This window comes from Colwellia sp. MB02u-10, from assembly GCF_014077185.1.
Taxonomy (GTDB): Bacteria; Pseudomonadota; Gammaproteobacteria; order Enterobacterales; family Alteromonadaceae; genus Cognaticolwellia.
The window spans coordinates 1-57,671 of record NZ_JACGVK010000053.1 but is presented as its reverse complement, the minus strand read 5'-3'; the positions used below and the strand labels follow the sequence as shown (position 1 = coordinate 57,671).

Here is a 57,671-nt window from a genome sequence, read left to right as displayed (position 1 = left end):
TACGCCGGGTAAAATTTTACTACAAGCAAAAATTGTCGATGAAAAAACGGGTGATAAGCCGACAGTTAAACAGTCTGTCATCCGATATCTTGCTTACTACGTTTCCTTGATCCCATTAGGTTTAGGCTTTTTCTGGATTGCTTGGGATGACAAAAAACAGGGTTGGCATGACAAAATTTCGGGTACGATTGTTATTCGTTGTCATCAGTAATTTTAAAGGCTAGCGTAATCAAGTAAGCTGCTGCTATCTCACTTCATATATTAGGTTCTTTTATGTCAACTAAGTCTATTTTAATTACGGGTTGCTCAAGCGGCATTGGCCTACACGCAGCGCTAACACTTTCAGCGCGTGGTTATCAGGTATTCGCTACGGCGAGAAAAGCGCAAGACGTTACCGAACTGCAAGCAAAAGGCCTAAGCGCTTATCAGTTAGATCTCACCAAGCCTGAAAGTATTAGCCAAACTGTCGCCCAAGTGCTTGAAATAACCGGTGGACGCTTAGACTATTTATTTAATAACGGTGCCTATGGTCAGCCAGGCGCATTGGAAGACCTGCCTACCGCAGCATTAAGAGCACAGTTTGAAACCAATGTTTTTGGCTGGCATGAACTTACCAAGCAAATAATTCCAGTGATGAAGCGCCAAGGCCATGGTCGCATTATTCAATGTAGTTCAGTATTGGGTTTTGTTTCTATGGCTTATCGGGGGGCTTACAATGCCTCAAAGTATGCTATTGAAGGCTTAGCAGACACCTTAAGGCTAGAATTAAAAAGTGCTAATATTGCGGTGATTTTACTAGAGCCAGGACCTATTAATACAGAGTTTAGAGCCAATGCGTTGGCGGCTATTCAAGCCCATATCGATATCGAGGCCAGCGATCACAAAGTGCAATATCAACAGCAAATTGCGCGCTTAAGCAGTGAAAAATCAAATGCGCCTTTCACCTTAGAGCCATTAGATGTTACTCAGGCTTTGATTCATGCCTTAGAAAGTAAACGACCTAAATTACGTTATAGAATCACAATGCCAACGAAAATTTTTGCCTTGTTGAAGCGCTTATTGCCAGCACGTTGGTTAGATTATTTACTCGCAAAAGGGTGATTGGTTAGCTTGTGCTAGATTTATATTTTAGACTTATATTTTAAAGTTTTAATTTTTATATCCTGAATAACAGCCATACAAAATAGGGCTATTATTCAAAGATAGCTCAGTTATATGCTGAGCTGAATTAGAGCTGAATAGGTAGTTATTTAGTTATTTAGTTATGTGGGTATGCCATTATTATTTGAATCTAAAGAAAAATAGGCGAGAGTGTGGCTATAGGCACACCCTCGCAAAGACATTTTTAAGCGCTATATTTTCTCAATAGAGACTGCGATTGATTTAGAAGTAGGTGTGCCACAATAATCCGCGGTGCTTTCTAACGGCACTAGCGGGTTAGTTTCTGGATAATATGCCGCCACGCAGCCTGCTGGAATAATATATTGAACTACTTTAAAGTCAGTGAGCGTACGTACTATATTGTCACTTGATACTGTGGTTATTTTTACTTTGTCACCATTTTTTAATTGCTGTTTCACCATGTCGTCTGCATTAACGAAAATCACCCGACGTTCGCCATATATGCCGCGATAACGATCGTCCATACCATAAATTGAGGTATTGTATTGGTCATGTGAACGCAGTGTTTGTAAGGTTAAAATAGGCTTGTCAGTAAACGCTTCGGCAACTTCATGGGCTAATTGTTCAGGTAATTGGGTATCTGAAAAAGTAGCTTTTTCTACGCTTGTTTTCCATTGGCGTTGCGCGGCTTTATTGTCTAAATGAAAGCCTCTACCTACTTTAATACGCTGATTATAATCATTAAAACCTGGCAACACGTTACTAATATCTGCTCTAATTAAGCCGTAGTCGTTCATTAGACTTGTCCAGTCAACGACGCTATCGCCCACTGCAGCCATTGCCATTGAAGCTACAATGGCGGTTTCTGAACGTAAATGTTCGGAGGCAGGTTCATTTTGTCCCGTTGAGCTATGCACCATGCTCATGGAGTCTTCTACGGTAATGCATTGTTCGCCACTTTCTTGTCGGTCAATTTCAGTGCGGCCCAAACAGGGAAGAATTAACGCCTGTTTACCGGTAATAACATGGCTGCGATTGAGCTTAGTGCTAATTTGCACCGTTAAATCACATTGCTTTAATGCCTGATAAGTTCTTGTGGTATCTGGTGTTGCGGCGGCAAAGTTACCGCCTAAAGCAATAAACACTTTTGCTTTACCCGCCAGCATAGTATGTAACGAATCAACCGTATTTAGCCCATGTTCGCGTGGGGCTTTAAAAGCATAATGCTTATCTAATGCGTCGAGAAATTCCATTGGTGGCTGTTCGTTAATGCCAACCGTGCGATTGCCTTGGACATTAGAATGACCGCGTACAGGGCAAGCGCCAGCTCCAGGCTTACCTATATTACCTCTAAGCAATAGCACATTAATAAGCTCTTGAATGGTAGTTACCGAGTGTTTATGTTGGGTAATGCCCATGGCCCAGGTAAAAATAACCTTTTTCTTACTGGCATAAATATCAGTGATTTGCTCAATGTCTTGTCGACTCAACCCAGATTGGCTGATTATTTTTTCCCATGACGTTGCCTCAACACTGTGTTGATATGTGGCAAAATTATGGCAATGTTCAGCAATAAAAGCACTATCTAGTACGGTTTCGTCTTGTTTAAAGCGTTCGAGTAATGATTTAGCGACGCCACGTAGAATGGCCATATCACCACCTAATCGCGGCGTGAAGTAATATTGACTAATGTTAGTGCCGGTGAAAAGGATCATTTCTTTTGGGCTTTGTGGATCTAAAAATTGCTGTAAGCCACGTTCTTTCAAGTTATTAATGCTAACTATGGTAGCGCCTCGCTTACTTGCTTTTCTTAAAGTGCTTAGCATGCGTGGGTGATTAGTACCGGGATTTTGGCCAAAAACGAAGATAGCATCAGCTTGATCAAAATCTGCCATTGTTACTGTGCCTTTGCTAGTGCCTAAGCTGCTAGTCATGGCGATGCCAGAAGCTTCATGGCACATATTGGAGCAGTCAGGAAAATTATTAGTCCCTAATACTCGGCCAAATAATTGATACATAAAAGCCGCTTCATTACTGGCTCGGCCCGAGGTATATAACAGTGCCTCATTTGGTGAGGGTAACTGCTGTAATTGGTCAGCGATAATTTTAAAGGCGTCATCCCAACTTATGGCTTGGTAGTGATCACTTTTACCATCAAAAAACATCGGTTGAGTTAAGCGGCCACTTTTTTCTAAGGAATGATCATCCCATTGTTGTAGCTCGGTTATTGAATATTGTTTAAAAAACTCAGGACTCACTCTTTTACTTGTCGCCTCCCATGCAATAGCTTTCACACCATTTTCACAAAAATCTACTTTACCTGCGGTGTCAGAATCTCCCCACGCACAGCCAGGACAGTCAAAACCACCGGGTTGATTAGCCCGTAATAAGGCTTTTACGTTTTTGGCGGCGTTTTCACTTTGGATCAAATGTTTAGCCGAGCTTTTAAGTGCTCCCCAGCCACCAGCCGGTGGTGAGTATGCAGGCGATGTTTTTGTAGGTTTTGACATGTAAATTACCTCTTAAAGGAAAGGTTTCAACTGACCATGATAAAAATAAAACGGGGTTAGCCCCGTTTTCTGTGTTGAATGGACCACTAACTGTCGGTTTGTGTGAGTGTTACTCATATATTTAATGATATACAAGTGGCTTTAGCAATAAGTTCATGATGCTAAGGTCTAGTTAATAAGCCATACGATAAAGTAGTAGTGGCCAGTTTTTTAGTAAAACAATATTATATTCGCTACTTTATTGATAAACGCCCCTCATTCTAAATTTTTATCAGTTCCTGTCTTCTTTTAGTAGGAATTTTTTTTCTAAGCCGGGGCGTATGATTTTAAGCTTATCATGTAAGTTCAGCTTATTTAACATATGCTGAAGAACAAGTTCGTTATCGGCATAGTAAGTCGACTCTGTTTTCGCTAATCATGAGAAATATTCGTTTAACTACATCATTATTACCCGCAACCACTTCAATTAAGTTGGAGTTCTTTGGCGCATAGATATAATTTTGATATGAGACACTCATTGAGCTTTAATCCCAACTAGGCCCTGTTGCGATGCGTTTGCCTTTAATGGACTCAATACCATTATAGCGCTACGGATCATTTCGCCTGACGACAAAGGCGGTTAGGTATGAAAATGTTACTTCCTTGGCATAGACAAATTTTTCTGCATGCTAATGATTAGACAGGTTACGGCCAAATAGATGGAAAAAATAACACGCATCATTTTTTGGGATAGATTGTTTGGACGAAGAAAACTTGCAAACATTAAAGTGACTCTTCCTTGCTTACTTTAAATTAAGGTTTATTCTAAATTACTTCTGAGTTTAATGAAATAGACTTTTATTTTCAGTTATTTAACCGATAGAATAATCCACATAAATAATGCAGTAGTAGGTTGTTTTAACCCGGAGTAATGTTCAGGAAATTAGTGATATTGGTTAACAACTTAAACAGAAAATGCCCTTAAAATCAGGTCCCAGATTTTCAATTGTGGTAGCGCTACTTTGTGCTGAGCACTAGCGCTACGCTCTTGCGTTATTAGTGAGAATATAAAAGCTTAATCACTATTGGATGATTGGCCCGCTAGCAAATGACAGCTGTCGTTTAGATGATTTACAAGCACTAAGCACTTTAACCCTGCATTTAAACCTACATTTAACTATTCATTGAGTTACTACAAAAATTCTATATATTGTGGTCAGGTACATTGGTTTATTATTTCAGACGAAGATGAGAGGTTTTGCTGCGGCCGTTGACAATAATTTGCTATTTAGCTGCACGATATCTTAATAGAACTGTTACAATTTCGCTTGGCTTAGCACAAAAATAAAGACTGGCTGAAGTTGTTGCTTATACTGTGGTTTCGCAATAAAAACTCTAGTTTTTGATAAGCTCAACTCAATGAATAAGCTGGCATATTGTCACTTTTCTTCACGTAAATCAGCAATGATTACTTTTATTTTTAAAGGTAATACCAAGGACGATATTTGTGCGCCAAACGTTTATGTCACTTTTTTCTCTATTTTTAAGTTGTTTTATCCTGTTGTTAGGTATTGGCCTAATTAATGTTTTATTGCCGGTAAGAATGAATTTAGACGGATTGAGCACTGAATCAATCGGTATTGTTTTATCGTTATATTATGTCGGTTTGCTAATAGGCGCGCTTTACAGCACGAGTTTGATCAAAAGAGCAGGGCATATTCGAATGTTTGCTGGCTGCGTGTCATTAGGCGCGGTGAGTATATTAATTTGTAGTCTCTACTCAGAAGCTATGCTTTGGGGGGCAATGCGGATAGTGATGGGGTTTTGTATCGCTTGCGCGTTCACGGCAATGGAGAGCTGGCTTAGTGATAGTTCAAGTAAAGAAACCCGTGGTCAAATATTAGCCATCTACAATGCTGTTGTATTGGCGGGGCTTTTTGGCGGGCAATTTTTTATCAATGTGGCCAACCCTCAAGATAATATGCTTTTTGTTATTGCCGGCATATTAATGTGCATAGCGATTATTCCTGTTGTACTGAGTCGCCATTTCGGGCCAGTGGTTGAAGAATTTAGTTCGATGTCTCTGCGCTTGTTATATAAACGCTCGCCACTTGGTGTGGTCAGTTGTTTTATCTCCGGCATACTTTATTCCGCTGTTTTTAGTTTATTACCTGTGTTTGCAAAAGCCTTTGATATTACCGGTTTTCAGCTCTCGCTTTATATGGGGGCGGCTATATTTGGCGCCTTTATTTTACAGTTCCCTGTTGGTTTTTTATCCGATCGTTTCGATCGGCGTACCGTATTGTTGGTCTTGTTGCTCATCTCTGCCAGTGCAGGGATTGCGGTGACTATACTCGCGCCGTTAGGGATCACATGGGCGGTATTTTTAGCGACGGCTATTACTTGTGGCATTATTGCTTGTACTTATCCATTAAGTATTACCGAAGCACTGGATAAGTTACGCCAAAGTGAGATAGTTGCCGCCATGTCGTCAATGATTTTAGCTTTTGCCTTAGGTGGGGTTTTAGGGCCTTATTCTGCGTCACTTGTGATGGATAAATTTGGTGGCGATGCCTTATTTTATTTCTTAGCTTTTATTCAGTTATTGTTAGCATGTTTTGTGGTATTTCGAATGACGGTGCGCCAGGCGTTACCGATAGAAGAACAAGAGCAGTTTGTCATGCAAGGGTCGGTAATATCTTCTGCTGTTGAACTTGATCCTCGTACCGAGTATCACGAATCACAATACCGGCCTTGTGCTGAAGTAGAAACAACACTGATGGTGGCAGAAACCGATCCAGCGCTTGCGGTGGCATTGTCTTTAGCCGTGGCAAAAGTCAATGCTGAGCGCGGCATAGAAGTGGCCGAAGCACTGGCAATACTACCTAATATCAATGTGTTAAATATGTTTCAAGCAATGAGTGATATTTTACCTGAGCATATAGCCGAATTAACCTTAGCTTTAGTGACCGTTAAGCCTGAGCTTAGTAGTGAAATTGCGAAATTAACTCCCTCTACTGAGTCGTAAAATCATATCAAAATAGTCAATGGCTACCTAAAAGAGCACAGATAAAAATAATATACGCTGGCTATATCATTAATATAAATAAGCGAAAGTGTGTAGCAAAGCTGTAATTTTATTGTGCTTATAACTATGGGCTATCCACCTAGCCCGACCAACCACTACATGTTGTGGTTCCTTTCTTTTGTCATTTAGGTCTTGTTGGTGCGCTAAGCGGAACTAATTATTTGATAGTGTCAGGATTTTTTACAGTCAGCAAAAGGTCATATTGCTGACCTTATAGTTAGGTGTATTAATAAAAAGAGTTTTTGTATTATTTTTTTGTCAAGAAAGTGCATTCGAGACGTTAGCTAATGGCTAATATTTAGGTCAACTGATCGCTAATAGCGACCTTTTATGTAAATGAAAATTTGTTTATCAAACTCTAAAATTGACGCTAGTAGTTTTGAATGTTTAGTTGAAATGCCTGAAGACTTTTATTTTATACTATAGCAAAGGATTACTAATCCTATGGTAGTGCTTTAATGATGAAATTACCTTAATGCAATCACCAGAAACAAACATCAATCATGATAATTGATGTTTGTTTATAATCAAATATTAAAAATTAAATTAAGATTTTTTCTTAAATCGACGCGATACTAACCCCATAATCCCTAATGCAAAAATAGCAATTGTTGAAGGTTCTGGAACATCCGTTGAACCTCCAGCATTGACAGAACCAAAAGTGATATTGTCAAATGCGATTTGGTTTTGTACGCCGGCAAAAGAAACAGATTTAGCAGTACCCGCAAAGCCTACACCAATATCAAAAAATGGACTAAAATCGCCGCTTGGATCGCCGCCATCAGATATCGTGATAGGAATCGCTAAAGAAGCCAGTAAAGTACCACTACCATCCAATCCGTCAAAAACCTGAACAGAGCCGGCATTATTTATTGCGCTATAAAAAAAAGAAAAGCCAACATCAAAGCCTGCTGCAACGTTCATTATCGAGGAAGTTCCAGTAAGAAAAAACATCACTGTATCCTCGCTAGGCTCACCGCCGAAGTTGCCGGTACCACCTGCTTCCGTATCTATAATTGAAAGCGTGTTAGAACTAAATTCCACGCCATAATTTACGCCAGAATTTCCATTTGCACTGGTTCCACCATTATAGAAACCATTAATAGCTTCCTGGTCATCTAGGCCTTCGAAATCTAATACGATAAGGCTCGCGTTAGCTATTCCGCTAGTTAAAAATGCTAGGCTGAACAACCCTGTTAGTAATAATTTTTTCATTATATTATCCTTTTGTTTATTGTTTATTGTTTATTGTTTAATTAAAATCCGTCTTGATAAAAATAAGCAACAACTTAAAACGCTACTCAAGAAAACACCTTAAGTTGAGCATAAATCGATCCACCCTTGTTAAATTATTGATTTAACGCTTTAGTTTATTTTTTTTTGAGGGAGGTGGTTGATAAAGTGTAAAAAAATTAGACACAGAAATAAAATTTTCATAGTAGTCTATGATGTCAAGCTTTAGCACTTAAAAAACTAAGTTAGTTGAGTCTACTTACTCAAATGAATAAATAGACTTGATTGCCACCACATATGAGATGTTCTGCGCCTTTATTGAATTTACCGAAACAAATGTGTTGATTGTTAATGTGTATTAACAAAGCGGTTTGTTTGACAGATTTCCTCTTGAGCAATAATTCACCTACGACCCCGAACTAAATTAACTAAAGTAGCAAACTAAATCTCATTTGAAATGAGCATACGTTTAGACTGAATATTTCTAAAGCAGTCAAACTGCGAGGTGAACAAATTTAATGAGCCGTAAGTGTGCCATTCCGACCATTGGCCCGTAAGCTAGGCTATTACTGTGTATTAGTGGTTTATACATAACAGAGTGTTGTCTTGGGAGGCGGTCGCTCACCAGAGCTAGTCGTAAAGTGTTCTAGTCTCGGTAAAGCAAACTTTCTGATATTACTTGTATGAAATACATTAACGTCAGCTTTCGTATCAACAGTGACCAAAAAACGCCTACATAATTTACCGTTGCTAAAGACCCCTCTGTGGCATAAGTGATCGAAGAGGTTAAATCTAGTAAACACAACATGTAGTGGTCGGTTGTGCTATGTGGATAGCCCTTTTATAACCATAATTTGTAGTGCCCACACGCGCTAGTTTATATATCAAGGAGCAAAAATAGCGCGAAATTTTGCTCAGTTCTAATAGCATTAACGTTGAAAAATCGTGCTTAATTTATCAGTGAATATTGTCAGGGTTTGTCGCATAACAATCACTCAGTTGAAAGTATGTCGACCAAACTAGATTTAATGCTAGATAGTAGAGTTCAGATTTTTAAAGCGCTAGATTAGTGTATGCTTTAACTTAGTCTTTAATTATTAAGATAAAAATTACTAAAAAATAAATTTTAGATGCATAATAAATCATAATGTTTTAGTCTTTACTGGTTTGACCACTATTTACATTTGGTTTTAGCGATTTATAATCGACTATCAATCTAAGTGGTTAATCCTTGATTACCCGAGTATAAAAAAATCACTAACGCTAGAGGTATATATGTACAACCTACCATTAACAATAAAGCAAAAAATAATAATGGGGTTTAGCACAATAGGAATTTTATTAGTTGCAGGAAGCCTTTTTTTTTATAATTCATTAACACAAATTAGCAAGGCCAACAGTAATGTTGAGTTATTAGCTGTTCCAGTACAAAAGCAAAGTAGTGCCTTACAAATCAAATTACTTAACATGATAAAAGTAGGTGCTTCAGGTTTCAGCCAACAAGATAGCGTTAATTTGCTTAAAAGTGAGCAAGTATACGCGAATTTAAATCAAGAGTTTCAATCTGCTGTTACGGTTTTACGCAGTAAAGTCACAGACCAACCTAAAATGCTGCAAGCTTTGAAGCAGGCAGAGGTTCATTATCAAGACTACGTAAACCAAAGCGAAAAATTTTATTTAGCGAAAAAAAATGTCGCTTCAGCTAATGAAAATTTTGTGATTAACTTGCAATTATTTCTTGAAAGTCGTCATCAAGCCAGTAATAAAATGCTTGATCTTGAATTACTTGAACTCCCGGATAATGCTCAACTACTAGTAGAAATTATTGGCACGGGTGCGCGTATAGACGATATGTTGTTTACGCTAAAAGGTACTATGTCAGGTTTACAGCAAATTTCTGAGCTCGATATTTTGGCTCAACATAAAGAGGACGTAAGTTTTTTAACGGCCAACGTCTCTAATAACTACAGCTTTATGGTACAACTATTTGACGGTATTGATGATCAGTCTTTACTTGAAGAGTTTGCCATTGAATTTGCTATTATAAATAACCTATTGGTCGAACCAGGCACATTATATCAAGATAAAAAACAGGCGCTTGAAGATAACATTAATGCAAATAACAGCTATAACCTGTCAGTAGAAAGCTTTAACGCGACCTACCAGCAATTAACTTTATTGTTATCGCTTGCTGAAGCACGCTTTGATGAATTGCAGCGAACCACAAAAGCAAAAGTTGCCACAGGGGAAAACCTAGCCATATATATGGCGCTTATCTTTGTTTTTTTAGCGACTTTTATTGCCGTAGTGACTACTCGTGCGATGTTAGGCCCTTTAACTACGGCCAATAAATCATTAGCCTTGATTGCAAAGGGAGATTTAACGCAAAGATTAACCATTAAGAACCAAGATGAATTTGGTGATTTATTCAAAAACATCAATAAACTTAGTGACGATTTAACCTCATTGTTGAAAAACATTAGTCAGAATGCTTATTCATTAGACAAATCAGCAAAAGTGACCAGTGAGCAAAGTCATCGCATCGCCCAATCTACATCAGCACAAATTATCCGAGTGAATGAGGCCAAACAAATTGCTGAAAAAATGTTTATCAGTTCATCAAATGTTACTGACCAAGCAAATTTGACCGCCAACAACGTTTCAGAAGCTTCAAAACACAGTGTTGAAGTACACAATATTGCTGACGATAACAGTAACCGTATTGATTTGTTGTCAACCAGTTTAAGTGACTCAGTTGCCGTCATGGCACGTTTAAGTAAGCACAGCGATAGCATTGGAGGCATTTTAGATACCATAGGTAGTATTGCTGACCAAACCAATTTATTGGCATTAAATGCGGCAATTGAAGCAGCAAGGGCAGGTGAGCACGGTCGAGGCTTTGCGGTTGTAGCAGATGAGGTCAGATCATTAGCGTCTCGTACACAGGCATCAACAGCTGAGATTCAACAAATGATTAATGCACTGCAAAAAGAAACAAAAACAGCGGAAATCGCTATTTTTCAAGGGCAAAGTCAGGCCACTGAATGTGCTTCTAAAAGCCAAGAGTTAAGCCATGGCATCAAACAAATTGACACCGCACTGCATACCATTGATGAAATGAGTAAAAGCATTAGCATAGCTTCGAATGAACAACTTGGTTTTAGCCAAGATATTGAAGTAACAATGACTGCAGCGGCCGAAGCAGCAACACATAATGCGGCAGAGTCACAAGATTTATCGAATCGAAGCGATGACGTAAATAAATTGGCAGGTTCGTTAACTGATTCAGTAGCAAGATTTAAGCTTTAAGGCTTAGATCTTAAGGCTTAGGTTTTAAGACTTGGATTTTAAGTTAGGCAAGATAAAAAACAAGACAAAAAAGCCCTAAATAGCGTAAGTTATTTAGGGCTTTTTTTGAAGTGATAAAAATATGATGACTATCTAGGTGCATCAGAATAAGGGTCAAATGACTTGTTCTCATTTGAACTTTTATTTGAACTACTACTTGAACGACTTTCGCCACGGTTATAACTTGATTTATCACTAACGCTAGGGCGACTGCTTTCGCGCTTATGCTCAGGTTTATAAGCTTTTTTATCTTCAGGCTTAGCACGATGAGTCTCTTTAAAACTATCTTTGCTAAGCGGTATAATCGCTTCACCCCGAACCAATACTTTTGGTTTTTTAGTTTTGATATGTAACGGAATAACACGTTGGCGCGGTGGTGTTTCAAATTCATCTTCACCGGCTTCTGGTAAGTTTTTATAATCATAGAGATAGAAACGTTCAAGCTTCTCTCTTGCCCACTCAGTTTTACGCAAAAACTTTAAGCTTGAAGCTATGCTTGGATTACTTTTGAAGCAATTAATTCGCGTGTACTCAGCTAAGATATCAAAGCCATAGTGGCTGACTAATTCGTTTAGTAGCGTGTCTAATTTTAATCCATGTAAAGGATTGTGTAATTGTTCGTTTTCTTGATTCATATATTGACTTATTTTTATCCTACTTAACGCTATTATATACCCAAATTACCTTAAAATGCTTGTTTCAGTGGGAATTAAAAATGATTTAGGCACAGCTTTTAGTTCCCGGCAAAGCTACGTAGCTACATCTTAAACTTGATGGTGGCTTTGCAGCCAAATGTTATTGTTATCAGCTATTATTTTAGTTGTCATGGCATTGTAATCATAAAGCGGTACATGCAGTTATGCTTTATGTTGTATAATTATTTTAACACCTTATTAACTTCTTCATAAAATGGACATTTGACATGAAAAAACTAATCGTACTTTTAACTATTTCAACGTTAAGTAGCTCGGCTATCGCGCAGGAAACAAGCTGGTTTGAAAGCTTAAAAAATCTTGTTGGATTAGGTGATACACCTGAGCAAAGTCTAGTGTCAAAGACTCCTGCTAAGCAAGGCACTGATGGATTGGTTGATATGTTAACTAGCTCATTAAATGTTAATGCAGACCAAGCTGCTGGTGGTATGGGCGCTATTTTTAATTATGTTAAAGATAATGTCTCAACTGAGCAATTTAGCCAATTGGCTAACTCAATACCGGGTGTAGAAGGGCTGGTTAGTCAAATGCCCGATATTAGCAAACTTAACTCAGGTGCTAGCGATGGCTTAGGTGGATTACTTGAACAAGCATCACAATACAGTGATTCGTTAAAATCGATTAATAATGTTAAAAAACAATTTGAAGCTTTAGGGTTAAAGCCTGAAATGATCAGTAATTTTATTGCTACTGCACAAAGCTACTTGGACACAGAACAAGGGCAACAAGCAAAAAAAATACTCACTGACGGTTTAGGTAAACTGTTAGGCTGATTGGCATTTATTGATGTAGCCAAAGGCTTATTTTTCCATGATGTGGAAGCGGTTTATTCAGCCCATAACTATAAATATCTGCCTGAGCTGAAAATAATAATAATTCGCGTTTTGCGACTTGATCTTATGTCCTAGCGCTACTGTGAAATTGCATATTGCAGTTGCGCAGCTATTTTGGGGCCACTGTAATATGTAATATGTAATATGTAATATTCAATTTCATAGTGGCATTAGCCTTCATCTTGAAAAATTTCTTCAATGCTTAGTTTAAATAACCTGGCGGCTTTAAAAGCCAGTGGTAAACTGGGATCAAACTTACCTTTTTCTATGGCATTGACCGTTTGGCGAGATACCTCTAATGCCTCTGCAAGTTGTGCTTGTGTCCAGTCTCTTTCGGCGCGCAGTACTTTCAGTTTATTTTTCATTGGTATTTTCTATTGCCAATAAAAATGGCAGCTATGTGGGTCAGTCCCATAAAAATCACTAAATGAGCAATGTCAGCGTGGAAAGTTATCAGGTCTAATACATCCAAATTTGAATAGGTTAAGCCAACTACTAAACTAAGCCCTAAGGTAATGCCCATCGCATTGAGTTGAATACGTTGCTGCATTTCATCTAAAGCTTTTATATGCGCTATATTAGCCAACACCATTTTTAAACCTAAGGCTAAATTTAGTAAAACGGCTATCACCGTTAAAGTGATGTTTAAGTCCCATATAAATCGTGGACCAAAATTAGTCAGTGCCATGCTTAAAACCCAAGCCGTGCTCCAAAAGCCGAGTTTTGCCGTACTGCTTTTGTTTTTCTGCTGCCAAGATTTTGCTTTACTGATTATTTCATTATTTTTGTCTGTCATCATGCTGACTCCTATGTCGCCACTGCTTTACTAAAAGTTAAGTTTGCTTTACATTTTAAAGGTAGGTGACGATGCACTTTATGTCAAGTGTAGTTTACTTTTAGTCTTGTAAGTTTGACTTTTATGAGTCAGAGGTTTATGTTTTTGATTGATGGTGTTAGCAAAAATGGGCTTAGCAATAATATTTGGCAACAATATTCGGCAATAATATTTAGCAACAAATACAGACCTAGCAAAATCTAGGTGCACTATTCCAGCAGGTTAACCTGCTGTGTTTGTCTTATTCATCGTGATGTTATTAAAACAACAATAAAAAAGTAGTCGATATTTAACCCTAGGGCAAAATTCTTATAATTTGCTGAAGCTTTAAATTATATTGGTATAAATGACGTATGACTGAAAGTAGCGCAACAAAAAGCACAAAAAACCCGACAAGTGATTTAATTTTAAGTATCGACAATGGCACGCAAAGTGTTCGTGCCTTGTTATTTGATCTACAGGGTAATCTAGTTGCTAAAAGCCGTATTGAACTGCAAGCCTATTTTTCTAAAAAACCGGGTTGGGCTGAGCAAGAGGCTGATTATTTTTGGCAAATGCTAGGGCAGTGTTGTCAGCAACTTTGGCAGCAAAGCGAGGTGATTGAAAACGGCTATCGCGAGAGAGTGACCGCCGTTACTGTTACCACGCAACGTGGCACCGTGATTAACTTGGATAAAAATGGCCAGGCCTTACGACCGGCTATGCTGTGGCTTGATCAACGCTTATGCCAAAAAAATAAGCTTATGCCTTGGTATTGGCGCATCGGATTTATCCTGATAGGTCAAAGTAAAGTGGTTGATTATTTTCGTCGTAAATCACAAGCCAATTGGCTTGAGCAATATCAGCCTGAAGTGTGGAAAAATACCGATAAATTTTTATTATTGTCAGGTTTTTTAAGCTACAAATTAACCGGTCAATTTAAAGATTCGGTTGGCAGTATAGTCGGTTATTTGCCCTTTAATTATAAAAAACAAAACTGGGCACACTCGTGGGACTGGAAATGGCATGCATTACCCGTGAAACGTTCAATGTTACCAAGTTTAGTCAAACCGGGTGAGGTGCTGGGTGAGATCACCCCTGATGCTGCCGCTCATACCGGTTTAAAAGTAGGTACCTTATTAATTGCCTCAGCGTCTGATAAAGCCTGTGAAGTATTAGGCTCGGGTTGTATTAACCCAGACACCGCCAGTTTGAGCTATGGCACGACAGCAACTATTAATACTAACAACACTAACTATGTTGAACCTCAAGCTTTTATCCCGCCTTATCCTTCAGCCCTTCCCGATAACTTTAATAGCGAAGTGATGATCTATCGTGGCTTTTGGATGGTGAATTGGTTTAAGCAAGAGTTTGGTCAAAATGAAATAGATAAAGCGCAAACTTTAGGGGTTAGCGTGGAAAGTTTATTTGATCAATTAGTCGCGCAAGTACCGCCAGGGTCGATGGGGTTAATGTTGCAACCTTATTGGTCGCCAGGGCTAAAAAATCTTGAAGCTAAAGGCGCTATTATTGGTTTTGGTGACGTGCATACTCGCGCGCATATTTATCGCTCAATTTTAGAAGGCTTAGCTTACGCACTCAGAGAAGGGCAAGAAAACTTAGAAAAACGGCAAAAATGTAAAATAACCAAGTTAGTGGTTTCAGGCGGAGGCTCGCAGTCAGATGCCGCATTACAACTTACCGCTGATATTTTTAATTTACCTGCGCACCGGCCACATACTTTTGAAACTTCAGGTTTAGGCGCCGCCATTAATGTTGCCGTAGGTCTGGGGTATTTTGAAAACTACCAACAAGCGACTACCGCTATGACCCGACTCGAGCAAACGTTTTTACCCAACCAAGCCAATGTAAAACTGTACAATAAATTATATCAGCAAGTTTATCGAAAAATGTACCGGCAATTAAAACCTATATATCAAAATATTAAAAAAATAACCGGTTATCCTGAGTAATCCAATAGTTGTGTGCTCAAGTGAGTGTTGTTCATCGTTAACATGAACAACACTCTTTATTAAAGTGGCTACTGTTAGTTTTTACAATGACATCACAAAAGCAACAAGTGATGCCCGTTCAGCTTCGGTTAATGCCATAAAAGCGCTTTTACTCGATTGTGCTTCGCCACCATGCCATAAAATAGCTTCCTCGATATTATTTGCTCTACCGTCATGCAGAAATCCTGCTGCAGGATTAACTGTTTTAGTCAATCCTATGCCCCATAAAGGTCGAGTTTTCCACTCTTTACCTGAAGCCATAAAATCTCGTCGATTATCGGCCAGTCCTTCGCCCATATCGTGGAGTAACATATCGGTAAACGGATAAATAGTTTGACCTTTCAATGCCTCAGGAGCAACCCGACCACCTATCAATACATCGCCGACTTCAGTGGTAAACTTTGGGGTATGACAACCCGTGCAATTAACTTGTTGAAATAATATTGCGCCGCTTAATACGCTTTCATTGTTAATGTTACGTCGCGAGGGCACGGCTAAGGTTTCCGCATAAAATACCACGTCATCTGAAAAACTTGCTGATGCTTCGGTTTGACCAAACTCATCAATACCGGTATCAATAAAGCCTGTTCGCGCTAAATAGCTTTCATGCATAATGGAGTTGGCGATGCTCTCTTCTGGAAATAACGGGTTGGTAATGCCCATATCGCCATGGAGTGCCGCAAGTGATTGTACGCGAACACTTGGTGTGCTTGCTTTCCAGCCAAAGCGTCCTAAGGAAACCGGTCGTTGTTCACCACGTTGGCTTTTGATGGCGTCGAAAACCCAGTTAGCACGCCCAGAAATGCCATCTTCATCCGCGTCGTGCTCATCGCTAAGCGCTAATATATCGTCTTGGGCTATGAGCTCAAGCAATCCTAAACCAAAAATAGGCATGCCGTTTCTTGGGCTATAGCGAACATTATTTTGCAAAAGGGCGCTGTTGAAGCTATTTTCAGTACTAACATCGTAGGGGGCTTCAATTTCAAACACAGGCTTTTTCAATGTCACCGTTGCACCGTCAGGATAAGTAACGCTTGTATAGTCGAATGATAAGAAAACATTCGCTTGTCCAATAAAGGGGTTAACTTGCCAATCATCACGGGCTTTAAGCACACCGCGATGAAATAATTGTCTACCAAAGCCGTTAACGGGAGTGTTTTGACAATAATTATTAGCCGCTAATGGCGCGTCACATTGACCATCTTCAAGGCTAATTCGCAGGAATATACCGGCATTAGCACCAAGCAGTAGTCGCTGCGCTTTAACCGGCACAGTTAATGTCGCTGGGCGGCCATCTCTTTGATGGCAAGAGTTACAATCTTGGTTATTAAATACAGGTCCTAACCCATCGAGATTTGGGTGTGCATTGTTTGGCGCTGTGGTAAATGACGTTTCAAAATGCGCATCTCCGGTCAAGTGTCTAGCTAATTCAGACTCGGTTAACCTTGCTATAGGGGTTGAAAAACCATGACCGGAATCACTGGCATTTTCTGCTGTCGCGTTACCCGCTAACAAACGTACATGAGCGTAATCAGGGTAAGTAAGTGCTGGCTTTGTTATGGGTGCGGCGCTGCTTTTAGCACTGTCACCGCCGCAGCTGGTCAGTAAGAGCGCTAGCAATAGCGTGAAACACGCAAAGATAAATTTCGAATTTAGTTTTTTTATCTGCTTGATAATTATCATTTATGTTAACTTTTAATGCGTTTTATAAATCGGCTGAAAAGGCTTTTACACAGGAGAGTTTTGCTGAAGCGGCCTATTTTAAATGGCAACAAAACTCTCTGTATTACTTTCAATTTAAATAGTACAGCGTTTAGTTTGCATGCCATTGTGCCAGCAGCGGTAATACATCACGTTCGAATGAGGTTTGAACTAGCGATAGAGATTCAATTGCACCTTGTATTCTTAAACGAGCATCTGCGTCGTTAATTGCTTGCCTAAAGGGTAAGTTATCTTCTCCTTTAATAGCTTGTATAGCGGTGAGGGCATCATTAATTTGGTTATTCATCCTGCTCGCTAATTCACTGTCAGCGGCTGCGACAAAGTCGATAATGCCTTGTTTATCTGCACCATTGATAAATTCACCGCGAAAGACATTTTGCACGCCTTGGATATTGTCGGCAAAATCGGCTAAAGAATTCCAACTGTATTGTGATTCTACTAATGAAGTATCCGTAGTACTCAAACTTGTGCCAAAAGGCTCGGCTATTTTTCCATTGCCGACTTCATCAATAATGCCAATCATCCCCTGGATTAATTCCTCTATCACACCAAGCTCAGACGCATAAACATTATTGTTCGCCGTTAAGAGTAACTCTTTGTAGGCAGGTGAGTTGCTATGACTTGGATCATAAGAAACTGTCCAAGCATCCGCTAAAGACTGAGCATACTCGTTAAACACTTCAGCCGTTGCCACTAAATATTCACGCTCAAGCGGGGTCATTTCATCGATCGTTTTCTCATTGTCTGCTAGACCATCACCAAACAGTAAAAACTCCATGGTGTGAAAGCCTTGTACGTCATCATTAAATAATTTAACTTGCTCGGCAGTAAAACCTGACTGAGATGCTAATAACGCTTGTAAGTCGCTAGTATTTAATGGCCAGGTATCTAAATGTGGGTCGATTGAGAGTGCATCTACGGGACCAAAAATATGAGCTTCACCTTGCTCCCATGGTATTCGGACATCACGCCAAGCTTGTTGTGCTGCAGCCAAGTTTTCAGCAGTAGGGGAGTTGAATAAGGTTAAGGTTGCTAAATGGTATTTGTTGGCTTCAGTGCTTAATGACAAATAACCCGCCACAATCACGTCATTGGTTAAATTTGTGATCATTTCAGTCGCACTGAAAGTAAAGCTGTTATTAATTACCGGCGCTTCTCTTACCGCTTCCGATGATGAACCACCACAAGCCGATAAAATAATTGCGGATAAAGTTGCGGCGACCAAAGATTTTTTTACGTACATGTTTATGTCCTTTTAAAAGTTTAAAATTATTATTCTGTGACTTTTGCTTAATGTGACTTTTTTAATGTGAGTGATTGCGATGCGCCTATATAGTGAAGAAATATCCCAGAGATAGTGCCACTGAGTGAGTGTTATCAAGATTTTCTTGAGCATATTTCTGCTCGGAAATTTGTACTTTGAAAACCAACTCTGGAATAGGGTAATAATTAACGCCGACTGATAACTCTTGTTTATCAAAGCGAGGAGTAGCGATGCTATTAGCCACTTTTTTGATCGGATTAGCATAATCAACAGCAGTAAAAATTTGCAGTGGTGATGACAAACCTAAAAGTCCTTGCGCGTTATAACCTAATTCAACAAAAGCCGATTCAGCTTCGCTACCCACTTGAGAGAAATTTCCTGGCTTTAAGCCGGGCGTAGTTTTATTTGCTAAAGTAATCGCTTCACTGTCTTCTAACTGGCCAAATAAGTACTGTCCTCTTGCTAACCAGTTACCGGCGCTCCACGCTCCGTGCACGCCAAAAATTTGTAAATTACCGTCGCCGGCAATATTATTCTGGTTATTACGATTGTCTGTGGTATTGCTGGTGTAATAACTTAAGCCAATGCCCTTATCTTTTTTGACATCGCCATAATCAAGGCGAAAAGTGAGCGCTAAATCATCAGAGTTAACTTGTTCAAAGCGTTTCTGATGGCCAGTAGCCGCCCATTGATAAGTTCGAAAATATTCTGAATTTAACCCTGTGGTTAATAGCGCTTGTGCGGTAAAATCCTGCCAATGAGTGATGACATTAACCCCGGTTTCATTCCAAGTTTGTGGGATCATGCTGGCCTCACTCCAATGACGCTCGGTGGTCATATATTGGTGAGGTTGATGTAAGTCTGTGCCCAAACCGACAGGAACAAAAATGCGGCCTATTTTTACCGCCAGATATTGATTAGCTTGATAACGCACTTGTAGCTTTTCAACGACCACTTCACCGCCAGCCTCTATCTCATTTTCAAATTCGCCAAATTCTTCAAAGCCATCGTATTCAAGTGTTACACCGGTACCGCCATGTTCATACTCAAGCTCTAGCTCCACTTGCCATTTCGGCGTGAAATCGTAAACCAATTCAAGTACAACTCTTTCTAGGTCCGTACTCGCACGTCTGCTTGGATCTAAATCTTGGGTATTTCTAAATACTTCCTCGTTTTTATATCTCACACTGCCGTAAGACTTTATTTGCCAGTTTTTATCTAGCGACAAGGTTTGATCTGCTGTATTCATTGCTAACATGGCGGCAGATTGCGACTTTAAAGCCTTAAGCTGAAGTTCAATATCAGCAATTTTCTGTTGTTGTGCTAAGAAGTCTTCTGCAGCTGGTGTTATGCTTTGTTGCTCATCAGCCAATGCCGCAGTACTTACTAAAAACATCACTAATATGTTTGAAATCTTCATAAATAAACCTAAATGGTAATGATAACTAATTGTATTTGAAGGGAGTGTAATCGCATGTAATCGTAAATGCAAATAATAATCAAAATCATTTGTATTTATGTTGTGGCGAGTTTACTTAATAAAAATCAAGCGAAAACAAGGCATGATTTGAGTTGTAATCGGGTAATAATGAGGGGTTGTTGTAAAATTAATTTCTCGGTGAGTTGCTTTCATTTTCTGTAGTACTTTATCGAGGTAAGCGCGTAATTAGCCCCACATACCAATATTAATCGAGCCTGCGCATAATTATCTTAGTAAATTAACATGAGGTAATTATGAATAAACAGCAAAAAATCAAACACTGGCAAAACATCTTTGAACAGCAACAACGTAGCGATTTAACTATCATTCAATTTTGTCGCGACAACAAGGTTAACGTGTCCACCTTCTATGCTTGGCGTAAATGCCTATCTGATAAAGCGCTACCCGTAGAACAGCAACAGGTGATCCCCTTTGTTATTCATGAACAATCTTTTACACAACCGTCCATGATTAAACTCACCACGCCCAGTGGCTACCAAGTAGATTTTGAGTCGACCTTAAGCCATCAAGCCTTAACGAAAATATTGAGTGCGCTGTAATGCACTCCCCAAACCAAGTCTACTTGGTCACTGGTTTCACTGACATGAGAAAATCAATCAATGGTCTTAGCATTATTGTCAGCGATACCTTATCACTCGATCCTTTGAGTCAAGCTTGGTTTGTTTTTTGTAATAAACATCGCGATAAATTAAAAATATTATTTTGGGATACCAATGGTTTTTGGCTTTATTATCGTCGCTTAGAGCAAGGGCGATTTCAATGGCCGAAATACGGCGAAACGTGTGCTGCAATGAGTATTGAACAACGCCAACTTCAATGGCTATTATCCGGTTTACCCGTGACGAGTCAGACTCGACATCCTACATTATCAGGTTTGTCTGTGATGTAACCCATTACGATCACTTTTACCCTCTTGTACGATCTTGCCAGTGTGTCATGCTGTAAAAATGACAGATGACACACCGCTCCTCACCCTACAAAATCAACTTGCCCAAATGCAAGCACAGATTGATGCCTTGCAAAAAGATAAGGCGGTCTGGCAAGAAGATAAAGTCGAAATGCAAACGCGTATTGACCATCTACTCGCTGAATTAAAGTTAAGTAAGTCACAAAAGTACGGTCGAAAAAGTGAAAAATCCCCTCGAGGTACCTTCAACGAAGCCGAGCAGCATAAAACGACTGAGCCACCTAAACATCATAAAAAAGGCAAACAATCGCTAGCTGAGCATTTTGAGCGAGAAGAGGTTGAGCACACATTAACCGAGTTAGCTTGTTCGTGTTGCGGAGAACAAATGCATCACTGTAGCAGTGAAGATAGCGAACAAGTGAAAATTATTCCCGCCAAAATCAGTGTGATAAAACATAAACAATTTAAATACGCTTGTCGGCACTGTGAACACGAAGCACTGACCAATAAAATAATAACTGCGCCTAAACCAGCTCAACCTATTCCTGGTAGCATCGCGAGTCCTGAGGCCTTAGCCGCAGTAGTTACCGCCAAATACTGTGATGCACTGCCGTTGTATCGTTTAGTTGATATCTTTGAACGCGGTGGTTTACGTATATCAAGAGGAACCCTAGCCAACTGGTGCATTAAGGCCGGCAACCTCATTAAACCATTAGTCAAAGCAATGCAGGCTCACTTGCTTGGTGAGCATAGCTTATGCGCGGATGAAACCCGTGTACAAGTCCTCGATGAAGGTGAAAACCCAAGTAGCAATTCACAAATGTGGGTTTATCGCAGTAATGAAGTAAGTAAACAGCCAGTGGTTATTTACGACTATCAAGCGGGCCGTAGTCGTGCTTGCGCAGAAGAATTTTTAATGGACTACCAAGGATATTTACAGTGTGATGGTTACAGTGTTTATGACGGTATTGAAGGTATTACTCCTGTAGCCTGTTGGGCGCACGCTAGACGTAAATATGATGAAGCCTTAAAAGCAGAATCGAAAAATAAAGGCCGTGCCCATAAAGCCATTAGCTTTATCAGTCAATTATATAAACTGGAAACTCAAGCCAAGAACAAAAAATTATCACCACAAGCGCGGTATCAATTACGACAAGAAAAGACCCTGCCAATTTTAACACAATTTAAAGTATGGCTTGATGAAGCCAGTGATAAAGTGATCGCGGGGAGTTATATTGGCAAAGCAATAAAATACAATCTCAACCAGTGGCATAAACTGATTAGGTACGTTGAAGATGGTCATTTAGGGATTGATAATAATATCACTGAACGAGATATCCGACCGTTTACAACCGGCAGGAAAAACTGGTTATTTTCAAAATCAGTCAATGGTGCACAGGCAAGTGCGACACTTTACAGTATCGTCATGACGTGTCGAGCCAATGACATCAATCCTTATTATTACTTCCAGCATTTATTCAAAACATTGCCCGCACGTCAAAGTGACGATGATGATTTTACAGATTTAATGCCGTGGAATGTGCAGCTAGACTTCGATTATAGCTAAGCGCACTGCTTAATTACGCGCTTACCTTTATCGAGCAAACAAGCTTGATATTTCGATGGCGTAATTTTATTACCGTTGCGCAAATTATCTTGCATCATCTCTACTGTCGAGGTTGTGCAGCGCAATCAAGATTTTATGGCGAGAGCCGCCTATGATTTTGGCTAGGTTATGACATGATTGATGATTTCAAGTCATTTTATCCGCTGAGATTAACCACTTTACTGTTAAGGTGTATTGCTATGCAGTGCAATACGATTACCTTCTGAGTCATGAATAATAGCGCGAAAACCATGTCCGCCAATGGATATTTTTTCTTCAACCAGTCGACCACCATGCATTTCTGATTGTTTAATGGCTTCGTCAAGTCGGCCATTAACATTAAAATAAATTAGTGGCCCAGAGGTAAATATTTGTTCAGGCGCTGATGGAACTAAGCAGCCTGAAACATTGGTTTGAGCATGCGGTAATATACCAATGGTGAAATGCTCAAAGGCTTCTTTTTTTACCTCACCCTTAAGTAGCGCACTATAAAATTCAATAGCGCGGGATAAATCTATAACCGGAATATCAACCCAAACAATCTGATTCTCCATGACATTTTCCTTTGTTATTTATGGTGTTCATATCGAACAGGGACGACCTTGACCTTGGTATAAGTATAGTTGAGTAATTTAATTAGCCACATCGAGAAAGTGTTCATTTAATTAACGTACTTTTTACAAGCAGGAAAGCATGAGAAAGGAATGAGCAGAGCAACATTTAACAGCAGCAGAATAGCTGAAATTTTACTGCTCCTGAAGTTCTCATTCTTTTCTCCCTGTGAGTTATTTTATTATTTTTACAGAGAGGAAAGCATGAGAAAGGAATGAGTAGAGATTTAAAAATTTAAGAGCAGCAGAACAGTAGAACAGCTGATATTTTACTGCTCCTGAAGTCCTCTTTCTTTTCTCCCTGTGAGTTATTTTATTATTTTTACAGGGAGGAAAGCATGAGAAAGGAATGAGTAGAGATTTAAAAATTTAAGAGCAGCAGAACAGTAGAGCAGCTGATATTTTACTGCTCCTGAAGTCCTCTTTCTTTTCTCCCTGTGAGTTGTTTTATTATTTTTACAAGGAGGAAAGCATGAGAAAGGAATGAGTAGAGCAGCATTTAAGAGCAGCAGATCAGCTTATATTCTACTTCTCCTGCAGTCCTCTTTCTTTTCTCCCTGTGAATTATTTTATTATGGTACTTTTTAAAGGTTTTTTTACTGGCTAGTAGCAAGCTTGGTAGAGAGTCGGTAGAATAATTACTTTGGTTTTTATGACTTTGGCGTGCACTACATTATGCGAATTATTCACACATCTGACTGGCACTTAGGCCAACATTTTTATGGCAAAAGTCGCGCACCTGAACATCAGCAATTCTTAAATTGGTTAATTGAACAATCAAAAAGCCAGCAGATTGACGCCATTATTGTCGCTGGTGATATTTTTGATACCGGCACACCACCAAGTTATGCCCGTGAAATGTATTTTGATTTTATTGCTAAGTTGCATCAAACACATTGCCAATTAGTGGTGCTGGCGGGCAATCATGATTCGGTTGCCATGCTTACTGAGTCGCAAAAAATATTGCAGCAACTGTCAACACGAGTTATTTCTGCCGTGAGCAATAATATGGCCGAGCAAGTCTTTGTGCTTAACAGCCTGAAAACTGAGCAGCAAGCGGTGATTTGCGCTATTCCATTTATTCGGCCGCGCGATATTGTTAAAAGCTACGCTGGGCAATCGGCCAATGAAAAACAACGTTCACTGCAACAAGCTATTACTGAGCATTATCAAGTCTTATTTGAACAAGCGCAGGGCTTGTCGCAGCTTAATCAAGCCGATGGCACTCGCTTACCTATTATTGCCACTGGGCATTTAACCACCATTGGCGCATCAACCAGTGAGTCTGTGCGTGATATTTATATTGGCACCTTAGAAGCATTTCCCGCCAGTGAATTTCCAGCGGCTGACTACATAGCTTTAGGCCATATCCATCGACCACAAAAAGTAACCAAGAGCGAACATATTCGTTATAGTGGCTCACCCATCGCATTAAGTTTTGATGAAGCTAACACCCAAAAAAGTATTGTTATTGCAGAATTTAAAAATGGCGATCTTAGCAATACAGCGCTATGTAACGTGCCATGCTTTCAACCTTTAGCTATGGTAAAAACCCATTTAGAAACACTGGCTGAAGACATTGCTAGTGTTGTTGAGTCGAAAAGCATTACATTGAAAAGTGAAGACTCAAACATTGCAGAATCATTAAGTACAGAATCACTAAGTACAGAATCATCAAGTGTAGAAGCAAAAATCACCCATGATGAAAGACCAGGCCAAGAAAAAATCTGGCTCGATATCGAAATTGAAAGTGCAGAATACTTACAAGATTTAAGCGTGCGCATTGAGCAAATAGTCAAAGCATTGCCTGTTGAAGTGTTATTAGTCAGACGCAGTAAAAAGTCCCGTCAACAAATGCCCAGTCATGAGAAGAAAGTCACCTTAAGTGAATTAAGTGTTCAAGAAGTATTTGACACGCGCATGGCGCTAGAACCTTGGGATAGTGACGAGCAGCAACAACGTAAAACGCGCTTAAATAGTTTATACCTTACTATTGCAGAACAAACACAACTGGCTAACTCAAGCAAGCAATCGCTTTTAGAACACAGCGAAGCACATACTAGCTCGACCAGCAAAACGGAGCAAAAATAATGAAAATATTATCGCTACGCTTTGAAAATATCAATTCTTTAAAGGGTCATTGGAAAATTGACTTTACTCAGTCACCCTTTGACACCAGTGCGCTTTTTGCCATTATCGGCCCCACTGGCGCAGGCAAAACCACGATACTCGATGCCATGTGTTTGGCGTTATATCACCAAACACCACGACTTACTATTTCAGATAAGCAAAACCAGTTAATGACCCGCCATACCGCGAGTTGTTTAGCTGAGGTTGAATTTGAAGTTAAAGGTCAAGCCTATAGGGCCTTTTGGAGTCAACGCCGAGCAAAAAACAGTGTCGAAGGTAATCTACAAAAACCGACTGCCGAGTTAGCAAAGTTAATCACTACAGGTGAACTTAATGGCGAAGGTGACAGTGAAATAGCCGCGGGTGAAGCCGAAGTTATTGCCACTAAAGTCTCTGATATTCGAACAGAAATAGCGCGATTAACCGGTTTGGATTTTTCTCGCTTTAGAAAATCTATGATGCTGTCGCAAGGGGAGTTTGCTGCCTTTTTAAATGCACCCGCCAATGAGCGCGCCGATTTATTAGAAGAGCTAACGGGCAGTGAAATTTATGGCGATATTTCAAAAGCGGTATTTGAACAACATAAAGAGGCCAGTAACGAGTTAAAGTTATTGCAGGCTAAAAGCACCGGCATGCAATTATTAAGCGTAGAACAACAACAGCAAATTAATGCCGAACTAAACAAGGTAACTTTGCAGCAGCAACCTTTTGAAGCACAAATAGCCCATTGGCAGCAAATTCGCAGTTGGTTAATGAACGTACAACAAGCTAATAAACAAAAATTACTTGCTGAGCAACAACAAGCATCAGCACAGCAAAAACAGCATCATCATGCTACAGAGTTACAAGCGTTAGCTTTGTCAGGGCCGGCTGAAAATTTACGCGCTGATTACCAACAGCACAATTATGTTAATCAACAGCTTGTTGAGCTTAATGAACAAGCTAGCTTGCTTGAGGTGGATGTTAAAGACAGTAAAAGCCATGTTGAACATGCTGAGCAATCACTGACAGATTTTTTGTTATGCCATGAGAAGCTGCTTGCTGAGCAAGATAAAACTGAGCAATTAATTGTTGAACAAGTGCTACCGCTGGATAGCAAAATTAGTCAACTGAGCGAGCAAAAAATTCAACAAAGTGCACGAGCAAGTGCCGCCAACGAAGCGCTAACGCAAGCAGCAGAGCAAAGCGCACAGTTAAGCAAACAACAGCAATTGCAGCGAGATAAAATTAGCCACGCGCAAGGTATTATTGAGCAACAAGGGCATTTGGCGACCTTGCCTGAGCATTTGCCGTTATGGCGCAATATATTGGCTCAAATGGTTAATGAGAAACAGCTTAGTTTTGAGCTGATCATGCAAGATAAAAACTGGCAAACACAAGCTAATGAACTGACTAATGAACTGACTAAAGAGCAAGAGCAATTAGTTGAACTTGAAGCTGAATGTAAACAACAGCAAGTAAGCCTTAGTAGGAAAGATCAGGATATAAGCCAGCTATTACAGCAAGTTCAGTGTCAAAATGAGCAAGCACTTAGTCAGCAGTTGCATGGCATGCAAGCCACTATTAATGAGCAAGCACAAGCGCTACTTAATGCCCAACGCTACCAGACCCTAAGCGCTGAATTGCAGGAAATTGATAAAACACTTAACACAGATAATCAACAATTAACCCGCTTAACTGAGCAGTTAACGCCTTTGCGTGAAGATTATAAACAGCAAAAAACTGCCTTGATTGATGTGCAGTTAATTGTCGAGCAACAAAAAACCATTATGTCGCTTAGTGCCCATAGAGCAAACTTGCATGCCGATGAAGCATGCCCGTTATGTGGCTCAGAGCAACACCCGGCCATTGCTGATTATCAAGCGCTAAGTGATGATATTTCAGAGGAGAGTGAACATCAGCAGCGCTTAAAACAACTCAAAAATGAGTTAGAACAACTTGAACTGCAGGGTAAAAACTTATCTTCAGAGCAAGAGCGCTTAAAAGAAAGGTTTAACTTAGTTACTGAAAATAAAGCAATAAAACAACAAGAACAGCAGTATTTAACTCAGCAGTGGTTAGCGCAGCGTGAGTTATTAAACATGACTGTTGAACTATCAGCATTTGAGCAAATAACAGCCGACATGCAAACACGGCGACAAAACTTTGAGCAGTTAAATAATGCTAATAACCAACTGCAGCAATTAAAACAAGGTCAGCAACAGCAAGCTGAATTAGTTTCAAGGCTAGAAAAGCAGTTAGTTAACTTAGTGAACTTGAGCCAAAATAAAACGGTGCAGTTAAATCAACTGCAACAACAAATCGTGCAAAATAAGCAAAATCTTATCGATAAACTTGTGCAAATAACGCAAGAGTGGCAAAAGTTAACTGTGTTTATGCAAACGTGTCAGTTAGTTATGCCAGCATGCTTTGCTGTTTTTAATCAAGCAAATACAGACACTGAGAGTGATACGGGTATCGTCGATGTTAACGCATCTAACCATATTATTACGGCTGACAAGTTTGTTGATCTGGTGTCATTACAACAAGCTTGGATAAATGAACTTGAGCAACAAAGTCATGCTTATCAAACCGCCTTGTCTGCCGTGGCGACAGATCATGAACAACTGCAACAAGTACAACAACAACTGGCGGTAATGCACAGTAAAATTGAACAACTGAGTGTGTCTAAGCAAAGCATAACAGCGGATTTAAGTTTGCTAGAAAAACAGCATAATGACGCTAAAGTGCAGCGCGAAAGCTTATTTGCCGCGCAAGATGTTCAACAAATACGCCAACAATTAAAACAACAGCAACAAGCGCAAGAGCAGCTACTTGTTAAGTGGCAAAATGGGGTTAATGAGCAGAAAAATCGCCAACAAAATATTGCGGGTAAGCTAAACGGCAATGTTGAAGCGATCAAGCGTTTAATGCCACAACAGCAAGTGGCCACACAAACTTGGCAAAGACAATTAGCGGCTAGTGATTTTGACACCGAAAACGACTTTAAAGCGGCATTGTTAACCCAAGAACAACGCAACACTTTAAAAGCCCTAGCGTTAACTATTGAGCAACAAAGTCAACAAGCCAAGGCGCAACTACAGCAAGTGCAACAACAATTATCACAACTTGGCGAAGATAAAAAACACTTGCAAGCGCAAACTAAGCAGCTGGTTACCGCTGTTGAAATGGGTGAAAATTCAGCCTGCAATAATGAGCTACTGCTCAAAGATTTAATCTTCAGTGCAAACGTAGCAATAGACGATGACTTGGAGGTTGCTGAGTTTGATAATAAAGCCATTATTTGCTCTAACACCTTAAAGCAATTACAAATACGTCAAGGACAATTAAGCCAACAAATCAGCCAAGACCAACAACAGCGTTATGAACAACAAACATTACTCGATGAAATGCTTAAGCAACAAAATGAACTTGACGACCTTGCTCACCTGAACGGTTTAATTGGCGCGGCTGATGGTGCTAAATTTAGACGTTTCGCCCAAGGCTTAACACTTTCTCATTTGGTTTATTTAGCCAATCAGCAGCTTAATCGCTTGCATGGTCGTTACCAATTACAACGTCAGCAATCAGACAACTTAGCATTAGAAGTGCTTGATACTTGGCAAGCCGATAGTGTGCGTGACACTAAAACTTTATCGGGCGGCGAAAGTTTTTTAGTCAGCTTAGCGTTAGCATTGGCTTTATCAGATTTGGTGAGCGCAAAAACGAGTATTGATTCGCTATTTCTTGATGAAGGTTTTGGCACCTTGGATAACGACACCTTAGAAATAGCACTGTCTGCGCTTGATTCATTAAACGCCAGTGGCAAAATGATCGGTGTTATAAGCCATGTTGATGCCTTAAAAAAACGCATTGACGTACAAATAGAAGTGAAGAAACAAAGCGGCCTGGGTGTGAGTGAATTAGCGGATTGTTATCGCTATATTGGTGGTTAAAACGGTATTGTTATTAAAGCCAAGGTAGTAATATCAAGCAAAAATAACCATAAGCATAACAATAACTGATATGCTCATGAGCCAAGTAAAGCGAAATCCGTCGGTTGTCATCGTTGGCGCAGGCGGATATCTTGCCTGCACTACCGGGTTGCATTCGCTGCAAACACAGCTACCAGCGAAGGCTAAAGTAAAACCGACATCTCAGTTTTTAATATACCCGATAGTCGATATGCAAGGTTTGACCGGGCTCTTACCAAAAATTTAATAAGGATTTAATGTTAACCCACGATTTGATGGATTATTTTATCAGTCATTATGTTAATACCCCAGATGAAGTGATTTTGGCATTAGTTAGCCCACGGCAAACAAAAAATATTAGCGAGCCACCAGCAAGTTATACATTAACCCTAGGATATGATCCGCTCATGGATGACGGTATTGCTTATGCAGAACGATTAAACGCTGCAGGTATAAAAACCTATCACGAACATCATGATGACTGCATGCATGGTTTTATTTCAGTTACTAAGTTCAGTACTTGTGCCATGAAAGCCACTCATAACTTGGTGATGGCATTAAACAGGTTTAATTCCTAACTGTTGATTTAACGGGCATTAGAGCTATTGATCGCTAGCGAATTTTGTTATGAACGGCCATCTAGTGTCATGGTATATTTGTTCAAGTATCTGTTTAAGTATCCGCTTAAGTTATTACTTTAAGTGATCTTCTTCAAGTATTTCCCAGTTGTGCTAGGTAAACTAGGGCACTATAAAAAGTAATCATAAAAGTAATAATAAAAAGTTAAAATAAAGCTTTACTTTACTAATTGTTAAAGATATATTCTCAACGTTAATTATTCACATCTAGTCTATTTAACCGATTGTTTATAAAATCGCGTTTTGCCTTTCCCTTTCACAGTTAGTCATCACTTAATTTATTAAGCTTAAATTATTGTCTGATTTTTCGAGTTTTTTATCGCAAAAAGTAGTTATTTTTTCAAATAAAAAAGTTCCACGATACAATAATATAGCTTTTGTTCATGCGTTTAAGCGCACTTTAAAAGAGTTTATTATGTCTTATACATACCAAGGTACGATCTATTCGATCGCCTCACCCGTTCGGTCAATTTCTGTTAACAAAAATAATGTGGCAGTGACCGATAAAAACGGTACAAAACTGATTTCATTTACCAACGTAAACGAGTCAAAATCATTTCTAGCTTGGATTTACCAAAGCTAGAAAGTTAAACCTACTTAACCAGAGTTATCCTTACCTAGTAACACCCGTTTGAGTTTTGTTTTTACTGAACGCCAATGCGTAACAGGTTGAGTTGGTGCTAGCGCTATCAACTGTTGCCATTGCTGTTCAGTTAATTGAACTTTTGCGCCATGCGCTAAAAGTACAGATTCAACTTTCAAGGCTTTAATTTTTATCAGAGATTTACGATAGCGATTAGGGTAAAAAACTGGGTAGGGTGGAATAAATTTGCCCCTAACTTTAACCATTAAATCAGCAACATAAATTTGATCACTTATTTGATGATGCAAAGATATATCTCGGTCAGTATGACCTTGGGTAAAGTGCACTTGCCAGTCTTCAAAGCCAGGTAAACCTGCCTGATCAATAAGATAATAATCCGGTGTCAGCGAGCTTGAGTAATAGATAAACTTTTTAGCTTTTTTATGGCGACCCGCAACCCACAAAGTCAATAACATATCGGTTAAGTGCATTAACTTACCGTCAAGGCCTGAATACCATTGCCCTGGCACATTCGCCGCCGCTATTTTACAACCGTACTTTTTACCTAATAGCTTTGCCGCTCCTGCGTGATCTGGGTGCATATGCGTAACGACAATTAAAGTAATATCAGACATCGAACGTTTAAGTTCGTTAATGATAAAGTCTTCTAAAATATCAACATCAGCTCGGCAGCAACCATCAAGCAATAGCAGCTTATCTGGGTACTCAGCCAGATAAATATTTTGAATATAACCATTTAAGCAGTGTAATTTGAGCATAAAAGTGACTATGGTGACTTAGTTGTTATTAAACTACCTTGTTATTGATGAAGTATCAACAGGTTAGACCAGTATGTGAGTCGTTGTTTTATTTTCTGCATTACAGGTATTGAATCGTTTAGTTAAACTGTAATGGTTTAATGAAACTGGAAGGATTTATAGCTTAAAGTAAGTAAAATCTTAAAGGTATTCAAATGACCAGAAAAATTAATTACTGTCCTAATCAAAGCTAGAATATGCCAAATTAATGGTAGAAGAAAACTATAACAACAAAAAAAAAGATATTTCAGGTGCTTGTGCCTCAGCCAATAGATGTCAAAAGTAGTGTTTTTTTGGTGTTTAAAGTTAGCGCTACAAAGGCTCACTTAGACAAAAAATTATGTTCATTCATTGTTTTTTTGAATTTACTGTGTGTATTCTAGCGTTAGCGCTATCGAACTTTACTTTTTTTGTGCTCATACATCGCGGCATCGGCATCTTGGATCATTTCTTCTATCGATCTATCTGTGTCATGTTTAAAATCTCTTACACCGGCACTGTACTCAATTTTGTAGGGTTTGTTTAAGCTCTCATTGGCTTTATCAATAGCGATAGCAAATCGCTCTAACGCCAGGTCAGCCTTGGCTTTGTCAGAATCACTCAGCATAGCAATAAACTCATCCCCACCTAGGCGTCCGATCAAATCACAGTCACGGAATGAATTCAGCATTATTTGTGCAAAGGTGATCAATACAAAATCGCCTTCATGGTGACCATATTCATCATTAATACTCTTAAATTTATTTAAATCAAAGAATATAAATGACATGGGTATTTGATTACGTCGACATACTTTTAAACTATGATCGACCATAGTCAAAAATCCCCGTCGGTTAGAAATCATGGTTAAATCATCTAACGTGGCGAGTTGAATAGATTTAATTTCTTGCTCAACCATAGCGCCCAGATCTTTAAGTAACTGCTGATCTTCTTCGTCAAGGTTTTTAGGTTTAGTATCGATAATACACAAACTACCGATATTAATGCCTTGCCTAAGCTTTAAAGGATAACCGGCATAGAAACGAATGTTTGGCGCTCCAATAACAAGAGGGTTGTCAAAAAATCGTTCATCTTCAGCAGTGTCTGGAACGATAAATAATCCATCTTGATTAATAGCATGTCCACAAAATGAGATATCACGAGACATTTCTGAAACGTCAAGTCCTTGGCTAGACTTAAACCATTGACGGTGTTTATCAACTATACTGACCAGTGAGATGGATACGTCAAACATGCGCTTAGCCATACGAGTCACACGATCGAATCGCTCTTCGTGTGAAGTATCAAGGGTTTTTAACGATCTCAGCGCATGTAGTCGCTCGGCTTCATTTTTAGGGAATTGAGGCTTAATCATAGAGATCCAGTTAATTTAAATATTTACCCCCTAAACTATATCAGTAAATCAACACAATTTCTTTAAAAAAAAGAGCGAGTTATAAGTCTGTAATTATTTTTTTGGAGCGTTTATTCTGTGGACTACAGCCTCAACTATTGTCGTGATTATTTCAAAGTATCTTATTATTTTGATACCTTGTTGTTTAATTTTTAGCGCCATTTGATTGCGCTAATACAGCTTTTCCAGGTGCTAAATATGTGTTGTATACGGTAGTCGTTTTCTTTTAAATATTAGTAAAGCTTCAACTTTTAGCGACAAACTGAAGGTTGTTGTCATTTATCATGACGCTAGAGACCAAATATTGAATTAGTTTATCCCAATTTTGTTGCCGTTCTACGTTTGGCTTAAACAATGTTAAAATGTGAGTGATAATCACACATCAATGCAGAAAATATAGCCATTGAAATAATTTTCGCTAAGAGCTCAATTCATTAATTCAATTGGTATGACTATTTTGTTAAACTCTTTGGCAAAACTCATGCACAATTTTTTGCCATTTTATGATGGCAGTTTAATGTTAAATACTTGTTTGGAAATAAAATGAAAATTACTGATAAAAGCGTTGTTCAGTTTCACTACATACTTAAAGATGAAGCGGGTGTAGAAATAGAAAACTCATATGCTAATGAGCCACTAGCTTACCTACACGGTTACAAAAATATGTTAATCGGCGTAGAAAACGCTTTAACAGGCAAAGAAACTGGTGATAAATTTTCAGTAACCTTACAGCCTGAAGACGCTTATGGTGAGCGTAAAGAAGACGCTATTCAACGCGTGCCGGTAAAACATATGCAAGGTTTAGCCTCGCCAAGTGCCAAATGGAAAGCGGGCATGACAGCCGTAGTTAACACGGACGATGGTCAACGCCAAGTGACTGTTGTTAAAGCGGGTAAATTTATGGTTACCGTTGATATTAATCCGCCACTAGCGGGTAAAGTACTGACCTTTGATTTAGACGTTACTGACGTACGTGAAGCAACGACTGAAGAAGTTGAGCATGGTCACGCCCACGGCGCTGGCGGTCATCAGCACTAAGTGATGTAATTAACAAAATATCTTCAAAAAGCCGACGTTAAGTCGGCTTTTTTATGCTCAGGACGAGCGGTATGCTGCGATCACATGGATGTGAAAGAGCAGCGATGTTCAGGACGAGCATCACATGGCCGTTCTTAGCCATCCATGGCTCCATGGCATGAGTATATCCCTGTACGTCGATGTCAAAGAACAGCAAGCTTTCCCTTTAACTGTTATTGAACTGAATAAACTTTCCGTTTATCGAATTCATATTATATCTTTTTGCCATACTGTTAAGGTAAGTTATCCATTGAGTGCAATTTGTAGAATACCTTCAGGTCATCAAATAACAATAAGGTCCAGAATATGTTTACATTAAAATCATCATTAACCACCTTAGCGTTACTCGTGGGTACCAGCTTGTCTCAGTTAGCGTCGGCGCAAACGACCGTTATTCATGCCGGCGAATTATTAGTTACTGCCAATAAGGCGCCGCTTAAGCAACAAACCTTAGTGATAAGTGATGGTAAAGTCACTGAGCTTAAATCTGGTTTTGTTGATATCAGTCGTTTTGCCAAAGATGCAAAATTAATTGATTTATCATCGAGTTTTGTCATGGCTGGCCTGATGGATATGCATGTGCATTTACAAGGTGAACTTGGCCCTAATAACGATAGTGAGATAGTTAACTTATCTGATGCAGATATATTAATGAAAAGTGCCTACTTTGCTCATAAAACTTTAATGGCTGGTTTTACCACCGTACGTGATTTAGGCAGCAGTGCTGAACAAATTTATGCGCTGCGCGATGGTGTCAAGCGTGGTTGGATAACAGGGCCAACCATTATTGCTGCTGGTAGCAGTGTCGCGGTGACTGGCGGGCACGGCGATGTTGACGGCATGGCGCCTGATTTGATGGCGCTACATACCGCAAAAACTATTTGTGATGGCCCTTATGATTGTCGACGAGCGACTCGTCATGCCATTAAGTTTGGTGCTGATGTGATTAAGATTACTTCTACCGGTGGTGTGTTATCTGATACTGATACCGGCACGGGTCAGCAAATGGCTGATGATGAATTAAAAGAAGTGGTTGATACGGCGCACTCGCTTGGGCGTAAAGTGGCGAGTCATGCACATGCCGCTGCTGGTATTAACGCGGCATTACGTGCCGGCGTTGACAGTATTGAACACGGCAGTTATGCCGACAAAGAAAGTATTAAACTCTTTAAAAAAGGTGGTGCTTATTTAGTACCAACATTGATGGCGGGAGATACCGTGGTTAATATGGCGAAAACCACTGACTTTATGTCGCCAGCGATTCGCGTTAAAGCTATTCGTGTGGGTGGTGACATGATTGAAAACTTCAAACGTTCATATAAAGCGGGTGTGAAAATAGCTTACGGTACAGACAGTGGCGTTTCAAAACACGGTTATAATGCTCGAGAAGCACAATTAATGTTTGCCGCGGGTATGACTCCACAAGATATTTTAGTTTCTGCGACCATTAATGGCGCCGACTTAATTGGAAAATCAGAAACTTTAGGTACATTAGAGGTGGGTAAAGTGGCCGATATTATTGCTATGCATGCTAGCCCTTTAAACGATATTAATGAACTACTTGATGTCGATTTTGTAATGAAAGCAGGTAAGGTAGTTAAACAAAAATAACTTCAATAGCGTTTAGATTGACGTAGTGATGTAAAAGGCTGTGTTAAACAGCCTTTTTATTGCCTTATTTTCTTCGCAGAACCCCAGTAGTTAATGCAACACCAAGCAAAATAATACCGCCGCCCAACAGCATCATTAAGCTGATGGTTTCACCTAAAAATAATGCGCCCCATAGAATGCCAAAGGCAGGAATTAAATAGGTTACTGATATCGCTTTTGCTGGGCCAAGTTGTGCGATAAGTCGAAAGAATAAAATATAGGCGACGCCGGTACAGATAACACCAATCAAAAGCACTGACCAGATGGCATTTGAGCTCGGTAATGTTTCAGGGATAAAAAATAAACTCAAGGGTAATAACATTGCGGTAGCGGCAATTTGGCTACCAGCAGCTAAGGCCAACGGTTTTATTGTGCTGAGATTTTTTTTAGTATAATTAGCTGAAATTCCATAACAAAGTGCGGCTAACATCGCCGCTAATGTTGGTAATAAAGTATTGTTTTCTAATGATTTATCTGTAAATTCAATGTCGAAATGTAAATTATCTGACACTAATAAATACACGCCAAAAAAGCCAATAACCAAGCCAAACATGGCACTTAGGCTTAACTTATCTTTTAACCATATGTAGGCGACTATAGCGCTAAACATGGGAGCTGTTGCGTTTAATACTGATGCTGTCCCCGCCGTTAGCGTTAAGGTGGCAAAACTAAATAGAGTAAAGGGTATTGCGGTATTTAACGCCCCAACCACAAAAATATCTCGCCAACGTCCTTTTAGTGCATTAGTTTCTTTAAATAAAACTAAGCAGATGATCAAGAAAATAGCCGCTATGCCCGCACGTAATGTGGCAAAAACTATCGGGCCAAACTCTGGCGAACCGACCCGCATAAACATAAATGACGCGCCCCAAATAGCGGCTAATAACAGCAGTTCAATACTGGCTTTATGGTGTAGGGTACTTAGTGTCTTCAACGAATATCCTTAGATAAAAAGTTATAACTGAGTTTTATTGAGTTTTACATAGTTGCTTAATGAATAGTCAGGATAATCAGACAGTTATTGTAAATTAAGCGAGTAACCGCGTTGAAGTTATTTAATGCTCTTTGTCATACTGATAATTTTTTCGATCGCGATAACATTCAAGGTTGTTGTGCTTGTCATTTGCCAATTAATATTAAAATCATACAAGGTCATACCGTAAATTCTGTCGTCTGTGCAATTTTTTTTATAGGCAGGGCGAGGATCTTGGCTTAATACTTGTTCGATAAGGCTTTGCAGTGTTGGGTAGTGGGCGAGGTTGTCGGCTAGGGTAAGGCGTGCTGCGTTGGAAAATATCACGTCAATATTACTGCTGGGTTGTTCTTGTGCATAGCCGCCATGAGCATTTTCGACAATATCAGCATAAGGAACGTAAGGTTTTATATCAACTATCGGGGTGCCATCAAGCAAGTCTAATTCACTAATATGCAAAATAACCTGAGAGCCTTGTTGCCCAGTAAAACGTTGTTCAATGCGGTCAAGTTTAACAACAGACATACCTATAGGGTTGGGTCTAAACGTTGAGCGAGTCGCTAATACGCCAAGTTTTTTATTGCCGCCTAAACGTGGCGGGCGTACCAAGGGCTTCCAACCTTGGGCTTGCGTACCATGAAAAATAAACAATAACCAAATATGACTAAATTGCTCTAAGCCTCTTACTAATTCAGCATTATTAGCCGAACCCGTTAGGCGCAACTGCCCTTGAGCCGCGGTAACAATACCTGGCTGTCTAGGGATGGCAAACTTTTCTTTATAGGGTGAGTCGATAGTACCAATAATATTTAAATTAACGCTATCAGTCATTTTTTATCTTGCTCAACCTTATAAGCACGGCCATAGCAAACAGTAGAGGCAACGCAATATTTTGCGGCTTTATCTGCTTCTATCATCACACACTGGCTAAAAATGATGGCATTTGCCTCAAGTTTATAGGCTTGGCGTCGTGCTTCTGTGCGGGCATCAATTTCATTTGGGGCTGCATGATAAGCTTTTTCTTGGCAAGACTCGCCTTCAACCAAACCGAGAAACTTATAGTGACCGGTAAACTCTTTTTCACTTGTCACTATTTTTACTGTGGTCGGGGAAAAATAATTTTTGAAATTCTCTCGGTCTAAGTTTGTTGATATGTCATTTATTTTTGCACAACCTGCAGTTAACAATATCAGCAGTACGGTGATGCTAGTGGTATATTTAACTAACCTTGGTGCTGTTTTATGTTTTTTAATCATTTTTTTAAACCCGTATGTATTTATGTTGAAGTTGATGTTGAAGTCAATGTCAAAGCTGAACATCCTATTTCACTAAACTCATATCGCCTTTGATCCAATAATTGAACAATTTATCAATGGTTTTACTTTGCTGTTTCATTGAGATCCAATTACGCATAAATAGTTCAAAGCCGTGATCATTTTTATTAATCGGGAAGGCCATATAAAGTGGTGCTAACTCAGGTTTAGGTACTACCACAGTATAGCTTGGCTTGAGCAGGGTCCAAGCAGACGATGCTGCCGCGCCAAAAAGCATGGCGTCAATATGGGAAAATTCGGGCTTAAAGAATAACCGCGGTGTTGATATTTCCCAAGCTTTTCCATGCGTAAATCTTTTAGCAATGGCTTTTTCATAATAAAAGTTTTCAGGGATACCCAAGATGAGATCATCTCGCTGGAGAATATTATCCCAGTGGGTAAATTCCGCACGCCTTTTATCTTTAACGATAATAGCCAGATTTTGCTCGCTGTAAGGCATGGTTAAGGTAAATCTCATCATGTTATCTGGAATAACCGGCACACCTGTGGTGATGTCTAGATAACCTGAGCTTAATAATGATTCTGCCTGATGGCGAAATATCTTCACAAATTCAAGGTTAACATTTAAATCAATGGCGAGCTGGTTCATTATTTCAATATCAAAGCCAACAAGTTTGCCGTTATTGTTATGAAATGAATAAGGCAAATCGTCGCGAAAATAACCCACGCGGATAAAACCACGTTGTTTTATGCGAGTAAGCACACCAACAAAGGGCTGAACAATGTCGCTATTTTCCTGAACATCATCCCAATATTTGCTGTGAACGCTTTCCATGAGAAAGTCACGTTTTATAAATTTAGCATAGCCTTCGTACTGATAACTGATTGAGCTAAAAGCAAACTTTAAGCTGATGAAGGCAAAAACAGATAAGAGGGGAATAATGGCTAAATTTCTAATTAAGGCTTTTTTCTTGATGCGAAAAGCCTTGGCCATACTGGTTGCAACCAGTAAAGGTAAACAGCTGGCAAAAATCACTGAAAGCAGTGCCGATAAACGACCGACAACTAAGTTTTCAGCAACAATAAAGAAATCAAACATTGAATGAGAAACGTTAAATAACTCTAAAAGATTTTGCATGGCCAAAGTACTAGTGCCAAACAACTGCGGAATACCCATCACCACTAACTTCACATAATCTTCAAAGCTGATGTAGGCACCAGAGAACCATGCGGCAAACAAAACAAATAGCAGCGACAATAGTTTACCGCCAACCGGTAAACTATAACTAATAGGTACGATGACATCAGAGACTTTATCCACATTGTCAATATCAGGATATTGTGAGGCGATTAACTGTTTGGTTTTTTCCACAATGATCGGTATAACAACAAAAAAACTGCCGGTGGCGAATGCCGTGATCATCGCTTCTCTTGACGCTTTTAAAATGGCACGATAACCAAAAGGGGTAATAGTGGCGAGCAGGGCAGGAAACACCACAAAACACAGCAAAAGTGCTAACACTAAGGCACTAGCAACATAGATCATTAAGCCATCGAGTTGCGAAGCATCAAGCGTTGCTGCTGCGCGCCAACCAATACAAAAAACACCAACAGGGGCAAAACGCATCACTAGGTTGCTAATATTACTGACCGACTGTTTTAAGTTGCCTAGCACGGCGAGGGTTTGGCGTTTATTTTTAATTGGCATTAAGCCAACACCAATAAAAACACTAAAAAACACCACCGAAGGGATCACCGCATTAGCGAAGGCATTAAAAGGATTAGACGGAATAAAGAGCTCAACAAGATTAAGTTCTTGACTCACTTTTATCGTATTAGCGCTATAAAATTCAGCACTTTGCCAATTAGGAAATGATAATGGCGCCATTAAAATAAAGCATAACATCAGTGCGATGAGCAATATGACCAGTATTACGCTGCTTTTAAGCGCAGACTTGGCTTTGCTAGCAGACAAACCGCCAATACCAACCATAAGTGACAAGGCAATATAAGGCAGCGCTGTCATTTGCAATAGCATAACAAAGGCATCAGCAAGATGGTTTACCATCGCATATAAGGTTACGCCAAAGCTACCTATGATGAGCCCTATCGCCATGGCAAATATAATTTGGCTAGATAAAGAAATTTTACTGAGCTTAACTGTGGTCATATTGGCTGATAATTATGTTGCTGCATGATTAATTTGCATAGTTAAAGGGAGTTACTGGCGCCACTTCAAGTTGTAGATTTGCTCTTAGGAAACTAAGCGCTGAAACTGCATATTGAGGTGGAACGGGTATTCGATACAAGATATTAAAAAGGCAAACTCTTGTTTATGTTCAAGGTTTGCCTTTATTAGTGGTGTTAATTTAATGGCGATTAACGCCTAAAGTAGCGGTTTACTGACTACTTAACGCGCATGCCTGCTTGTGCGCCATCATCTGGATTAAGTATCCACAAGTCTTCACCACCCGGGCCCGCGGCTAAAACCATACCTTCTGACATGCCAAAACGCATTTTACGTGGCGCTAAGTTAGCTACCATCACCGTGTGCTTGCCAATTAAATCTTCAGGTTGATAGGCAGATTTTATGCCGGCAAACACTTGGCGTGTTTCACCCCCTTCTTGGTCATCTAAAGATAACGTCAAACGCAGTAATTTATCGGCTTTTTCAACGTGTTCAGCATTAACGATTTTTACAATACGTAAGTCTATTTTCGCGAAATCATCAAATTGAATTTCAGGCGAAATAGGATCATCTATTAATGGCTCACCGGTGAGTGTTTTCTCAGGCGCTGATTTTTTCTTTTCTGCTTTTTTATCTTTTTTCGGCTCAGCTGCTTCAGTTGTTACGGCTAAATTGTCTTTTGACGCATCAGTCATCGCATTAACTTTATCCATATCAACACGTTGTAATAACGCTTTGAACTTATTGATTTTATGGTTAGTTAATAGCGTTTTATGGCCTGCCCAAATAAGTTCGTCATTTAAGAATGTAGCGGTACTGTCAGCTAAAATAGGTAGTACTGGCTTTAAGTAAATCATCAAGATGCGAAACATATTAATACCAAGCGAGCAAATGTCTTGCACTTCTTGTTGTTTAGTTTCGTCTTTAACTAGCTGCCATGGTTCTTTAATGGCAATGTATTCATTAACTTTATCAGCCAGTGCCATGATTTCACGCATACCACGAGCAAAATCTCGTGACTCGTAATGTGAAGCAATACTATCACCTGCGGCCATGACTTCGTCAGCTAAGGCGGGGTTATCAATATTTTCTGAGAGCATGCCGTCAAAGCGTTTAGTAATAAAGCTGGCACAACGTGACGCGATATTAACCACTTTACCAACTAAATCTGAATTGACTCTTTGGGCAAAATCTTCAAGGTTTAAATCTAAATCATCAATACGGTGAGTCAGTTTTGCAGCGTAGTAATAACGTAGATATTCAGGGTTTAAATGGTCTAAATAAGTGCGACCTTTGATAAAGGTACCTTTTGATTTAGACATTTTTGCACCGTTAACGGTAACAAAACCATGGGCATAAACCGAGGTTGGTTTTCTATAGCCTGCGCCTTCAAGCATGGCTGGCCAGAACAAACTATGAAAATAAATGATGTCTTTACCAATAAAGTGATAAAGCTCGGCTTCTGAATCCAATTGCCAAAAAGCATCAAAGTCGATACCGGTTCTATCACAAAGATTTTTAAAACTGCCCATATAGCCAATGGGTGCGTCTAACCAAACGTAGAAATATTTACCCGGTGCGTTGGGAATTTCAAAGCCAAAGTAGGGTGCATCACGACTGATATCCCACTGTTTCAAGCCTTGTTCAAACCATTCAGCTAACTTATTGGCCATTTCTTCTTGTAGTGCGCCACTGCGAGTCCACGCTTGTAACATGTCGCCAAAAGCCGGCAGGTCAAAGAAATAATGCTCTGAGTCACGTAATACCGGTGTTGCGCCAGAAACCACTGAACGTGGGTTTAACACTTCCATAGGTGAATAAGTTTCACCACAGTTATCGCAACTGTCACCGTTTTGATCTTCACTTTTACATTTAGGGCAAGTGCCTTTAACAAAACGGTCAGGTAAGAACATGCCTTTTTCTGGATCATATAGCTGTGAAATAACACGCGTTTTTATATGACCATTAGCATCTAAACGGTTATAGATTTCTTCAGCAAAGGCCTTGTTTTCATCGGTGTGCGTAGAGTGATAATTATCATAGCTGATATGAAAGTCTGCAAAATCCGCCATATGTTCTTCACGAACACCCGCGATTAACTCTTCAGGTGTGATACCAAGCTCTTGTGATTTTAACATGATAGGCGTGCCGTGAGCATCGTCAGCACAAACAAAGTAAGTTTCATGACCACGCATACGCTGGAAACGAACCCAAATATCAGTTTGAATATGTTCTAATAAATGGCCTAAATGAATAGAACCATTGGCATAAGGGAGGGCACAAGTAACTAAAATTTTACGCTTCTCTGCAGATTGCACAGATGACTTTGATAACGACATATAAAGTTTACATATTATTGGTGGTAATTATGCAGGGAATGGTACAGAATTTGTGGTTACTTTTCATTAAGAATTATCACCTTTATGTTATAAAGGCTAGATAAAAAGTGCGTTTTAACTATGTTATCAAATTTCTTTTCTAAAAATGTAGTCAGTGTTGAAAGCCAAAAGGCTATTAATGTTTTTCTTGATGCCTACCGCTCCGATATTTTCCCTCAAGGACCCCTTATTATTGCTCAGGCTGTCACTATGGTGATGGCTAAAAAAACTATCCTGATCAAAATGTCACTGCCGTTCCCATGTGACGGTGAACTACATGATATTGCAGAACAATTGACAGAACTAGTGCAGCAACCGGTTAATTTTGATGTTGAATATCATGTTGAGCCGGTTAGAGAACACAGCATTAAAGGTATAAAAAATATCATTGCGGTTGCTTCTGGTAAAGGCGGTGTGGGTAAGTCAACCACAGCGGTTAATTTAGCTTATGGTTTAATTGCAGAAGGGTGTAACGTCGGTATTTTAGATGCAGACATTTACGGTCCTTCTGTGCCTACCATGTTGGGTCTAAAGGGCGCAAAGCCGAGTTCAAATGACGGTAAATTGATCACGCCACTTGAGGCTAAAGGGTTAAGTGCTATGTCAATCGGCTTTTTAGTGGATGATGCCAACGCTACCGTGTGGCGAGGGCCAATGGCGAGTCGAGCTTTTTCGCAATTACTTAATGAAACTGACTGGCCTGATTTGGATTATCTGATTGTTGATATGCCTCCGGGCACGGGTGATATTCAATTAACCTTAGCGCAACAAGTACCGGTAGCAGGCGCTGTGGTGATCACTACGCCGCAAGATATTGCCTTAGCTGATGCCATTAAAGGTATGGCGATGTTTGAGCAAGTAAAGCTGCCTGTACTCGGTATTATTGAAAACATGAGTTATCACCAGTGTGAAAACTGTGGTCATCAATCGCATTTATTTGGTGATGGCGGGGGCAAGCGCATCGCTAATGAGGCAAAAACACAATTACTCGGACAACTGCCCCTCGACATTCGTATTCGAGAAGACGCTGATAGCGGTAGTTGTGCAATAAATGAAAATAGCACTGGAGAAGTGGCGCTGCTGTATCGTAGTATAGCGCGCAAAGTTGCTGCGCAATTATACTATCAACTAGATATGCGCAGCCCAACAACCGCGAAAGTGCTCGTTGAATAAAGTAAAACCAAGATCATTTTAAGATACAAAAAGAATACAAAGTTATTTTCGTCGACATAATACCCATTAAAATTGTTCTCGCTACGGGCTGAATTGATTAACTTAATGGGTATAACAACTGAGTTTAAGAAGAATAATCATGAGATTAAGTGACAAAGATATAGAAGAAAGCCTTCGCAAAGGACAGATAGGGATTTCGCCAGCGCCAGATAGCAGTATGATTTCTGGGGTCAGTGTTGATATTCGCTTAGGTAATGAATTTCGCGTCTTTCAAGATCACACGGCGCCTTATATCGACTTAAGCGGCCCAAAAGACGAAATGCAAAAAGCGATGAATGCTGTGATGAGCGAGGAAATTTATATTCCAGACGGCGAAGCTTTTTTTCTGCATCCGGGAGAGTTAGCATTGGCGGTTACTTATGAGTCAGTAACCTTACCAGACAATATCGTTGGCTGGTTAGATGGTCGTTCATCATTGGCACGTTTAGGCCTTATGGTACATGTTACCGCTCATCGAATTGATCCCGGTTGGTCAGGTCAAATAGTGTTGGAGTTTTATAACAGCGGCAAATTACCTTTGGCATTGCGCCCAAAAATGAAAATTGCCGCGCTTAACTTTGAAACCATGTCGTCAAGTGCCGAACGTCCTTACAACAAACGTGAGGATGCAAAATATAAAGATCAAATTGGCGCTGTTGCCAGCCGCATTAGTCAAGATGAGAGTCATAATTAGCAAAAATTTTAAAACCTTAATGCTAACAAAAAGCCAACGAGATAATCGTTGGCTTTTTGGTTTTAATTATTCGCACTTAATCTTTTAAATTTTAATTCGACTTACGCTAACGGCTGAGTTGGAGAAGAATAATCGTTAGCTAGCATTAACTAGGGGTTTTTGCATAGCTTCAGCGCGGTTATTTGCTTTTGAAATACAAGAATTTAATGCCGCAATTAACTTATCACGGCTATGAAAGTGACTAACGGTGTCACTACTGAGTTCATGATGATAAACATCTATACGTGTTGATGTGATGCTAGCATCGTGACATATCGCGCTATCAATTGGCAGACAACCGACGTTTTCTTCAATCCAAGCTAATTTTTCATCTAATGACAACCCAGCAGCAGGGCTATTTTCAGCGACGATATTATCAATAAACACGCGATGAGCATTAGTTTGGTTTAATGCATTACTAATATCACGCACGAGTAACGGTGGTATAACACTGGTCAAAAAACTGCCAGGTCCTAAAATAATCAAATCGGCATTTAATATGGCCTCTACACAACTGGGCAAGGTTTTAACTAACGGCGCTAACATTAAATTTTTTGGCATCTCTGACATATTATCAACTGATACTTCACCGATGCGACAGCGGCCTTTTGAATAAAAGGCCATTAAATCTGTTGGGGTTTCAGACATAGGCAATACGGGGGTTTTAACTCTTAATAACCGTCGAACAAGTTTGATAGAATCAAGGGGGCGTGAGTGTATTTCTCCGAGACCATAAAGAATTAAGTTACCGAGGTTATGGCCACCGAGTTCATCATTACCGTTGAAGCGAAAATCGAACAATTGGCTGCCGACCGATTTTTCATCAACTAACTGAGTCAGACAATTGCGTAAGTCGCCCCAGGCGATTGAACTACTGCGTTTTCTTAAACGGCCAGTAGAGCCACCATTATCTGTGGTGGTAACGATACCGGTGAGTTGGTTTCCTAAAAAGGACAGGGTAGAAAGTACACGCCCTAAACCGTGGCCACCGCCAATCGCAACAACATTGAGTTCTTTTAGCTGCATATAATTATTATTTTTTTTAATTGATGATTAACCATAACGTTTTATTTACTATAAATAAAGCAACTCGCTATAGTTTATAGTGCTTTTAGCGAGATAAAACCCTATTTTAAGCCTGTTTTTAGCAGAAATTATCAGTAATAACAGCGCTGTTATTTCAACACCCGTGAATTATATAAAATATTGGGCTTTTAAATAGTTGATAAGGCAAAATTTAGTCAACTTGTACTATAAGTAATCAGTTAGATAAAATCTTTTAAAAAAATGACCTAATATCTAAAATAAGGGTTGACAGTATCTTGGTCGCTGCTTAGAATGCGCCTCGCTTTCAACGAGTAACTTGATTACTTATTGAGAGAAGAATTAGGATAAGTATTAGGCCACTTATTTTATTTCGATGTGGGGCTATAGCTCAGCTGGGAGAGCGCTTCGCTGGCAGTGAAGAGGTCTGCGGTTCGATCCCGCATAGCTCCACCAATAATATTATTATTCATTTGTGCTGATAACGTAAATGAAAAATAGTTAAAAAGATAAAGTAGTTGGATATACCGCGAGGTTGTCGGACTACAGAAACAAAATAGTTTATATTTTGTTTTATCGTTTTAGTGTCCTTATCGTCTAGAGGCCTAGGACACCGCCCTTTCACGGCGGTAACAGGGGTTCGAATCCCCTTAGGGATGCCACTTCTTCGGAAGACTTCTACGGAAGTAAAAAAGAAAATGAGTTGTGTTTTATTACACAAACAAGAAATATATAATATAAATCATAAGTTCACTAGGCTAGAGATTTTTACGATTTTATTATACTAAGTGTTTCGAGTTTATAATGTGTCCTTATCGTCTAGAGGCCTAGGACACCGCCCTTTCACGGCGGTAACAGGGGTTCGAATCCCCTTAGGGATGCCACTCATTTTTAGTTAGACAAGTTTACTGGTAAGTGTTTTTTTGACACATACTATAGAATATGTAGCGTTACTATAAGTTCACTAGGCTAGAGCTTTATACAGTAAGATTATATTTAAGTGTTCTATTGGTATTTATGTGTCCCTATCGTCTAGAGGCCTAGGACACCGCCCTTTCACGGCGGTAACAGGGGTTCAAATCCCCTTAGGGATGCCACCATTAACTTAGATTGGTAAATTTTTTTATAATATTTAACAATCAACTACAAAACATGAAATCGTTATCGAACGGTTATCATAATTTTTAGTGTCCTTATCGTCTAGAGGCCTAGGACACCGCCCTTTCACGGCGGTAACAGGGGTTCGAATCCCCTTAGGGATGCCACTTATTATTTTACTTTTAGTCAAAATAAACAGTGCTTAAAAGTGAAGTAAAAAAACCGACTTATGTCGGTTTTTTTATGCCTAAAATTTATCAACTATCCAATACCCAATACCCAATACCCAATATCAGTCGCTGGTGCTCACATTATGAGGTTAAATTTCCAGTGTTTATTCTCATTGAATTCATAGCCATTGAATCAAATCATGACTCACTTGGTAGAAATGCAGCAGATCTAAATATTTTTAAGTCTCTACATATTCCTTTGTCATTCATTCCTCCCCTTAAAAAATAATTCACAGGGAGAAAAGAAGGAGAACAGCAGGAGAAATAAAATATCAGCTGATCTGTTGCGCTTAAATTTTTTACAACTCTACTCGTTCCTTTCTCATTCACTCCTCCCTGTAAAAATAATAAAATAATTCACAGGGAGAAAAGAAGGAGAACAGCCGGAGAAATAAAATATCAGCTGATCTGTTGCGCTTAAATTTTTCAACTCTACTCGTTCCTTTCTCATTCACTCCTCCCTGTAAAAATAATAAAATAATTCACAAGTAAAAAATAAGGAGAAAAGCAGGAAAAATAAAATATCAGCTGATCTGTTGCGCTTAAATTTTTCACGACTCTACTCGTTCCTTTCTTATTCACTCCTCCCTGTAAAAATAATAAAATAATTCACAGGGAAAAAATAAAGAGAACAGCAGGAGAAATAAAATATTAGCTGATCTGTTGCGCTTAAATTTTTCACGACTCTACTCGTTCCTTTCTTATTCACTCCTCCCTGTAAAAATAATAAAAAATTAGGGCAGGGACAAAAGAATAATAGCTGCAAGAGAAGTAAAAACCTTATTCGGATTGATTGCAGATGTTTATGGTTGCCGACTAAACATAAGTACCTGCATCGACGTCAAAGGATTTGCTGATGCCGTGGAGCTATGTTATTGCAAGGATGTGAGTCATTAGACTCATGTAGAAAAGTTACCTAAGTGACTACTAGTTGGCTATGGACGAGGACGTAAGGATCAATACACTGCTTGAATTTGCATAATTTACCTTATTGAATTTTAATCAATAAGGTAAATTATTGGCTATGCGACACTAATGGGTTAATTCACTCATAGCTCGCCTATTGAGTTCGATTACGCTTGTTAATTAAACTCAAGCTTTCTTCAGCAAAACCCACACCAGCCTCGTTATAAAAGTTAAACACTTTGTCTACGCCAAAGCTTTCAAGGGTAATCAGTTCATCATCATAACGCGCAATAGCGGCGATCTTGCCCTGATAATTAGTGCGCCTTATTTGCGCGGTTATATTCTTAATGTCTTGCACAGAAGGTAGTGCTAACAGTGTGAGTTCAATCTTACTCAGATCAATTTTTTCCCAAAAGTCAGCATCTTCAGCATCACCCAGATAGGTGTGAATACCGTTTTCATTTAACCATTTTACTTTGTCTTTATCTGTGTCTAAGCCCCAAACTTGATTGTCTATCTGAGCACTCAAGGCTCTATAAGCGCCGATACCAACACGGCCCATGCCAATAATCGCAATGGGTGCTTCGCCAGGCTGAACAAAATCATCTTCGACTAAAGGCTTTTTACTTTCAAAGCGCTTAAATTTTTCTTTATTATTGGCAAAGTAATCATGGGCAAAGTTATAAAGTACATTAGTAATAATAAAGGATAATGCCACCGCTAATGACAATATCACTAGCCACTCGGAAGATAGCCAACCTGCTTCAGTGCTAAGTGCGGCAATAATAAGACCAAACTCACTATAATTACTTAACGCTAACGCCGATAAAAATGCAGTTCTACCACGCAGATTAAGCTTGACTAAAATAAAGAAAAACAACAGAAACTTAACGGGTAGTAACAAGGTTAATACTGACGCTATCGCTAGCATCTCTAACGTGGGCAGGGCAGTAAAGCCAATCGATAAGAAAAAGCCAATCAAGAATAAATCTTTAAAACTCAGTAATGACTTATTTATTTCACTGGCTTTGCTATGAGAAGCTAAATACATACCCGCTAAAAGCGCACCTAAGTCGCCCTTGATTTGAACTAATTCAAATAACTCATAAGCACCGAAAGCGATAAAAAAGCCCATTAATGGAATAAGTTCGCCATGGCCTACCTTACTAATAACTTTGTTAATATAGGGTTTTAATGGTATGAAAAGCAGTAACAAGCCCGCCCAAGGGCTAGGTAGTTCACCTGTGGCGACGACAAGAAATATCACCGCAATCACGTCTTGCATCACCAATATGCCAATCGCCAGTTTACCATGGCGGGCGCGCATTTCACCGTGCTCTTGCATAAGTTTAACAACGCATACCGTACTACTAAAGCTTAATGAAAATACGATTAGTGCTGATGTTGTGAGACTTAAGTCACTAATAAAAGGAAGAGTAATAAGGGCGATGGTTTTTAACAGTACGAGTCCAGTCAATAACCATAAAACACTGTGGCTTAAGCTGCCAAGCCAAACTTCTGGCTTGAGTAAGTCTTTTATATTGAGCTTAAGGCCAATGGTAAATAGCATCAAGGTGATGCCAATATCCGCTAATACGTTGACCATGCCATCGGCTTCATAGCCTAAAAAGAGTAAAATAAATCCGGCCGCTAAATAGCCGATTGAGGGGGGTAGAGCGACTAATTTGGTTAATAAACCACAAATAAAAGCAAAACCGATCCAAATAAATTCCATATTAAATTAAGGCTCCAGTGTCATTATTTCATTAAGTTGCTGTTCAACATAGTCAGCGATTATTGGCTGTGCTTGCGCGTTAGGGTGAATACCGTCTGCTTGCATAAGTGCTTTGTCGGTGGCAACGATTTCCATAAAAAAGGGCAGTAAGGTGATATTGCTAGCATTGGCGACATCTTCAAAAACTTGCTCAAACATTTCATTGTATCTTGGGCCATAATTTGGCGTTATTTTTATCTTAATCATTGAAACTTTTATGTTTTTATCTTGCGCTAACTTGACCATTTGTAACAAATTATTTTTAATGACTTTCGGTGAATAACCACGTAAACCATCATTTCCGCCTAGTTCAATCAGCAACAAGTCAATTTTTTCATTCGCCAAAATGCCTGCTAGCCGAGATAAACCACCGCTCGTCGTTTCACCACTAACACTGGCATTTATTATTGTGTAAGCTTGTTTTTGTTCGGTAAGTTTTTGATTAAGTAAGTGCACCCAGCCTTGTGTGGGTTTCATCCCATAACTTGCACTGATACTATCACCTAATAGTAAAATATTGCGGGTTGGTGTGATACTAATGCTGTTATCAAGCGTATTGACCTGTTTGTTTTGTGCAGCAGTATTTGCTGTAGAGATAAAAAATAAGCTAATAAATAATATAAAAAGTGGATAATTTTTCATGCATGTAAATTCCGAGAGTATTCTAAGCGTTAAAGACCTAACTAAATCAGTGCAAGTTGAAGATAAAACGCTAGTTTTGCTTCAACCACTTAATTTAACTGTTGCTGCGGGCGAATCAATTGCCATTGTCGGTTCGTCTGGCTCAGGTAAAACGACATTATTATCGATTTTAGCGGGTTTAGATTTACCAAGTTCCGGACAAGTGTATCTTAAAAACCAGCCTTTACACCAGTTTAATGAGGAGCAGCGTAGTCAAGTTCGTGCGCAGCATGTGGGATTTATTTTTCAACAATTTTTATTAATTAACAGCTTAACTGCGCTTGAAAATGTGATGTTGCCAGCCGAGTTAGCCAATATGCCCGATGCGCAAGCACGTGGCGAAGCTTTACTGGCGCAAGTAGGTTTGGCTGACAGACTGGCACATTACCCTTCTCAGCTTTCTGGCGGTGAACAACAGCGGGTAGCTATTGCACGGGCATTTATTGCTAAGCCAGATATTTTATTCGCTGATGAGCCCACGGGCAATTTAGACAGCAAGACGGGCCAACATATTATTGATTTAATATTCGATTTGAATGTTAAAGAGGGTACCACCTTAGTGTTGGTAACCCACGATGCTAAATTAGCGGCAAGGTGCCAGCGGCAAGTTGAAATGGACAGCGGTGCTTTAACTGAACCCTTGACTGAAGCCACATTAGCAAACACAGATGAAAACCATGCTAAACATCAGGCTGATAGTCAAACCAAAAGCCATGATGATCTTGCAAGCAAAACTTCAGTTTCACAAGTAGGTTAACGATGAGTATTGTTAAACAAAAAGCATCAAGCATGTGGTTTACTCAATCACTACGCTTATTACATCATGAGCTTCGCCGTGGTGAACTTACCATCATATTTATCGCTATTGCGCTTGCCGTTGCGACGGTATTTTCATTGACCGGATTTTCTGGCCAAATTAAGTATGCCATAGTGGCCAATAGTACCAACACCATAGGTGCCGATCGTGTCCTTCGTATGTCGTCAGAAGTTGACACTAGCATCATAGAGAAAAGTCAGACATTAGCATTACAATATGCTCGGAAGATTGAAACTGAGTCGATGGCATTTGCTGGCGACAATATGTTACTTAGTGAACTCGATGCGGTATCTGATACTTACCCTTTGCGCGGTGAACTTAGAATTAAAACCTCGCTGACGCAAATCGCGAGTGTTGTTGCAAATGCCCCTAAACTAGGCACAGTTTGGGTTGAGCCCAGTGTGTTAAGTCGCTTGAATGTTAAGATTGGCGAGGTGATTGAGATAGGTGTTGCGCCGCTCATCATTGCCGGTATTGTTACTGATATTCCTGATCGTTCATACCGCGCCTTTATTGCCGGGCCAACGATTATTTTAAATATTGCTGATATGCCCAAAACCGAGCTTATTCAGCCAGGCAGTCGTATTACCTATAAGTACTTATTTGCCGGTGAAATCGAGGCTATTGAGCGCTTTGAAACATGGATTAAGCCACAGATCAATGAATCACAACGTTGGTATGATGCTAAAGCAGCCCAAAATCGTTTATCAAGAATATTAGACACTGCAGAGAAGTTTCTTTCGCTAGCAAGCATGTTAGGCATTGTACTAGCGGCTGTAGCGGTAGCGGTGGCTAGTCGTCGTTATGGTCAACGTCATCAGCCTAACGTGTCAATATTTAAAGCCCTAGGTGCGTCAACTTCGCATGTTAGAAAACTTTATTGTCTGCATTGGACCTTATTGAGTTGTTTAAGTATCGCAGCAGGATTAGTGGTGGGTTATGGTTTGCTGCTACTGGGGGCTAATGCCATTGCGAGTTATTTATCATTGGCTAATGCACCGCTGACTTTTGTGCCGTTTTTAACGGCGATATTTACCGGTTTATTATGTGCCATTGCTTTTGCTATTCATCCGATTATGACCTTAGTAAAAAGCTCACCCTTAAATGTTATTCGTGGTTTTAGCCAAGAAAAAGTCGCGCGCTTTGGCTGGCATCAGTTACCGCCTTTATTGGCGTTATTTTTATTACTGTTTATTTTCAGTCAAGACTTAGTGATGAGCGCTGCGTTGTTATTTGGTGGTGTGGTTGTCTCTTTTATCTTGTTGTTGTTTGGCCGTGGCTTAATGAGCGCAGGCCGCAGTGTTGGTACTAAAGCGGGAAAGTCTTGGCATTTGGCCTTAGCGAATTTAAAACGCCGAGCTAGTGAAAATAGCGTGCAACTGGTCAGTTTTACTATCGCTATAATGCTGTTGTTATTGATCACAGTAATGAAAAGCTCAATATTATCAGAATGGGAGCAACAGTTTCCTGATGATACGCCCAATCATTACCTGATCAATATCACTCAAGATCAAATTCAGCCTTTAAAGACCTTTGTTGAAGATAATAATATTGCCAACCAAGGTTTCTATCATATCTACCGTGGTCGTTTATCAGCAATAAACGGTGTAAAGACTGTCGATAAAGATGATGATGACAGTCAAGTACAAAACGCTGAAAAAACTGATGGCACTGAAAAACAACAAGCTAAGAAAAGCAAGCAGAAAAAGAGTCGGCAAGGTATGGGCCGTGAACTTGGCTTAACTTGGCGTACTGAGTTACCTGATGAAAATGAAATTATTGCTGGGCAGTGGTGGCAGGTTGGCGACGAAACACCTCAAGTGTCAATTGAAAGCAATATAGCAGAACGTTTGGCGGTTAAATTAGGTGATGAGCTAACCTTCACACTCGGCTCGGATGAGTTTACCGTGCCTGTGACTAGCATTCGTCAAGTGAATTGGCAAAGTCGGCAGTTAAACTTCATTATGGTTTTTAACCAAAGTGTACTTGAGAAATTTCCGACGACATCAATTTCCGCTTGGTCAATATCAGATGAGAACCGAGACTTAGTTTATCGCTTTTTGGCCAACTTTCCCACGATTACGGTAATGGACTTTGCTGCCATTATGGCGCAGCTCAATAGTATTATTGAGCAAGTGACGGTGGCGATTCAGCTGATCCTCATTTTGGTCGTGCTTGCTGGTAGTTTAGTGTTAATAGCGCAAGTACAAGCCAGTATGGAAGAAAGAGAGCGCGAACTAGCGATATTGAGAACCTTGGGGGCTAAAGGCAGCTTACTGCGCAATAGCGTGTTATATGAGTTCGTAGCTCTAGGGGCTATTGCTGGACTCATGGCAAGTGTTGGTATGGAAATAGCGGTTTATATTTTGCAAAGCCAAGTCTTTAATATGTCAGGCAGTTTTCACTTTCAGTATTGGTTAGTGGGTATTGGCGCGGGCGCATTCTTTGTGGGCTTAATTGGTATGCTCAGTTGTTGGCGTTTACTTAAATTGTCGAGCGTTACCTTAATCCGACGAACCATGTAACTTTCTCGTCTTATAAAAACTATATCGCTTTTAATACTAGCGGGCATGCTATGAAATCGCGTATAGTTTTAAGCGCTTATACTATATTAGATAACTAACTGAGTTTAAAAAATGGCTTTACAAGGCAAGTCCGAAGGCGCGGTGAAATTTTTATTGGTTACCGCGGCATTATTTGTTGTGCTAGCGGGGATAAAAACCGCGGCGACATTATTAGTACCGTTTTTATTATCAGCGTTTATTGCCATTATTTGTAATCCATTAGTGGTGATGGCGGCGCGTTATAAAATTCCTAAACCGATAGCGGTCATCTTTGTTATTGGTATCTTTGTTTCTATTGCGTTGTCACTGGCTGGGCTTGTGGGTAACTCGTTAAATGAGTTGTCACAACTTATTCCCGTTTATCGCGCGCAACTTCAAGAACAGTTTATTTGGTTAACCCAACAACTTGATGACTACAATATTATCATATCGTCAGAATTACTCATTGAATACTTTGACCCCGCTGCAGCAATGGGCTTAGCTGCTAACATGCTCAGTGGTTTGGGCAGCGTTATGGCTAATTTATTTTTAATCATAATTACGGTTATTTTTATGTTGTTTGAAGCGTCATCTGTACCGCGTAAATTACATTTAGCGCTCGATGATCCACAAGCTCGCTTAAAGCAAATTGACCGATTTTTATCGTCAGTAAATAATTATATTGCGATTAAAACCTTGGTGAGTATTGCGACCGGCATTTGTGTTTCATCAATGCTGTGGGTGTTTGGTTTAGACTTTTTCTTACTGTGGGGTGTGTTGGCCTTTTTACTGAACTATATTCCCAATATTGGCTCTATTATCGCCGCCGTACCGGCAATGTCGTTAGCTGTTCTGCAATTAGGACCAACGGCAGCAGGTTTTATTGGCTTAGGCTATTTAACCATAAACACAGTAATGGGTAATGTGGTTGAACCGCGTTATTTGGGCCGTGGCCTTGGGCTATCAACCCTAGTGGTATTTATTTCATTAATATTTTGGGGCTGGTTGCTAGGCACTGTGGGCATGTTGTTGTCAGTACCTTTGACCATGATCATTAAAATAGCCTTAGAAAACTCTGCAGAAGGCAGTTGGTTTGCGGTGTTATTATCGGGTGAAGAAGAGTTGGAAGAGACTTAAACAAGCAAAAGGTGGCGATAAGCTACCTTTTTTCATTTATATCACTTTAAAATCTTAACGTTAAATCCTAACTTATTGCTTTATAACGCTCTAAAATTATAGGATTTTTAGCTTACCATGTGATTATTAAACGGCTTTGTAGCTAATTATTAGTCAATTAATAGTCAATTAATAAGAGCTATACAAAACAGATCACAATTGATGGCGAATATTAAAAATCAGCAAGTCAAAATCACAGCCCCAAGTTATCGGTAATGCTTTAGCAAGTGGCTATAGTATTGAAGGGGTCAAGTGCCTATGTTTAAATTAACCGGGTTTTTGACCAACCTTAAAATAACCGGTTGAAAGAAACTGCACCGCTTCATTGCGCTTTTTACCAATTAAGATTGCCCCGTCATCCATAAACAGAAAGTTTTTCCAGCAACGTTGAAATACTGCCCAAGTGGTTTCAATAACGTTATCTCGTGAGCTGCAATAATAAACCACGGTATTATTATCCCATTTTAAGTGCGCTAAAATGATCTCGGGTAATAAATATGCTTCACTATCCCAAATATTCTCCCATTTACCATTATCAAACCAGGATGCCGCATTTTCTGGCCAGTCACCTTTTTTAAAAAAGTCTGGGTGATCAACTTGTTTACTGATGGCGCCATCCCAAAGTACTTTGGCACGAGTACTGATCATAGGTTTAATTTTTGTTTTGTCGCTATCGCTAATGGGTAAGCTTTTATGCTTAAAGATCCAAGCGTTTTTTAATTCGTCAATTGAGGTGTAATTCATAAAGGTTATATTTGTAGCTTCAATTTTGGCATAACAAGAACAGCTAGTATCTCATTAATTTGCTTAAAATTGCAGGTTATAAAATGAAAAAATACAGTTAAAGTTAATGATCAGAGCGATTCGATGGTTTTGTATTAGTTCAAATTAGCCATTTGTCTATTAGTATTTTAGCTGTACTCACCAGTACGGCTAAATGTATTGATTGTTAGCCGCTTGTTGAGCTTTATCCTTTGTTATATTTAAAGCCGTATTAATGAATTTTCTGCTGGATAATTTTAAATTGTGGGCTGTTTTGCTCTTGTTTATGACAAATACTTAATAAATCTTCAATCAAACAAGAAAGTGCACGTCGTTCAATTTTCTGGATTAATGCTTGCTGCTCGTCAGTTAGCATGTGGTACATAGTAGCGGCGCCAAAGTCGCCAAAAATAATATTAGCGTTTTCATCAAACAGGGTGTTATGCGCGTATAAATCACCATGAGATACTTGATTTGCATGCAAATGTTCAAATACGTCTTCCATTTGCAATACTATTTTATCAATTTGACTCATGCTTAAGGTAAAGCCTGCAGGAAAAGTATCACGGGTACAGCTTTTAAAGCTTGGCGGTAAACCCAAATTTTTAAAATTAGCCGGTATTAAATTCATGATTAAGGCTAAATAGCCTTCCTCATTGACTTGTGCTAAAGAACGGACAAGGTTTTGATGATCGCCGACTTTTAAACATACCTGTAATTCGTCTTCTGGGTAGCCATCACTGGTTACTTTACCTTTAAAAACTTTCACCGCAACATTGTCTGGGAATACTGATGGACTATTAGTCCAAGTTGCACTTGAAATAACGCCTGAAGCACCTTGTCCCAGTACCTTCTGTAAGGTAAAACTTGCTGAGGGCAGTGATGGAACTGATGCAATGTTGAGGTTAGCAAGACTAAAAGGATTACCGGAAAAGGCAAACCATGCAAGTTTAGGTAATCTCAGCAATTGCTCGGGACATTCAGTTAAATTGTTCGCTGATATACGCACTAACTCAAGGTTACTTGACTGCGCTAGTGTTAACGGTAGTTTGATTAACCTATTGCCAGCTAACGCCAATTTTTGTAGTTTTGGCCGTTCGCCCAAAGCGTCAGGTAAAGTTTCAAGGCAGTTGTCGGTCAAGATTAACCAACGCAAATTCTTCGGTAAGGAGTTAGCCGGCACCTGCTCAATTTGATTTGATTTAAAGCCGACCATTTCTAGGTTTTCACAGCGCCCAAGCACTTCAGGTAATACTCGGAAGCGATTATTTGAAGCAAAAATTATTTGAAGTTTTGTTAGTTTAATTAACGTCTTGGGTAGCGAGGTTAATTGATTGTCAGATAAATCTAGAATTTCTAAGCTATCTGCTAATGACAGAATTTCTAATGGGAATGAGCTTAAGTTTTCAGATAACTTTAAACGCTTAATACCCCTGAGTTTGCCAGATTTTAACTGAGATAGCGTATGCATTTATTAATCCATTGTTAGTGTTATTTTTAGTAAATGAAAATTTAGGATGCCACAAAGTGATATGACATCGCTAAGATATAAAAAACCGAGGAGCTTATTTACAGGCTTTTCAGGTTTATGGAGGGTAATCAACCTAATACAGTATTTTTTACCAGAGTTAAGCTAGTGACACCTTGTATGTTGCACACAGGTATTTACCACAACCTAGTTCCAATTTTTACTAATTATAGGTGAACCTATAATTACATATTATGGATGATCTTAAAGGAAACTCTGTGATTTATCAATATCAATGAGGAAGTATCATAGCGGCTATAAAGCAAATTAAATCAGATGATTGGAGCGCAGCGATTAGCATTTAAAGCACAAAATCTATTTTTAAATCTTAAGCTTAAAAATTGATGCAGAGTCATTTGTTATTCAAAATGAATAGAAGGTTAGTTGTTTAATAGCCCCGTAAACAGTTCCTTAAATAGTTAAGGTATCAGCATGACAAACCACAATATAAATAATGAAAGAATGAAGCGTAAATATTTTATTTTTATGAAAGAGGCAAAACGGCATAGTGAGGCATCAATAGATTGTATTACTAAAGCTATAAGTCACTTTTAAAAATACAATAAATGTAAACCGTTTAAAGATTTTAATTTTAACCAAGCGATTGGTTTTAAAAATAAATACTTACGACCCTGTAACAAAATCTGTTACAGGGTCCGAGATAAATATTAACGCCTAATCTAAGTTCAATAGTCGTTAATAATACTGTATTAAAGGGGGGTATTATTTGAAGGTAGTATTTAATTTGTCGAGATCTTCAGCACTTTTATTTACCGCTATACCATAATTATTTACTTGCGTTGCAAGTTTACTATTTTCTTGAGAAATATTATCTATGGTATAAACACT

General features: G+C 39.4%; 40 protein-coding genes and 5 tRNA genes (1 of these 45 running past the window's edge). 24 read left to right on the top strand and 21 right to left on the bottom strand.

Going from position 1 to position 57,671, the window contains the following annotated elements; translation table 11 throughout:
* On the top strand, positions 1 to 211 hold the 3' portion of the coding sequence (locus H4J59_RS00740; RefSeq protein ID WP_182235932.1) for an RDD family protein. 272 nt of this gene lie to the left of the window's left edge; the window shows 211 of its 483 coding nt (coding positions 273–483); its start codon lies beyond the left edge, outside the window; the stop codon is at positions 209 to 211.
* 62 nt (positions 212 to 273) lie between these two features.
* Entirely contained in the window at positions 274 to 1,101 is an 828-nt protein-coding gene (locus H4J59_RS00735; protein ID WP_182235930.1) for an SDR family oxidoreductase, read from the top strand.
* A 251-nt stretch (positions 1,102 to 1,352) separates the two neighbouring features.
* Here H4J59_RS00735 and H4J59_RS00730 read toward each other — a convergent pair whose 3' ends face one another.
* Positions 1,353 to 3,632, bottom strand: a complete 2,280-nt coding sequence (locus H4J59_RS00730; protein ID WP_182235928.1) for an FdhF/YdeP family oxidoreductase — start codon at positions 3,630 to 3,632, stop codon at positions 1,353 to 1,355.
* Positions 3,633 to 5,118: 1,486 nt separating this feature from the next.
* On the opposite strand from H4J59_RS00730, the gene H4J59_RS00725 reads away from it, so the two are divergent.
* Complete coding sequence (locus H4J59_RS00725; RefSeq protein ID WP_182235926.1) at positions 5,119 to 6,639, top strand: MFS transporter; 1,521 nt, start codon at positions 5,119 to 5,121, stop codon at positions 6,637 to 6,639.
* 606 nt (positions 6,640 to 7,245) lie between these two features.
* Here H4J59_RS00725 and H4J59_RS00720 read toward each other — a convergent pair.
* Positions 7,246 to 7,914, bottom strand: coding sequence for a PEP-CTERM sorting domain-containing protein (locus H4J59_RS00720; protein ID WP_182235924.1), 669 nt, complete (start codon positions 7,912 to 7,914; stop codon positions 7,246 to 7,248).
* A gap of 1,332 nt (positions 7,915 to 9,246) precedes the next feature.
* On the opposite strand from H4J59_RS00720, the gene H4J59_RS00715 reads away from it, so the two are divergent.
* Positions 9,247 to 11,241, top strand: coding sequence for a methyl-accepting chemotaxis protein (locus H4J59_RS00715; RefSeq protein ID WP_259369329.1), 1,995 nt, complete (start codon positions 9,247 to 9,249; stop codon positions 11,239 to 11,241).
* Between the two features lie 128 nt (positions 11,242 to 11,369).
* Here H4J59_RS00715 and H4J59_RS00710 read toward each other — a convergent pair whose 3' ends face one another.
* Positions 11,370 to 11,915 (bottom strand): VF530 family DNA-binding protein, encoded by a 546-nt coding sequence (locus tag H4J59_RS00710; RefSeq protein WP_182235920.1) that lies wholly within the window; start codon positions 11,913 to 11,915, stop codon positions 11,370 to 11,372.
* Positions 11,916 to 12,202: 287 nt separating this feature from the next.
* On the opposite strand from H4J59_RS00710, the gene H4J59_RS00705 reads away from it, so the two are divergent.
* Entirely contained in the window at positions 12,203 to 12,766 is a 564-nt protein-coding gene (locus tag H4J59_RS00705) for a DUF2780 domain-containing protein (protein WP_182235918.1), read from the top strand.
* Between the two features lie 230 nt (positions 12,767 to 12,996).
* Here the strand turns inward: H4J59_RS00705 and H4J59_RS00700 are convergent, their stop codons facing one another.
* Positions 12,997 to 13,191, bottom strand: coding sequence for a helix-turn-helix transcriptional regulator (locus tag H4J59_RS00700; RefSeq protein ID WP_182136275.1), 195 nt, complete (start codon positions 13,189 to 13,191; stop codon positions 12,997 to 12,999).
* Complete coding sequence (locus tag H4J59_RS00695; protein ID WP_259369328.1) at positions 13,188 to 13,625, bottom strand: hypothetical protein; 438 nt, start codon at positions 13,623 to 13,625, stop codon at positions 13,188 to 13,190. The genes H4J59_RS00700 and H4J59_RS00695 overlap by 4 nt, the downstream gene beginning before the upstream one ends.
* A gap of 389 nt (positions 13,626 to 14,014) precedes the next feature.
* Between H4J59_RS00695 and H4J59_RS00690 the strand changes: the two genes are divergently transcribed.
* Complete coding sequence (locus H4J59_RS00690) at positions 14,015 to 15,613, top strand: FGGY-family carbohydrate kinase (protein ID WP_182235916.1); 1,599 nt, start codon at positions 14,015 to 14,017, stop codon at positions 15,611 to 15,613.
* Positions 15,614 to 15,694: 81 nt separating this feature from the next.
* On the opposite strand, the gene H4J59_RS00685 is transcribed toward H4J59_RS00690, so the two are convergent.
* The 3 genes from H4J59_RS00685 to H4J59_RS00675 form a co-directional block, all read right to left on the bottom strand.
* Positions 15,695 to 17,335, bottom strand: a complete 1,641-nt coding sequence (locus H4J59_RS00685; RefSeq protein ID WP_182235914.1) for a di-heme oxidoredictase family protein — start codon at positions 17,333 to 17,335, stop codon at positions 15,695 to 15,697.
* A gap of 130 nt (positions 17,336 to 17,465) precedes the next feature.
* The gene (locus tag H4J59_RS00680; protein ID WP_182235912.1) at positions 17,466 to 18,617 is read right to left on the bottom strand and encodes an imelysin family protein; all 1,152 of its coding nucleotides are present in this window, start codon (positions 18,615 to 18,617) and stop codon (positions 17,466 to 17,468) included.
* An 85-nt stretch (positions 18,618 to 18,702) separates the two neighbouring features.
* Positions 18,703 to 20,058, bottom strand: coding sequence for a hypothetical protein (locus H4J59_RS00675; RefSeq protein ID WP_182235910.1), 1,356 nt, complete (start codon positions 20,056 to 20,058; stop codon positions 18,703 to 18,705).
* Between the two features lie 314 nt (positions 20,059 to 20,372).
* On the opposite strand from H4J59_RS00675, the gene tnpA reads away from it, so the two are divergent.
* From tnpA to tnpC, 3 genes are read left to right on the top strand one after another with little or no spacing between them, the layout of a single operon-like run.
* Positions 20,373 to 20,678, top strand: coding sequence for an IS66 family insertion sequence element accessory protein TnpA (gene tnpA / locus H4J59_RS00670; protein WP_182235908.1), 306 nt, complete (start codon positions 20,373 to 20,375; stop codon positions 20,676 to 20,678).
* Entirely contained in the window at positions 20,678 to 21,028 is a 351-nt protein-coding gene (tnpB, locus tag H4J59_RS00665) for an IS66 family insertion sequence element accessory protein TnpB (protein ID WP_182235906.1), read from the top strand. Before tnpA ends, tnpB begins: the two co-directional genes overlap by 1 nt.
* 58 nt (positions 21,029 to 21,086) lie before the next feature.
* On the top strand, positions 21,087 to 22,613 hold the full coding sequence (gene tnpC, locus H4J59_RS00660) for an IS66 family transposase (protein ID WP_182235905.1): 1,527 nt from the start codon (positions 21,087 to 21,089) through the stop codon (positions 22,611 to 22,613).
* A 224-nt stretch (positions 22,614 to 22,837) separates the two neighbouring features.
* Here the strand turns inward: tnpC and H4J59_RS00655 are convergent, their stop codons facing one another.
* Positions 22,838 to 23,206 (bottom strand): VOC family protein, encoded by a 369-nt coding sequence (locus H4J59_RS00655; protein WP_182235904.1) that lies wholly within the window; start codon positions 23,204 to 23,206, stop codon positions 22,838 to 22,840.
* A 732-nt stretch (positions 23,207 to 23,938) separates the two neighbouring features.
* On the opposite strand from H4J59_RS00655, the gene sbcD reads away from it, so the two are divergent.
* The 3 genes from sbcD to H4J59_RS19230 all read left to right on the top strand — a co-directional run bounded on the left by sbcD (position 23,939) and on the right by H4J59_RS19230 (position 29,924).
* Positions 23,939 to 25,354 (top strand): exonuclease subunit SbcD, encoded by a 1,416-nt coding sequence (gene sbcD, locus H4J59_RS00650; RefSeq protein WP_182235903.1) that lies wholly within the window; start codon positions 23,939 to 23,941, stop codon positions 25,352 to 25,354.
* Positions 25,354 to 29,328 carry an AAA family ATPase gene (locus H4J59_RS00645; RefSeq protein WP_182235902.1) on the top strand — a complete coding sequence of 1,325 codons (3,975 nt, stop codon included), beginning with the start codon at positions 25,354 to 25,356 and terminating at the stop codon, positions 29,326 to 29,328. The genes sbcD and H4J59_RS00645 overlap by 1 nt, the downstream gene beginning before the upstream one ends.
* A 275-nt stretch (positions 29,329 to 29,603) precedes the next feature.
* Positions 29,604 to 29,924 (top strand): alpha/beta hydrolase, encoded by a 321-nt coding sequence (locus H4J59_RS19230; protein ID WP_259369326.1) that lies wholly within the window; start codon positions 29,604 to 29,606, stop codon positions 29,922 to 29,924.
* A 657-nt stretch (positions 29,925 to 30,581) separates the two neighbouring features.
* On the opposite strand, the gene H4J59_RS00635 is transcribed toward H4J59_RS19230, so the two are convergent.
* Positions 30,582 to 31,346 carry an MBL fold metallo-hydrolase gene (locus H4J59_RS00635; RefSeq protein WP_182235901.1) on the bottom strand — a complete coding sequence of 255 codons (765 nt, stop codon included), beginning with the start codon at positions 31,344 to 31,346 and terminating at the stop codon, positions 30,582 to 30,584.
* Between the two features lie 430 nt (positions 31,347 to 31,776).
* Positions 31,777 to 32,739: a sensor domain-containing diguanylate cyclase gene (locus H4J59_RS00630; RefSeq protein WP_182235900.1), complete on the bottom strand. Its 963-nt coding sequence runs from the start codon at positions 32,737 to 32,739 to the stop codon at positions 31,777 to 31,779.
* 582 nt (positions 32,740 to 33,321) lie between these two features.
* Here H4J59_RS00630 and H4J59_RS00625 point away from each other — a divergent pair.
* Complete coding sequence (locus H4J59_RS00625; RefSeq protein ID WP_182235897.1) at positions 33,322 to 33,816, top strand: peptidylprolyl isomerase; 495 nt, start codon at positions 33,322 to 33,324, stop codon at positions 33,814 to 33,816.
* Between the two features lie 345 nt (positions 33,817 to 34,161).
* Entirely contained in the window at positions 34,162 to 35,466 is a 1,305-nt protein-coding gene (locus tag H4J59_RS00620; RefSeq protein WP_182235895.1) for an amidohydrolase family protein, read from the top strand.
* A gap of 64 nt (positions 35,467 to 35,530) precedes the next feature.
* Here H4J59_RS00620 and H4J59_RS00615 read toward each other — a convergent pair whose 3' ends face one another.
* From H4J59_RS00615 to metG, 5 genes are all read right to left on the bottom strand, one after another.
* A complete protein-coding gene (locus H4J59_RS00615; RefSeq protein WP_259369325.1) occupies positions 35,531 to 36,439 on the bottom strand; it encodes a DMT family transporter in 909 nt (302 codons plus the stop codon).
* Positions 36,440 to 36,556: 117 nt separating this feature from the next.
* Entirely contained in the window at positions 36,557 to 37,309 is a 753-nt protein-coding gene (gene tsaA, locus H4J59_RS00610; RefSeq protein ID WP_182235893.1) for a tRNA (N6-threonylcarbamoyladenosine(37)-N6)-methyltransferase TrmO, read from the bottom strand.
* Complete coding sequence (gene rcsF, locus H4J59_RS00605) at positions 37,306 to 37,734, bottom strand: Rcs stress response system protein RcsF (RefSeq protein WP_182235891.1); 429 nt, start codon at positions 37,732 to 37,734, stop codon at positions 37,306 to 37,308. Before rcsF ends, tsaA begins: the two co-directional genes overlap by 4 nt.
* Before the next feature lie 64 nt (positions 37,735 to 37,798).
* Positions 37,799 to 39,922 carry a cation:dicarboxylate symporter family transporter gene (locus H4J59_RS00600; protein WP_182235889.1) on the bottom strand — a complete coding sequence of 708 codons (2,124 nt, stop codon included), beginning with the start codon at positions 39,920 to 39,922 and terminating at the stop codon, positions 37,799 to 37,801.
* A 236-nt stretch (positions 39,923 to 40,158) separates the two neighbouring features.
* Positions 40,159 to 42,279 carry a methionine--tRNA ligase gene (gene metG, locus H4J59_RS00595; protein ID WP_182235887.1) on the bottom strand — a complete coding sequence of 707 codons (2,121 nt, stop codon included), beginning with the start codon at positions 42,277 to 42,279 and terminating at the stop codon, positions 40,159 to 40,161.
* 120 nt (positions 42,280 to 42,399) lie between these two features.
* Here metG and apbC point away from each other — a divergent pair, with 120 nt between their 5' ends.
* Positions 42,400 to 43,491 (top strand): iron-sulfur cluster carrier protein ApbC, encoded by a 1,092-nt coding sequence (gene apbC, locus H4J59_RS00590; RefSeq protein WP_182235879.1) that lies wholly within the window; start codon positions 42,400 to 42,402, stop codon positions 43,489 to 43,491.
* A 139-nt stretch (positions 43,492 to 43,630) separates the two neighbouring features.
* Positions 43,631 to 44,224 (top strand): dCTP deaminase, encoded by a 594-nt coding sequence (gene dcd, locus H4J59_RS00585; protein ID WP_182136292.1) that lies wholly within the window; start codon positions 43,631 to 43,633, stop codon positions 44,222 to 44,224.
* Positions 44,225 to 44,359: 135 nt separating this feature from the next.
* On the opposite strand, the gene yvcK is transcribed toward dcd, so the two are convergent.
* Positions 44,360 to 45,289: a uridine diphosphate-N-acetylglucosamine-binding protein YvcK gene (gene yvcK / locus H4J59_RS00580; protein WP_182235878.1), complete on the bottom strand. Its 930-nt coding sequence runs from the start codon at positions 45,287 to 45,289 to the stop codon at positions 44,360 to 44,362.
* Positions 45,290 to 45,687: 398 nt separating this feature from the next.
* On the opposite strand from yvcK, the gene H4J59_RS00575 reads away from it, so the two are divergent.
* The 5 genes from H4J59_RS00575 to H4J59_RS00555 all read left to right on the top strand — a co-directional run bounded on the left by H4J59_RS00575 (position 45,688) and on the right by H4J59_RS00555 (position 46,572).
* Positions 45,688 to 45,763, top strand: a tRNA-Ala gene (locus tag H4J59_RS00575).
* 130 nt (positions 45,764 to 45,893) lie between these two features.
* A tRNA-Glu gene (locus H4J59_RS00570) sits at positions 45,894 to 45,969 on the top strand.
* Positions 45,970 to 46,115: 146 nt separating this feature from the next.
* Positions 46,116 to 46,191: transfer RNA gene (locus tag H4J59_RS00565), tRNA-Glu, on the top strand.
* A 137-nt stretch (positions 46,192 to 46,328) separates the two neighbouring features.
* Positions 46,329 to 46,404 (top strand) — tRNA-Glu (locus H4J59_RS00560).
* Between the two features lie 92 nt (positions 46,405 to 46,496).
* Positions 46,497 to 46,572 (top strand) — tRNA-Glu (locus H4J59_RS00555).
* 1,123 nt (positions 46,573 to 47,695) lie between these two features.
* On the opposite strand, the gene H4J59_RS00550 is transcribed toward H4J59_RS00555, so the two are convergent.
* Together H4J59_RS00550 and H4J59_RS00545 are read right to left on the bottom strand one after the other, a co-directional pair.
* The gene (locus H4J59_RS00550) at positions 47,696 to 49,276 is read right to left on the bottom strand and encodes a cation:proton antiporter family protein (protein WP_182235876.1); all 1,581 of its coding nucleotides are present in this window, start codon (positions 49,274 to 49,276) and stop codon (positions 47,696 to 47,698) included.
* 6 nt (positions 49,277 to 49,282) lie between these two features.
* On the bottom strand, positions 49,283 to 49,957 hold the full coding sequence (locus H4J59_RS00545; RefSeq protein ID WP_182235874.1) for an arylesterase: 675 nt from the start codon (positions 49,955 to 49,957) through the stop codon (positions 49,283 to 49,285).
* Between H4J59_RS00545 and H4J59_RS00540 the strand changes: the two genes are divergently transcribed.
* The 3 genes from H4J59_RS00540 (at position 49,956) to H4J59_RS00530 (ending at position 54,493) form a co-directional block, all read left to right on the top strand.
* Complete coding sequence (locus tag H4J59_RS00540) at positions 49,956 to 50,753, top strand: ABC transporter ATP-binding protein (RefSeq protein ID WP_182235872.1); 798 nt, start codon at positions 49,956 to 49,958, stop codon at positions 50,751 to 50,753. The two genes, H4J59_RS00545 and H4J59_RS00540, sit on opposite strands and share 2 nt — an antisense overlap.
* 2 nt (positions 50,754 to 50,755) lie before the next feature.
* Positions 50,756 to 53,338: an ABC transporter permease gene (locus tag H4J59_RS00535; RefSeq protein WP_259369324.1), complete on the top strand. Its 2,583-nt coding sequence runs from the start codon at positions 50,756 to 50,758 to the stop codon at positions 53,336 to 53,338.
* Positions 53,339 to 53,449: 111 nt separating this feature from the next.
* Positions 53,450 to 54,493 (top strand): AI-2E family transporter, encoded by a 1,044-nt coding sequence (locus H4J59_RS00530; RefSeq protein ID WP_182235870.1) that lies wholly within the window; start codon positions 53,450 to 53,452, stop codon positions 54,491 to 54,493.
* Between the two features lie 306 nt (positions 54,494 to 54,799).
* Here the strand turns inward: H4J59_RS00530 and H4J59_RS00525 are convergent, their stop codons facing one another.
* Positions 54,800 to 55,276, bottom strand: a complete 477-nt coding sequence (locus H4J59_RS00525; RefSeq protein ID WP_182235868.1) for a DUF2947 family protein — start codon at positions 55,274 to 55,276, stop codon at positions 54,800 to 54,802.
* Between the two features lie 250 nt (positions 55,277 to 55,526).
* Positions 55,527 to 56,765, bottom strand: coding sequence for a leucine-rich repeat-containing protein kinase family protein (locus H4J59_RS00520; protein WP_182235866.1), 1,239 nt, complete (start codon positions 56,763 to 56,765; stop codon positions 55,527 to 55,529).
* Between the last annotated feature and the right edge of the window lie 906 nt (positions 56,766 to 57,671).

Bases quoted from the DNA above. Each gene is read 5' to 3' on its own strand.
- H4J59_RS00545 (WP_182235874.1), bottom strand. From the start codon at position 49,957: ATGAAAAATTATCCACTTTTTATATTATTTATTAGCTTATTTTTTATC.
- tnpA (WP_182235908.1), top strand. From the start codon at position 20,373: ATGAATAAACAGCAAAAAATCAAACACTGGCAAAACATCTTTGAACAG.
- H4J59_RS00620 (WP_182235895.1), top strand. From the start codon at position 34,162: ATGTTTACATTAAAATCATCATTAACCACCTTAGCGTTACTCGTGGGT.
- sbcD (WP_182235903.1), top strand. From the start codon at position 23,939: ATGCGAATTATTCACACATCTGACTGGCACTTAGGCCAACATTTTTAT.
- H4J59_RS00540 (WP_182235872.1), top strand. From the start codon at position 49,956: ATGCATGTAAATTCCGAGAGTATTCTAAGCGTTAAAGACCTAACTAAA.
- H4J59_RS00530 (WP_182235870.1), top strand. From the start codon at position 53,450: ATGGCTTTACAAGGCAAGTCCGAAGGCGCGGTGAAATTTTTATTGGTT.
- H4J59_RS00535 (WP_259369324.1), top strand. From the start codon at position 50,756: ATGAGTATTGTTAAACAAAAAGCATCAAGCATGTGGTTTACTCAATCA.
- H4J59_RS00730 (WP_182235928.1), bottom strand. From the start codon at position 3,632: ATGTCAAAACCTACAAAAACATCGCCTGCATACTCACCACCGGCTGGT.
- yvcK (WP_182235878.1), bottom strand. From the start codon at position 45,289: ATGCAGCTAAAAGAACTCAATGTTGTTGCGATTGGCGGTGGCCACGGT.
- H4J59_RS00720 (WP_182235924.1), bottom strand. From the start codon at position 7,914: ATGAAAAAATTATTACTAACAGGGTTGTTCAGCCTAGCATTTTTAACT.
- tnpB (WP_182235906.1), top strand. From the start codon at position 20,678: ATGCACTCCCCAAACCAAGTCTACTTGGTCACTGGTTTCACTGACATG.
- H4J59_RS00695 (WP_259369328.1), bottom strand. From the start codon at position 13,625: ATGATGACAGACAAAAATAATGAAATAATCAGTAAAGCAAAATCTTGG.
- H4J59_RS00655 (WP_182235904.1), bottom strand. From the start codon at position 23,206: ATGGAGAATCAGATTGTTTGGGTTGATATTCCGGTTATAGATTTATCC.
- H4J59_RS00700 (WP_182136275.1), bottom strand. From the start codon at position 13,191: ATGAAAAATAAACTGAAAGTACTGCGCGCCGAAAGAGACTGGACACAA.
- H4J59_RS00630 (WP_182235900.1), bottom strand. From the start codon at position 32,739: ATGATTAAGCCTCAATTCCCTAAAAATGAAGCCGAGCGACTACATGCG.
- metG (WP_182235887.1), bottom strand. From the start codon at position 42,279: ATGTCGTTATCAAAGTCATCTGTGCAATCTGCAGAGAAGCGTAAAATT.
- H4J59_RS00635 (WP_182235901.1), bottom strand. From the start codon at position 31,346: ATGCTCAAATTACACTGCTTAAATGGTTATATTCAAAATATTTATCTG.
- H4J59_RS00705 (WP_182235918.1), top strand. From the start codon at position 12,203: ATGAAAAAACTAATCGTACTTTTAACTATTTCAACGTTAAGTAGCTCG.
- H4J59_RS00690 (WP_182235916.1), top strand. From the start codon at position 14,015: ATGACTGAAAGTAGCGCAACAAAAAGCACAAAAAACCCGACAAGTGAT.
- H4J59_RS00715 (WP_259369329.1), top strand. From the start codon at position 9,247: ATGGGGTTTAGCACAATAGGAATTTTATTAGTTGCAGGAAGCCTTTTT.
- tnpC (WP_182235905.1), top strand. From the start codon at position 21,087: ATGACAGATGACACACCGCTCCTCACCCTACAAAATCAACTTGCCCAA.
- rcsF (WP_182235891.1), bottom strand. From the start codon at position 37,734: ATGATTAAAAAACATAAAACAGCACCAAGGTTAGTTAAATATACCACT.
- H4J59_RS00525 (WP_182235868.1), bottom strand. From the start codon at position 55,276: ATGAATTACACCTCAATTGACGAATTAAAAAACGCTTGGATCTTTAAG.
- H4J59_RS00675 (WP_182235910.1), bottom strand. From the start codon at position 20,058: ATGAAGATTTCAAACATATTAGTGATGTTTTTAGTAAGTACTGCGGCA.
- H4J59_RS00680 (WP_182235912.1), bottom strand. From the start codon at position 18,617: ATGTACGTAAAAAAATCTTTGGTCGCCGCAACTTTATCCGCAATTATT.
- H4J59_RS00550 (WP_182235876.1), bottom strand. From the start codon at position 49,276: ATGGAATTTATTTGGATCGGTTTTGCTTTTATTTGTGGTTTATTAACC.
- apbC (WP_182235879.1), top strand. From the start codon at position 42,400: ATGTTATCAAATTTCTTTTCTAAAAATGTAGTCAGTGTTGAAAGCCAA.
- tsaA (WP_182235893.1), bottom strand. From the start codon at position 37,309: ATGACTGATAGCGTTAATTTAAATATTATTGGTACTATCGACTCACCC.
- H4J59_RS19230 (WP_259369326.1), top strand. From the start codon at position 29,604: ATGTTAACCCACGATTTGATGGATTATTTTATCAGTCATTATGTTAAT.
- H4J59_RS00645 (WP_182235902.1), top strand. From the start codon at position 25,354: ATGAAAATATTATCGCTACGCTTTGAAAATATCAATTCTTTAAAGGGT.
- H4J59_RS00520 (WP_182235866.1), bottom strand. From the start codon at position 56,765: ATGCATACGCTATCTCAGTTAAAATCTGGCAAACTCAGGGGTATTAAG.
- H4J59_RS00735 (WP_182235930.1), top strand. From the start codon at position 274: ATGTCAACTAAGTCTATTTTAATTACGGGTTGCTCAAGCGGCATTGGC.
- H4J59_RS00625 (WP_182235897.1), top strand. From the start codon at position 33,322: ATGAAAATTACTGATAAAAGCGTTGTTCAGTTTCACTACATACTTAAA.
- H4J59_RS00685 (WP_182235914.1), bottom strand. From the start codon at position 17,335: ATGATAATTATCAAGCAGATAAAAAAACTAAATTCGAAATTTATCTTT.
- H4J59_RS00600 (WP_182235889.1), bottom strand. From the start codon at position 39,922: ATGACCACAGTTAAGCTCAGTAAAATTTCTTTATCTAGCCAAATTATA.
- dcd (WP_182136292.1), top strand. From the start codon at position 43,631: ATGAGATTAAGTGACAAAGATATAGAAGAAAGCCTTCGCAAAGGACAG.
- H4J59_RS00710 (WP_182235920.1), bottom strand. From the start codon at position 11,915: ATGAATCAAGAAAACGAACAATTACACAATCCTTTACATGGATTAAAA.